Annotated in this window: 50 protein-coding genes (2 of these 50 only partly in view); 22 read left to right on the top strand and 28 right to left on the bottom strand. The window is 70.4% G+C overall.

Features of this window, described 5'->3' with window-relative positions; all coding sequences use genetic code 11:
- A protein-coding gene (locus ABTV10_RS07735; RefSeq protein WP_499033712.1) for a S1C family serine protease crosses the window boundary here: on the top strand, positions 1–142 show its 3' end. 1,367 nt of this gene lie to the left of the window's left edge; 142 of the gene's 1,509 nt are visible here — the last part of the coding sequence; the start codon falls outside the window, past its left edge; its stop codon occupies positions 140–142.
- A gap of 82 nt (positions 143–224) precedes the next feature.
- A complete protein-coding gene (gene tatB / locus ABTV10_RS07740) occupies positions 225–617 on the top strand; it encodes a Sec-independent protein translocase protein TatB (protein WP_433611322.1) in 393 nt (130 codons plus the stop codon).
- An 85-nt stretch (positions 618–702) separates the two neighbouring features.
- On the opposite strand, the gene ABTV10_RS07745 is transcribed toward tatB, so the two are convergent.
- The 4 genes from ABTV10_RS07745 to ABTV10_RS07760 form a co-directional block, all read right to left on the bottom strand.
- Positions 703–1,839: an Mrp/NBP35 family ATP-binding protein gene (locus ABTV10_RS07745; protein ID WP_433611324.1), complete on the bottom strand. Its 1,137-nt coding sequence runs from the start codon at positions 1,837–1,839 to the stop codon at positions 703–705.
- Positions 1,840–1,873: 34 nt separating this feature from the next.
- Positions 1,874–2,902, bottom strand: a complete 1,029-nt coding sequence (locus tag ABTV10_RS07750) for a lytic transglycosylase domain-containing protein (RefSeq protein WP_499033715.1) — start codon at positions 2,900–2,902, stop codon at positions 1,874–1,876.
- A gap of 240 nt (positions 2,903–3,142) precedes the next feature.
- Positions 3,143–3,676, bottom strand: coding sequence for a DUF1003 domain-containing protein (locus ABTV10_RS07755; RefSeq protein ID WP_499033716.1), 534 nt, complete (start codon positions 3,674–3,676; stop codon positions 3,143–3,145).
- Positions 3,669–4,940: a magnesium transporter MgtE N-terminal domain-containing protein gene (locus ABTV10_RS07760; RefSeq protein ID WP_499033717.1), complete on the bottom strand. Its 1,272-nt coding sequence runs from the start codon at positions 4,938–4,940 to the stop codon at positions 3,669–3,671. The genes ABTV10_RS07755 and ABTV10_RS07760 overlap by 8 nt, the downstream gene beginning before the upstream one ends.
- A gap of 57 nt (positions 4,941–4,997) precedes the next feature.
- Here ABTV10_RS07760 and ABTV10_RS07765 point away from each other — a divergent pair, with 57 nt between their 5' ends.
- Both ABTV10_RS07765 and ABTV10_RS07770 read left to right on the top strand, forming a co-directional pair.
- Entirely contained in the window at positions 4,998–5,960 is a 963-nt protein-coding gene (locus ABTV10_RS07765; protein WP_499033719.1) for an HpcH/HpaI aldolase/citrate lyase family protein, read from the top strand.
- 96 nt (positions 5,961–6,056) lie between these two features.
- Complete coding sequence (locus tag ABTV10_RS07770; RefSeq protein WP_433611334.1) at positions 6,057–6,545, top strand: YflT domain-containing protein; 489 nt, start codon at positions 6,057–6,059, stop codon at positions 6,543–6,545.
- Here ABTV10_RS07770 and ABTV10_RS07775 read toward each other — a convergent pair.
- Complete coding sequence (locus ABTV10_RS07775) at positions 6,476–7,960, bottom strand: MFS transporter (protein WP_499033722.1); 1,485 nt, start codon at positions 7,958–7,960, stop codon at positions 6,476–6,478. The genes ABTV10_RS07770 and ABTV10_RS07775 overlap by 70 nt on opposite strands.
- A 258-nt stretch (positions 7,961–8,218) precedes the next feature.
- Between ABTV10_RS07775 and ABTV10_RS07780 the strand changes: the two genes are divergently transcribed.
- The 5 genes from ABTV10_RS07780 to ABTV10_RS07800 all read left to right on the top strand — a co-directional run bounded on the left by ABTV10_RS07780 (position 8,219) and on the right by ABTV10_RS07800 (position 12,627).
- Complete coding sequence (locus ABTV10_RS07780; protein WP_499033723.1) at positions 8,219–8,818, top strand: suppressor of fused domain protein; 600 nt, start codon at positions 8,219–8,221, stop codon at positions 8,816–8,818.
- A gap of 35 nt (positions 8,819–8,853) precedes the next feature.
- Positions 8,854–9,747 carry a PHP domain-containing protein gene (locus ABTV10_RS07785; RefSeq protein WP_499033724.1) on the top strand — a complete coding sequence of 298 codons (894 nt, stop codon included), beginning with the start codon at positions 8,854–8,856 and terminating at the stop codon, positions 9,745–9,747.
- Positions 9,744–10,064: a hypothetical protein gene (locus ABTV10_RS07790; RefSeq protein ID WP_499033725.1), complete on the top strand. Its 321-nt coding sequence runs from the start codon at positions 9,744–9,746 to the stop codon at positions 10,062–10,064. Before ABTV10_RS07785 ends, ABTV10_RS07790 begins: the two co-directional genes overlap by 4 nt.
- A 393-nt stretch (positions 10,065–10,457) precedes the next feature.
- Positions 10,458–11,639 carry an NAD(P)-dependent malic enzyme gene (locus ABTV10_RS07795; protein WP_499033727.1) on the top strand — a complete coding sequence of 394 codons (1,182 nt, stop codon included), beginning with the start codon at positions 10,458–10,460 and terminating at the stop codon, positions 11,637–11,639.
- A gap of 112 nt (positions 11,640–11,751) precedes the next feature.
- Positions 11,752–12,627: an alpha/beta fold hydrolase gene (locus ABTV10_RS07800; protein WP_499033729.1), complete on the top strand. Its 876-nt coding sequence runs from the start codon at positions 11,752–11,754 to the stop codon at positions 12,625–12,627.
- Here the strand turns inward: ABTV10_RS07800 and ABTV10_RS07805 are convergent.
- From ABTV10_RS07805 to ABTV10_RS07820, 4 genes are read right to left on the bottom strand one after another with little or no spacing between them, the layout of a single operon-like run.
- Positions 12,590–13,297: an ABC transporter permease gene (locus tag ABTV10_RS07805; protein WP_499033730.1), complete on the bottom strand. Its 708-nt coding sequence runs from the start codon at positions 13,295–13,297 to the stop codon at positions 12,590–12,592. The two genes, ABTV10_RS07800 and ABTV10_RS07805, sit on opposite strands and share 38 nt — an antisense overlap.
- Position 13,298: 1 nt before the next feature.
- Positions 13,299–13,979 (bottom strand): ABC transporter permease, encoded by a 681-nt coding sequence (locus tag ABTV10_RS07810; RefSeq protein WP_499033732.1) that lies wholly within the window; start codon positions 13,977–13,979, stop codon positions 13,299–13,301.
- 4 nt (positions 13,980–13,983) lie between these two features.
- Entirely contained in the window at positions 13,984–15,105 is a 1,122-nt protein-coding gene (locus ABTV10_RS07815) for an ABC transporter ATP-binding protein (RefSeq protein ID WP_499033735.1), read from the bottom strand.
- The gene (locus ABTV10_RS07820) at positions 15,102–16,064 is read right to left on the bottom strand and encodes an ABC transporter substrate-binding protein (protein ID WP_499033737.1); all 963 of its coding nucleotides are present in this window, start codon (positions 16,062–16,064) and stop codon (positions 15,102–15,104) included. The genes ABTV10_RS07815 and ABTV10_RS07820 overlap by 4 nt, the downstream gene beginning before the upstream one ends.
- 212 nt (positions 16,065–16,276) lie before the next feature.
- Between ABTV10_RS07820 and ABTV10_RS07825 the strand changes: the two genes are divergently transcribed.
- Positions 16,277–17,131 carry an ABC transporter substrate-binding protein gene (locus tag ABTV10_RS07825; RefSeq protein WP_499033738.1) on the top strand — a complete coding sequence of 285 codons (855 nt, stop codon included), beginning with the start codon at positions 16,277–16,279 and terminating at the stop codon, positions 17,129–17,131.
- A gap of 28 nt (positions 17,132–17,159) precedes the next feature.
- Here the strand turns inward: ABTV10_RS07825 and ABTV10_RS07830 are convergent, their stop codons facing one another.
- From ABTV10_RS07830 to ABTV10_RS07845, 4 genes are all read right to left on the bottom strand, one after another.
- A complete protein-coding gene (locus ABTV10_RS07830) occupies positions 17,160–19,508 on the bottom strand; it encodes an ATP-binding protein (RefSeq protein WP_499033739.1) in 2,349 nt (782 codons plus the stop codon).
- Entirely contained in the window at positions 19,498–21,354 is a 1,857-nt protein-coding gene (locus ABTV10_RS07835) for an HSP90 family protein (protein ID WP_499033741.1), read from the bottom strand. The genes ABTV10_RS07830 and ABTV10_RS07835 overlap by 11 nt, the downstream gene beginning before the upstream one ends.
- Positions 21,355–21,443: 89 nt before the next feature.
- Positions 21,444–22,274, bottom strand: coding sequence for an SDR family NAD(P)-dependent oxidoreductase (locus ABTV10_RS07840; protein ID WP_499033742.1), 831 nt, complete (start codon positions 22,272–22,274; stop codon positions 21,444–21,446).
- A complete protein-coding gene (locus ABTV10_RS07845; protein WP_499033744.1) occupies positions 22,271–23,854 on the bottom strand; it encodes a flavin-containing monooxygenase in 1,584 nt (527 codons plus the stop codon). Before ABTV10_RS07845 ends, ABTV10_RS07840 begins: the two co-directional genes overlap by 4 nt.
- 72 nt (positions 23,855–23,926) lie before the next feature.
- On the opposite strand from ABTV10_RS07845, the gene ABTV10_RS07850 reads away from it, so the two are divergent.
- Complete coding sequence (locus ABTV10_RS07850; protein ID WP_499033745.1) at positions 23,927–24,535, top strand: TetR/AcrR family transcriptional regulator; 609 nt, start codon at positions 23,927–23,929, stop codon at positions 24,533–24,535.
- 21 nt (positions 24,536–24,556) lie between these two features.
- On the opposite strand, the gene ABTV10_RS07855 is transcribed toward ABTV10_RS07850, so the two are convergent.
- From ABTV10_RS07855 to ABTV10_RS07865, 3 genes are all read right to left on the bottom strand, one after another.
- On the bottom strand, positions 24,557–25,963 hold the full coding sequence (locus ABTV10_RS07855) for a selenium-binding protein SBP56-related protein (RefSeq protein WP_499033747.1): 1,407 nt from the start codon (positions 25,961–25,963) through the stop codon (positions 24,557–24,559).
- 153 nt (positions 25,964–26,116) lie between these two features.
- Complete coding sequence (locus ABTV10_RS07860) at positions 26,117–29,911, bottom strand: multifunctional oxoglutarate decarboxylase/oxoglutarate dehydrogenase thiamine pyrophosphate-binding subunit/dihydrolipoyllysine-residue succinyltransferase subunit (RefSeq protein ID WP_499033750.1); 3,795 nt, start codon at positions 29,909–29,911, stop codon at positions 26,117–26,119.
- 58 nt (positions 29,912–29,969) lie between these two features.
- A complete protein-coding gene (locus ABTV10_RS07865) occupies positions 29,970–33,827 on the bottom strand; it encodes an ABC transporter ATP-binding protein (protein ID WP_499033752.1) in 3,858 nt (1,285 codons plus the stop codon).
- 83 nt (positions 33,828–33,910) lie between these two features.
- Here ABTV10_RS07865 and ABTV10_RS07870 point away from each other — a divergent pair, with 83 nt between their 5' ends.
- Positions 33,911–34,765 (top strand): DUF1707 SHOCT-like domain-containing protein, encoded by an 855-nt coding sequence (locus ABTV10_RS07870; protein WP_499033753.1) that lies wholly within the window; start codon positions 33,911–33,913, stop codon positions 34,763–34,765.
- A gap of 2 nt (positions 34,766–34,767) precedes the next feature.
- Positions 34,768–35,640 carry a DUF1707 SHOCT-like domain-containing protein gene (locus ABTV10_RS07875; RefSeq protein ID WP_499033755.1) on the top strand — a complete coding sequence of 291 codons (873 nt, stop codon included), beginning with the start codon at positions 34,768–34,770 and terminating at the stop codon, positions 35,638–35,640.
- 12 nt (positions 35,641–35,652) lie between these two features.
- Here ABTV10_RS07875 and ABTV10_RS07880 read toward each other — a convergent pair whose 3' ends face one another.
- The 6 genes from ABTV10_RS07880 to ABTV10_RS07905 form a co-directional block, all read right to left on the bottom strand.
- Positions 35,653–36,429 carry an ABC transporter permease gene (locus ABTV10_RS07880; RefSeq protein WP_433611378.1) on the bottom strand — a complete coding sequence of 259 codons (777 nt, stop codon included), beginning with the start codon at positions 36,427–36,429 and terminating at the stop codon, positions 35,653–35,655.
- Complete coding sequence (locus ABTV10_RS07885) at positions 36,426–37,397, bottom strand: ABC transporter ATP-binding protein (RefSeq protein WP_499033757.1); 972 nt, start codon at positions 37,395–37,397, stop codon at positions 36,426–36,428. Before ABTV10_RS07885 ends, ABTV10_RS07880 begins: the two co-directional genes overlap by 4 nt.
- 216 nt (positions 37,398–37,613) lie before the next feature.
- Positions 37,614–38,339: a DUF305 domain-containing protein gene (locus tag ABTV10_RS07890; RefSeq protein ID WP_499033759.1), complete on the bottom strand. Its 726-nt coding sequence runs from the start codon at positions 38,337–38,339 to the stop codon at positions 37,614–37,616.
- Positions 38,340–38,420: 81 nt separating this feature from the next.
- A complete protein-coding gene (locus tag ABTV10_RS07895; RefSeq protein WP_499033761.1) occupies positions 38,421–38,819 on the bottom strand; it encodes a DUF6153 family protein in 399 nt (132 codons plus the stop codon).
- Positions 38,820–38,849: 30 nt separating this feature from the next.
- A complete protein-coding gene (locus ABTV10_RS07900) occupies positions 38,850–39,668 on the bottom strand; it encodes an alpha/beta fold hydrolase (protein WP_499033763.1) in 819 nt (272 codons plus the stop codon).
- A 28-nt stretch (positions 39,669–39,696) separates the two neighbouring features.
- Positions 39,697–40,449, bottom strand: coding sequence for a hypothetical protein (locus ABTV10_RS07905; protein ID WP_499033765.1), 753 nt, complete (start codon positions 40,447–40,449; stop codon positions 39,697–39,699).
- A gap of 91 nt (positions 40,450–40,540) precedes the next feature.
- Between ABTV10_RS07905 and ABTV10_RS07910 the strand changes: the two genes are divergently transcribed.
- The gene (locus tag ABTV10_RS07910) at positions 40,541–41,086 is read left to right on the top strand and encodes a glutathione S-transferase C-terminal domain-containing protein (RefSeq protein WP_499033766.1); all 546 of its coding nucleotides are present in this window, start codon (positions 40,541–40,543) and stop codon (positions 41,084–41,086) included.
- Positions 41,087–41,724: 638 nt separating this feature from the next.
- Here ABTV10_RS07910 and ABTV10_RS07915 read toward each other — a convergent pair.
- Positions 41,725–42,552 (bottom strand): GNAT family N-acetyltransferase, encoded by an 828-nt coding sequence (locus ABTV10_RS07915; protein ID WP_499033767.1) that lies wholly within the window; start codon positions 42,550–42,552, stop codon positions 41,725–41,727.
- On the opposite strand from ABTV10_RS07915, the gene ABTV10_RS07920 reads away from it, so the two are divergent.
- From ABTV10_RS07920 to ABTV10_RS07955, 8 genes are all read left to right on the top strand, one after another.
- Positions 42,551–44,920: an ATP-binding protein gene (locus tag ABTV10_RS07920; protein WP_499033769.1), complete on the top strand. Its 2,370-nt coding sequence runs from the start codon at positions 42,551–42,553 to the stop codon at positions 44,918–44,920. The two genes, ABTV10_RS07915 and ABTV10_RS07920, sit on opposite strands and share 2 nt — an antisense overlap.
- Positions 44,921–45,060: 140 nt before the next feature.
- Positions 45,061–45,930 (top strand): alpha/beta fold hydrolase, encoded by an 870-nt coding sequence (locus ABTV10_RS07925; RefSeq protein ID WP_499033771.1) that lies wholly within the window; start codon positions 45,061–45,063, stop codon positions 45,928–45,930.
- Between the two features lie 105 nt (positions 45,931–46,035).
- On the top strand, positions 46,036–47,550 hold the full coding sequence (locus ABTV10_RS07930; RefSeq protein ID WP_499033772.1) for a class I adenylate-forming enzyme family protein: 1,515 nt from the start codon (positions 46,036–46,038) through the stop codon (positions 47,548–47,550).
- Entirely contained in the window at positions 47,540–48,301 is a 762-nt protein-coding gene (locus tag ABTV10_RS07935) for a crotonase/enoyl-CoA hydratase family protein (protein ID WP_499033776.1), read from the top strand. Before ABTV10_RS07930 ends, ABTV10_RS07935 begins: the two co-directional genes overlap by 11 nt.
- A 4-nt stretch (positions 48,302–48,305) precedes the next feature.
- Entirely contained in the window at positions 48,306–49,274 is a 969-nt protein-coding gene (locus ABTV10_RS07940) for an adenosine deaminase (protein WP_499033777.1), read from the top strand.
- Positions 49,275–49,317: 43 nt separating this feature from the next.
- Positions 49,318–50,187: a hypothetical protein gene (locus ABTV10_RS07945; RefSeq protein ID WP_499033778.1), complete on the top strand. Its 870-nt coding sequence runs from the start codon at positions 49,318–49,320 to the stop codon at positions 50,185–50,187.
- A 76-nt stretch (positions 50,188–50,263) separates the two neighbouring features.
- A complete protein-coding gene (locus ABTV10_RS07950; RefSeq protein ID WP_499033780.1) occupies positions 50,264–50,656 on the top strand; it encodes an ArsR/SmtB family transcription factor in 393 nt (130 codons plus the stop codon).
- A complete protein-coding gene (locus ABTV10_RS07955) occupies positions 50,649–52,607 on the top strand; it encodes a heavy metal translocating P-type ATPase (RefSeq protein WP_499033783.1) in 1,959 nt (652 codons plus the stop codon). The genes ABTV10_RS07950 and ABTV10_RS07955 overlap by 8 nt, the downstream gene beginning before the upstream one ends.
- Before the next feature lie 34 nt (positions 52,608–52,641).
- On the opposite strand, the gene ABTV10_RS07960 is transcribed toward ABTV10_RS07955, so the two are convergent.
- From ABTV10_RS07960 to ABTV10_RS07980, 5 genes are all read right to left on the bottom strand, one after another.
- A complete protein-coding gene (locus tag ABTV10_RS07960; protein ID WP_499033786.1) occupies positions 52,642–53,925 on the bottom strand; it encodes an MFS transporter in 1,284 nt (427 codons plus the stop codon).
- Positions 53,912–54,586 carry an ArsR/SmtB family transcription factor gene (locus tag ABTV10_RS07965; protein ID WP_499033788.1) on the bottom strand — a complete coding sequence of 225 codons (675 nt, stop codon included), beginning with the start codon at positions 54,584–54,586 and terminating at the stop codon, positions 53,912–53,914. Before ABTV10_RS07965 ends, ABTV10_RS07960 begins: the two co-directional genes overlap by 14 nt.
- A gap of 96 nt (positions 54,587–54,682) precedes the next feature.
- Positions 54,683–55,855 carry a thiolase family protein gene (locus tag ABTV10_RS07970; RefSeq protein ID WP_433611406.1) on the bottom strand — a complete coding sequence of 391 codons (1,173 nt, stop codon included), beginning with the start codon at positions 55,853–55,855 and terminating at the stop codon, positions 54,683–54,685.
- Positions 55,856–55,938: 83 nt separating this feature from the next.
- Positions 55,939–57,285, bottom strand: coding sequence for an amidase family protein (locus ABTV10_RS07975; RefSeq protein WP_499033790.1), 1,347 nt, complete (start codon positions 57,283–57,285; stop codon positions 55,939–55,941).
- A gap of 51 nt (positions 57,286–57,336) precedes the next feature.
- Positions 57,337–57,671, bottom strand: the final stretch of a protein-coding gene (locus tag ABTV10_RS07980) for a D-arabinono-1,4-lactone oxidase (RefSeq protein WP_499033793.1). It continues 976 nt past the right edge of the window; 335 of the gene's 1,311 nt are visible here — the last part of the coding sequence; the start codon falls outside the window, past its right edge; the stop codon is at positions 57,337–57,339.

Consider the following 57,671-nt stretch of genomic DNA (forward strand, 5'->3'; position numbering starts at 1 on the left):
GAAGATCGGTGATAGGACCGTGGCCAGCGCCGACGAGCTCGTCGTGGCCGTTCACGACCAGGCGGTCGGCCAGTCGGTACCCGTCCAGCTGATCCGTTCCGGGCGGACCGTCGACCTGCAGGTCACGCCGACGTCGGACTGACCGGGCGCACCGCCAGCCAGAATTCATGTGATATTTCCAGATCGTGCGAGCGGTTCCGGCCGCGACCACGTACCCTGAAGCGGTGTTTGGCAACATCGGCTGGGGCGAGTTCATGGTGCTCCTCGTGGCAGCGCTCGTGATCCTCGGACCCGAGCGGCTCCCGGGGGCCGTCAGCTGGGTGACCAAGACCATGCGACAGGTCCGTGACTACGCGAGTGGTGCCAGCCAGCAGCTCAAGGACGAGCTGGGGCCGGAATTCGACGACCTGCGCAAGCCGCTGGCCGACCTCAACGAGCTGCGCGGGATGTCGCCGCGCGCGGTCATCACCAAGCACCTGCTCGACGGCGACGACTCGATCCTGACCGGCAACTTCGACAGCAAACCGGGCACCAACGGATCGCCGTCGGCCGCCGAGCCCGCATCCAAGCCCCTCGCGGCGGGAGAGCGACCCCCGGTCGACCCCGACGCCACCTGAGTCGCCGCCCGCCAGGGCGGCGCCACCGTCCGCGCGACGAAGGGCCGGATCCGCTCAGCGGATCCGGCCCTTGTCGTCTGTGCGGTCAGAGGTGCCGAACGGTGTCGATACCGAGCGACATGCCGGCCAGTCCGCGAGCCTTGACCGACAGCTTGTCCGCGATCTCGCGCAGCGCGGTGCCGGCAGGCGAATCGGGCGCCCCCAGCACGATCGGTAGGCCGGCGTCGCCGCCCTCCCGGACGGCCTGCTCGAGCGGAATCTGTCCGAGCAGAGGAACGTCGGCGCCCACGGCGCGGGTCAGACGGTCCGCGACGGCCTGGCCGCCACCCGAACCGAAGACCTCCATGCGGGTGCCGTCGGGAAGCTCCATCCACGACATGTTCTCGACCACACCGGCGATGCGCTGACGGGTCTGCAGCGCGATCGCGCCGGCCCGTTCGGCGACCTCGGCCGCGGCCTGCTGCGGGGTGGTCACGACGAGGATCTCGGCGCCCGGGATGAGCTGGGCGACCGAGATCGCGACGTCACCCGTGCCGGGCGGCAGGTCCAGCAGCAGCACGTCCAGATCGCCCCAGAAGACGTCGGCGAGGAACTGCTGCAGCGCGCGGTGCAGCATCGGCCCGCGCCACACGACCGGCGTGTTGCCCTGCGTGAACTGGGCGATGGAGATCAGCTTCACGTCGTGCGACTGCGGCGGCATGATCATCCGCTCGACCTGCGTCGGCTTGGCGTCGGTGCCGAGCATGCGGGGCACCGAATGGCCGTAGATGTCGGCGTCGAGCACGCCCACCGACAGTCCCTTCGCGGCCATGGCGGCCGCGAGGTTGACTGTGACACTGGACTTCCCCACGCCGCCCTTACCGGACGCCACCGCGTACACGCGGGTGAGCGATCCGGGCTGGGCGAACGGGATCACCGGCTCGGTGGAGTCGCCGCGGAGCGAGCGGCGCAGCTCGGTGCGCTGCTCGTCGCTCATCACGTCGAGCTCGACGCGGACGGTGCCGGCGCCTTCGACGTCGGCGACGGCCTTGGTCACCCGTTGGGTGATCTCGGTGCGCAGCGGACAGCCCGCCGTGGTCAGGTAGATGCCGATGTCGACACTGCCGTCGTCACCGATCACGATGCTCTTGACCATGCCCAGTTCCGTGATGGGCTTACGGATCTCGGGGTCCTGCACCTTGGATAGTGCGGTGCGGACGGCGGTCTCTGTCAGGGCTGCCATGCCCCCATGGTATGCGGCGCGGTGTGGACACCGATCAGGGCGTCGGGGCTGCGACCGGCGCGGGGGCGGGCGGAGGGCAGAAGACGAGGCACGGCAGCGGCGGCAGCTCCGGCAGGCCCGGCAGCAGGGGCGCCGGTGCCGGTGCCGGAGCCGGTGCGGCGGGAGGCGCCGTCGGCGTAGGGGTGGCGGGTGCGGTGGCCGACGGCCCGGGCGCGGCGACGTCCACCGCCGCCGACTCCGAGTCGGCGGAACGCTGCGGCGGCGTCGGGGCGACGGGGACCGCGGGTGCGGCGGTTCCGCCGGTGCGGTACGCGGTGGACCAGGCGAGCACGTTCGCCATGTACGACGTCGAGTTGTTGTAGCGGAGCACGGCGCGCGACTCCTGCGCGGGATCGCGCAGGTCGAGGCCGCCCGCGCACAGGTAGCGTGCGGCCGCGAGGGACGCGTCGAACACGTTGTTCGGGTCGGCGACGCCGTCGCCGTTGCCGTCCGACGCGTACCGCGCCCACGTGCTGGGGATGAACTGCATCGGCCCGACGGCACGGTCGTGGGTCGCGTCGCCGTCGAGCAGGCCGCGATCGGTGTCGGTGATGATCTCGTTGCCCGCCAAGTGGCCGTTGAGCGTCGGGCCGAGGATCGGCGTCACGGTGGTGCCCGCCGCGTCGGTCTGTCCGCCGCCGGCGTGGCCCGACTCGATCTTCCCGATACCCGCGAGCAGGTTCCACGGGAGTCCGCAGCCGGGCTGGGCGCCGGCCATCGCGAGTTCGGCGGACCGGTAGGCGTTGAGCACGATCTCGGGGATCCCGAGCGGTCCGACGACGACGGGCACCGGCACCGAGCGCGGGGCGGCACCGGGCAGCAACCCGGCCGGATCGGGCAGCGTCGGGGCGGGCGCGGGCTTGGCCGTGCGGAGCTGGCGTTCGGGTCGCGGCGCCGCCGGCACCAGCCCGACCGTCGGGATGACGGCCGCCTGTGCCTCCGGTGCGGTGGTGGGCTGGGTTCCCGGGTCCAGCACGTGCGCCGCGGCGGTCGAAGCGGACTCCGGGAGCGGAGTCTCGAACACACCACCTATGGATGACGCTGCTGTCACGAAACCGGCAAGGACGAGGGCGGACACACCGACGGTTCCACGGACACGCACTCTTCAATCCCCTCCTTGCAGGAAACCTGCATCCGCGATCACGGATCTCGTTCCGAGCGTTCCGGTGGATACATCTCGATCGATGTGACACACGTTACATATCGGTGACCGATCGTGGGCGCGGAACAGCGGCAGGCGAGGGGAAGATCCGAAGCGTCCGGGTCACTTGCGTCCGCCGCGCGCCCGGGGTGCGGGTCCGGGCTCGCCGTCCTCGTCGCCGCGGGCGTCCCGCTCGACGAGCATCTGCCGGAGGTCGTCGAGCTCGCGGCGCAGGTAGTCGCGGGTCGCGACCTCGCCGACCGCCAGTCGCAGAGCCGCCAGCTCGCGCGCCAGGAACTCGGTGTCGGCCTTGGTCTGCGCGGCGCGGGCCCGGTCCTCCTCGAGAGAGACGCGGTCACGGTTCTCCTGCCGGTTCTGCGCCAGCAGGATCAGCGGCGCCGCGTACGCCGCCTGCGTCGAGAAGGCGAGATTGAGCAGGATGAACGGATACGGATCCCATTGCAGCCGCACCGCGAAGACGTTGAGGATGATCCACACGATCACGATCACGGTCTGGATCAGCAGGTACCGGCCGGTGCCGAGGAAGCGGGCAATGCTCTCGCTCACCCGGCCGACGGCCTCGACGTCGATGTGTAGCCGCAGCCCGCGCGTGCCGCGCGGGGTCTCCAGACGCTGACGCCCGCTGAGTTCACTCATCGCCGTCCTCCTCGCGCCAGTCTGTGGGCAGGAGGTGGTCGAGGACGTCGTCGACGGTCACGGCGCCGAGCAGGTGGTGCTCGTCGTCGACGACGGGCGCGCACACCAGGTTGTAGGTGGCGAAGTATCGGGTGACGCTCGTGAGGGAGTCCTCGGGATCGAGCCGGGGCAGGTCGTCGTCGAGGACGCCGCCGACGAGACTCGCGGGTGGTTCCCGCAGCAACCGTTGCAGGTGCACGCAGCCGAGATATCGCCCGGTCGGGGTGGCGGTGGGCGGCCGGACCACGAACACCATGCTCGCGAGGGCCGGGGTCAGGTCGGCGTTGCGGGCGCGGGCCAGGGCCTCGGCCACCGTCGTCGACGGCGTCAGCACCACCGGCTCGGGCGTCATCAGGCCGCCCGCGGTGTCGGGGGAGTGTTCGAGCAGGCGCCGGACCGGCTCGGAGTCCTCCGGGTCCATCAGCTGCAGCAGCGACTCGGCGTCCGTCTCGGGGAGCTCACCGAGCAGGTCGGCGGCGTCGTCGGGGTCCATCGCCTCGAGGACGTCCGCCGCGCGTTCGACCTCGAGGTGCAGCAGCAGGTCGGTCTGGTCGTCGGCGGGTAGCTCCTGCACCACGTCGGCGAGCCGCTCGTCGTCGAGGGCGAGCGCCACCTCGTGCCGGCGCTTCTCGGGCAGCTCGCGCATCGCGTGCGCGACGTCGGCGGCCCGCATGCCCTCGAACTGCATCAGCAGCTGGGAGACGCCCTGGCCGGGCATCGCGAGGGCGGTGGGGGTGAGACCGTGCACGTGCTGCCAGTCGACGACGTGGATGGCGGAACGCCGGCCCAGCCGCCCACGGTGGGCCCGTACCGCGACACGGGAGACCACCCAGTCGCGGGTGCGGGTCAGTTCGATGCCGAGGTCGACGACCACGACGTCCGTGCCGATCGTGTCGGCGACCTCCGGGTCGTCGATGCGGACGTGGGAGTCGAGAACCTGTGCCAGCGCGAGAACCTCGGTGGGGCGCTGGTCGAACCGGCGCAGACTGACGTTGCCGGTCTTGAGCGTGACCGAGCCCGGCTGGATCGCGGTGACGCGCAGCATCGGCACGAAAATTCGTTTGCGCGTGAACATCTCGATGACCAGGCCGAGGACCCGCGGTGGTTGGCGGCCCACGCGGATCGTGAGCACCACGTCCCGCACACGCCCGATCGATTCGCCGTCCGGTCCGAGGACCACCAGGCCGGCGAGCCTGGCTGCGAATACCTTGTTCACGGCTGCCATGATGAAAAGGCTAATTCCTTGCATCCTGATCCACTGAATTCGGAGGGCCTGTCGGTCATGACTTCCCGCTTCCGGCCACGTCGTTCGGTTCTGGCCGTCCCCGGTTCGAGCCGCAAGATGATCGACAAGGCGAAGGGTCTTCCCGCCGACGAGATCTTCCTCGACCTCGAGGATGCGGTGGCGCCGATCGCGAAGGCCGAGGCGCGGGGACGGATCGTCGACGCCCTGAACGAGGACGGCTGGGGCGACCAGATCAAGGTCGTGCGGGTCAACGACTGGACCACCGAATGGACGCACGCCGACATCGCGACGGTGGTCGGCGGCGCCGGTGCGAACCTCGACGCGATCCTGCTGCCGAAGGTCCCGGACGCCAGCCACGTTCAGGCCCTCGATCTGCTGCTGACGCAGATCGAGAAGGCCAACGGCCTCGAGGTGGGGCGGATCGGCATCGAGCCGCAGATCGAGAACGCGATCGGTCTGACGAACATCGATGCCATCGCGACGGCGAGCCCGCGCGTGGAGACGCTGGTGTTCGGTCCGGCGGACTTCATGGCCAGCATCAACATGCGCACGCTGGTCGTCGGCGAGCAGCCCGAGGGCTACGACCGGGGCGACGCCTACCACCACATCCTCATGACGATCCTGATGGCCGCGCGGGCCCACGACCTGCAGGCCATCGACGGTCCCTACCTGCAGATCCGTGACGTCGAGGCGTTCCGCCGCTCGGCGCAGCGCACCGCGGCGCTGGGGTTCGACGGCAAGTGGGTGCTGCATCCCACCCAGATCGACGCTGCCAACGAGGTGTTCAGCCCCCGCCAGGAGGACTTCGACCAGGCCGAGATGATCCTCGACGCCTACGAGTTCCACACGTCCGCGGCGGGCGGTGCCCGCGGTGCGGTGATGCTCGGTGACGAGATGATCGACGAGGCGAGCCGCAAGATGGCGCTGGTGATCTCCGCGAAGGGGCGGGCGGCCGGGATGGCCCGTACGACGTCGTTCACTCCGCCTGCGAACCGATAGGCGAGCGCGGCTCGGGGCGGGCACAATTGGATATGAGGCCCGGAGACCGGTAGAACCGGACATATCGCACGCCCCGAGCAAAGAGAGACGAAGCCGATGACGAATCCACTCTCACAGCCGAACCGCGCCGGGCGGGGGCTGCCGACGCCGCCCACGGGCTGGCCGATCGGTTCGTACCCGACCTACGCCGAGGCCCAGCGCGCCGTGGACTACCTGTCCGACCAGGATTTCTCGGTCGAGGATGTGACGATCGTCGGCGTCGACCTCATGCAGGTGGAGCGTGTCCTGGGCCGCCTGACGTGGGCCAAAGTCATTGGCGGCGGCATCGTTTCGGGTGCCTGGCTCGGCGTGTTCTTCGGTCTGCTGCTCGGCATCTTCACGGGCGGGTTCCTAGGCCCGCTGCTCGTGGGCATCGTCGGTGGCATCATCTTCGGCCTGATCTCCACGACGATCCCGTACGCGGCCGCCCGTGGCACACGTGACTTCTCGTCCACCATGCAGTTGGTGGCCGGCCGCTACGACGTGCTCTGCGATCCCAAGACGGCCGAGGCCGCGCGGGACATGCTGGCCAAGCTCGCGCTCTGACCCGACTCGTCCGGCACGGCGGTGCGGCGTCGTCCTGCCGTGCCGACGAACACCAGTAGCGTCGACCCGACCGCGCACACCACGCCGAACCCGAACGCGACGAGGTAGGCGTCGACCCGGGAGTTCGTGGTGTCGCCGATCGTGAGGGCCGCCAGTAGCGTCGCCAGCAACGCGCTGGCGACGGAACTGCCGGCGGTCCGGGCGATCGAGTTCACGCTGTTCGCGACACCGGTCTGGTCCGGGCCCACCTCGGCGACCAGGAGCGCCGGCATCGCGGCGTAACCGAGGCTGGTGAACGCCGACGCCACCATGGATCCGCCGACCACCTGCCACGTGGTGTCGTGGGCGACGATGAGCGAACAGAACCCGAGCACGCCCAGCACACCGGCCGCCGTCATGACTGCCCGGGCCCCGAAACGGTTGATGAGGACACCGCTGCAGATCGATACGACGACGCCGATCGTGGCGCCCGGCAGGATGTAGACCAGACCGGCCTGCATCGGACTGGCGTCGAAGCCGTATCCGGTCGCGGCTCGGGTGGTCTGCACGAAGTAGGTGAGGGCGGTGATGTTGACGAACATTCCGGCACCGACGAGCAGGCCGGCGAGGTGCGTGCAGACGACGGGACGGCGGGTGAGCATCTCGGTCGGCACCAGCGGATGGTCGATGCGGCGTTCGAACGCGAACCAGCCCCCGAGCACGACGATCCCGGCGACCGCGCATCCGATCGTCCGGGGCGATGCCCACCCCCAACTCCCGCCCTCGGCCAGCGGCAGCAGGGCCAGCACCAGCCCGGCGCCCAGCAGCACGGCACCGGTCCAGTCGACCCGGCCCGGCGTGGGATTGGCTCGGGACGGCACGACCGCGACAACGCTCACGATCGCGACGACGGTGAGCGCGGTCGCGAGCCAGAACGCTCGCCGATAGTCGGCGCCGGCGGGCACCACCAACCCGGTCAGGACCATGCCGACGCCGCCGCCGAAACCCAGCGTGCCGGACAGCAATCCCATCGCCGACGCCAGCCGCCGCGACGGCAATTCGTCCCGCAGAATCGCCAGGCCGACAGGGAACGCGGCGAACGAGACCCCCTGCAGTACCCGCGCGAGGATCAGCAGCGGCAACGATTCGGTGACAGCCGCGAGGACCGACCCCGCGAGCATGATCGTCAACACGCCCAGCAGAACGGTGCGCTTGCGCCGCAGGTCGGCCATACGCCCCGCGACCGGGGTCATGACGGCGGCGGCGAGGAATCCGGAGGTGATGGTCCATCCGATCGCGGTGGTGCCGACGTCGAGTTGGTTGCCGATGACCGAGGACAGCGGCAACACGACGGTCTGCTGGGTCGATACGACGAGGATGACAAAGCACAGCGTGGCGGTCAGCAGCGATGCCGAGGCCTGTGCGGGACGGAACAAGTGGGCTCCCGGGAACTCTGGTCAGAAGTCGAGCAAAGATGAGGCAAGGGGTGACGCAAGAAATCAGTCAATCGGTTAGCTCATTAGCTAGTGCGTCCGAGTCGGGATGTCCAATCGCTCTCCCTGTGGGCGGGAAGATCCGCCGAATCGGCTCGCGCCCAGGGGCGTTCGACGCAGCCGTCCGGTCCGCGGGGTGCGCACGGCAGCCCGTCGGACAGCCATGAACGCGCCCACCCGGCGCGGGTGTTAGATGAACGTGTGACTGACAGCGTTGTCTCGGCCGTCCGCGCCCATCTCGACCGGTACATCGGCGGATCGGAGTCGGCCCAGCCGTCCGTGGCGTCGGTGACGTTTCTCGGCGTCGAACCCGTCGACGTCCTGCGGTACCCGGGGGACGGCGACGACACTCCGGTCCGATACGCGACCCTGGGGTGCTCGCGGCACCCGATGGGTGATCCCAGCGAGATGATCGCCGATCCCACGCGTGGGCCGCGCGCCGAGTTGGTGCTGAGCCTCGTGGGCGGCGCCGGGGTGGCGTCGGGAGTGCACAAGACCCTCGCGGTCCTGGCGGCCGCGCCCTCGGTCGAGGGCGTGGTGCTGCGGCCAGACGGATTGATCGACCTGGGCGAGCCGCTGTGGAAGGGCGTGCCGTTCACCGCGGTGCTGCTCGGTCCGAGCGAGATCCCCGACCTCGTCCTGCCCGAGCCGCTCGATCCCGTGCAGTTTCTCGAGGTGGCGCCGCTGACCGGCACCGAGGCGGCGTGGGTGCGCCTGCGCGGCGCCACTGCACTCCGTGAGGCCTGGGCCGAAGCGGGCATCGACGTCCGCGACCCGAACCGCGGCGCCGCGGCGCTCTGACCGGACATCGCTGCCGGACCTGACACACTGGACCGGTGCGTATCGATCTCCACACCCACTCGACCGCGTCCGACGGCACGGACACGCCCGCCGAACTGGTGCGAGCGGCGGCCGACGCGGGGGTCGACGTGCTCGCGATCACCGACCACGACACCACCGCCGGGTGGGGCGAGGCCGCCGCGGCACTGCCCGCGGGACTGCAGTTGGTGCGGGGCATGGAGATGTCGTGCGAGGGGCGCGGCGAGGACGGGCGCCCGGTGGCCGTCCACCTGCTGGCCTATCTGTTCGACCCGACCTCACGCGAGTTCGCTGCCGAGCGTGAACGATTGCGCGGCGAACGGGTCGCGCGGTTACGTGCGATGGCGACGCTGATGGCCGAAGACGGGCTGCCGATCGACCCCGACGCGGTCATGGCCGAGGCCGGCCCGGCGGTGGGACGCCCGCATCTCGCGCGGGCCCTCGTCCGCGCCGGCGTGGTGGACAGTGTGGGCGAGGCGTTCACCGACCTCCTGTCCACCCGCAGCCCCTACTACGTCGAGAAGGCGGACACCCCGCTCGAACGGGCGGTCGACATGGTGACCGCCGCGGGCGGGGTCAGCGTCGTCGCGCACGCCCGGGCCCGCACGCGCGGACGGCTGTTGTCGCTCGACCACGTCCGCGAACTCGCCGACCGCGGCCTCGGCGGTCTCGAGGTCGATCATCCCGACCACAACGCGCACGATGTCGCGGTCCTGCGGTCGCTCGCCGCCGAACTGGACCTGATCACGACCGGGTCGTCGGACTACCACGGCTCGAACAAGACGATCGAACTCGGCCGGCACACCACCGACCCCGCGGCGTTCGAGGCGCTCGTGGCGCGCGCGTCCGGCGTGCCGGTGCTGTCGGGGCAGCCGAGCGGCGATGTCGTGTCCCGTGGAGTCGGTCGGTGAGCGTCGACGACTTCGGTTACGAGAGGCGTCGGCGGTCGGACCTGTGGGCGGTCCGGGTGCTGCGAGGGCTCTCCGGTGTCGTCGCCGGCGGGGTCGTGGTGCTCACCCTCGTCGTCGTGGGTGTCGCGTACCTCGCGTCGGATCGGGACTTCCCGGGGCCGGGCCGCGAATCGATCGCCGCGCACGCGGTGGCGAGCGTGGTCGTCGTGGCGGCGCAGCTGCTGGCCGACCGCCGCCGCGGGGCCGTGGCCGCGCTCGCGTCGACCGCGGTTCTGGCGGTTACCGGGCTGTTGCTGTGGACGCAGTGGTGGATGTGACCTCCCGCTGACCGGAACACCGCTGCGGTTCGGGTCACATCTCGACCGTCACGCGCATCCTCACAGGTAGATGCCGGTTTCGGTGAGGCTTCGGTCCCTGTGGGGGATTTGATTCCTGCCCGTCGATGGTGCAAAATTACGGCACTCTCGCGTGGGTGCTACCGCCCTTCGCAGGAGGTTTGGAATGGTGGCAGAACTTGTGCCAGGGCCCACCCCGCCCGGCGCCATCACGCTCCGGCAGTAGTGCAGCCGATCGCGCGCCCCGGTAGTTGCAACTGATCAATCCTGTGTTCCGAAGTGCCGTGTCGTATTTCATCCGTGCCGACCCGGTTACTTCTCAGTAACCAGGACCCGAGTGAGTCTGGCCTCAAGAGGAGTGTCATCGTGTCCCCTGTGTCTGAAGCTTCCGTAACGCCAAAGGTCGAAATTACCGACGAGGAGATTTTCGCGGGCCACGTCGGTGGCAAGCTCTCGGTGGAGACCACCGCGCCCCTCGATTCCCAGCGTGCGCTCTCGATCGCGTACACGCCCGGCGTCGCGCAGGTCAGCCGCGCGATCCACGCCGACGAGACGCTGGCCGATCGCTACACGTGGACCAACCGGCTGGTGGTCGTGGTGAGCGACGGCTCGGCCGTGCTCGGTCTCGGCGACATCGGCCCGCGCGCGTCGCTGCCGGTCATGGAGGGCAAGTCGGCGCTGTTCAAGAACTTCGCGGGTCTGAACTCGATCCCGCTGGTGCTCGACACCAAGGACCCCGACGAGATCGTCGAGACGCTGGTCCGGCTGCGCCCGAGTTTCGGCGCAGTGAACCTCGAGGACATCTCGGCGCCGCGCTGCTTCGAGATCGAGCGCCGTGTCATCGAGGCGCTGGACTGCCCTGTCATGCACGACGACCAGCACGGCACCGCGATCGTTGCGCTCGCCGCGCTGCGCGGTGCCGCCAAGGTCCAGAACCGGGACATCGAGGGCCTGCGTGTGGTGATCTCCGGTGCCGGCGCGGCCGGTGTCGCGTGCGCCAACATCCTGCTGGCCGCGGGCATCGCCGACGTGACCGTGCTGGACTCGAAGGGCATCGTGTCCACCGATCGGGCTGATCTCAACGAGATCAAGGCGGATCTCGCGTCCCGGACCAACCCGGCCGGCCGCAGCGGCGGGCTCGTCGAGGCGCTCGCCGGCGCGGATGTGTTCCTGGGTGTCTCGGCGGGCACGGTGCCCGAGGAGATCATCGCGACGATGGCGGCCGATTCGATCATCTTCGCGATGTCGAACCCGGATCCGGAGATCCATCCCGACATCGCCGGCAAGTACGCGGCGATCGTGGCGACCGGTCGCAGCGACTTCCCGAACCAGATCAACAACGTGCTCGCGTTCCCGGGTGTCTTCAAGGGCGCCCTGGACGCCGGTGCCCGCCGGATCACCGAGGGCATGAAGCTGGCTGCCGCCGACGCGATCCTGTCGGTGCTCGGTGACGAGCTCGCGGTCGACAAGATCGTGCCGAGCCCGCTGGACCCGCGGGTCGCCCCGGCCGTGGCCGCGGCCGTCGCGCAGGCCGCCAAGGACGAGGGCGTCGCCTGACGGCGTGAGCACACTCAGCAGCGGGGCCCGGTCGCATCGGCGGCGGGGCCCCGCTGCGTGATATCGGCCGATCTGCCGTGCGGGCCTGTCGCTCTCCGACAGGATGGTCCGCATGCGTGAAATCAGCCTCGGCCTCGAAGCGGTCCGACTGCGGGCGCTGGCCTGGGGGCCGGAGAGCGGTCGCCTGGCGGTGCTGCTGCACGGCTTCCCCGACACCGCGCACACCTGGCGGCATCTGGGGCCCGCGCTGGCGGACGAGGGATGGCGGGTGGTCGCCCCGTTCACGCGCGGCTACGGGCCCTCCGCAGTGCCGGCCGACGGCAGCCTGCATGTCGCCGCGCTGATGGACGACGCCGCCACGATCCACACATTCCTGGGCGGCGGATCCGACGCCGTGCTGATCGGACACGACTGGGGCGCGATCACCGCGAACGCGCTGGCCGCGCACACCGAGAACCCGTTCGCCGCCATGGTCTCGCTGTCGGTGCCGCCGTTCGCGTCCTTGCGGACGCCGGCCGTGCTGCGGGTGCTGCCGCGCCAGCTGCGCAACAGCTGGTACATCCTGTTCAACCAGGTGCCGGCCCTGCCCGAGCGCTACGCGGAACAGGTGGTGCGTCGACTGTGGGCGGACTGGTCACCCGGGTACGACGCGGCCGAGGACCTGCCGGCCGTGATGGAGTCGATCGCCGATCCGGCGCACCGGCGCGCGGTGCTCGACTACTACCGCAGCATCGCCCGGCCCCTCCCGCGTCCCCCGGCGCGGTACCGGCGCTGGGTCGGGGCGCAGATGCGGCGCCCGGTCACCCCGACGCTCCACCTGCACGGGGATCGCGACGGCTGTCTCGATCCCCGACTGGCCGCCGTGGCGGCGTCCGGGTTGTCGCAGGGGAGCGCCTTCCACGAGATCGCGGATGCGGGTCACTTCCTGCACCTGGAGCGGCCTCAGGAGGTCAACGATCGGATCCTGACGTTCCTCGCAGCGCAGTGACGTCGACCGGGCGGCGAAGCCGTCCGGTGCCGGGGACCGACGCCCACACGGCTGCCGCGAGGATCGCGTCGACGATCAGGGCGAGGACGGCGACCAGGATCGCGCCCACCAGGACGCGGTCGTAGCTGCGCAGCGCCAGGCCGTCGAAGATGTAGCGGCCGAGCCCGCCGAGGTTGACGTAGGCCGCCACCGTCGCGGTCGCGATCACCTGCAGTGCGGCGCTACGCACCCCGCCGAGGATCAGCGGCAGCGCGTTGGGGATCTCGACCCGGCACAGCACCTGCAGCGGTGTCATGCCCATCGCCTCCGCGGCGTCCACCACCGACCGGTCGACGTTCGCGACGCCCGCGTACGTGCCGGCCAGCAGCGGCGGGATCGCGAGCAGGACCAGTGCGAGGATGGGCGGCACCAGGCCCAGGCCGAGCAGCAGCACCAGCAGTGTGAGCACCCCGAGGGTCGGCAGCGACCGCAGGGCGTTGACGACGCCCACGACCACGATCTCGCCGCGTCGGAAATGTCCGATCGCGAGCCCGGCGGGCACCGCGACGACGGCCGCGCCGGCGACGGCCAGCAGGCTGTACCAGAGGTGTTGCAGGATCCGGGTGCCGATGCCGGTCGGGCCCGACCAGTTCGCCGGCTCGGTGATGTAGTCCCATGCGCTCGTGAACATGTCAGGCCGGCCCCTCCGACATGTCGACCGTGGCGCGGCGCGTCCGGGCGCCGGGCCGCTCCCACGGCGTGAGCAGCCGGCCCGCCACGTACAGCCCGGCGTCGAATGCGAGCGCCAGCGCGACGATCGCGATGATGCCCGCGACGATCTGGTCCGGGTAGTCGCGCTGGTAGCCCTCGGTGAACAACTCGCCCAGCCCGCCGACGCCGATGAGCGCGCCGACCGACACGAGCGAGATGTTGGTGACCGCGACGACGCGGACGTTCGCGACGAGCACCGGCAACGCGAGCGGCAGTTCGACGGTGAGCGCGCGCCGCACCGGGGTGAATCCCATTGCGGTCGAGGCGTCGACGACGTCGTCCGGTACCGCGTCGAGGGCCTCCGGGACGGCGCGCACCAGCAGGGCGGTCGAGTAGACGGTCAACGCGATCACGACGTTGGCGGGATCGAGAACACTCAGCCCGAACAGGCTGGGCACGGTGACGAACAGCGCCAGTGACGGAATCGTGAACGCGATGCTCGCCGCCACGACGGTGATCCGGCGCAGCCAGCCCATCCGGCGCACCGCGGTGCCCAGGGGCACCGCGATCACCAGGCCCAGCAGCAGCGGCAGCAACGCCAACTGCAGGTGCTCGCGCGTCAGGTCGAGCACGCGCGGGAAGTTGTCGATCAGCCAGCGCACGGGCTCACCGTCCGTTCCGGACGCGGTCCTCCGCGCGCCGCTGCGCGTCGAGTGCCGCCACCACCTCGCCGGCGTCGATGCCGCCCACCACGACGCCGTCGGCGTCGACCGCGACCCCGATGCCCGACGGCGACGAGATGGCCGCGTCGAGGGCCTGCCGCAGATCCGTGCCGAGGGTGAACAGCGAACCACCGGCGGCGGAGGCGTCCGCGAGCGCGCGGCCGGCACGGGCGGCGTCGATGCCGGCCGCGTCGATCCACCCTCGGGGACGACCGTCGTCGGCGACGATCAGCGCCCACACACCGGACTCGAGAATCGTTGTGGTGACGGCCGATTCGCGGATGCGGCGGATCTCGTGCAGCGGCACGCCGTCCGCGCTGCGGAACGACAGCCCCCGGTAGCCGCGGTCGCGGCCCACGAAATCGGCGACGAAATCGGTTGCGGGGGAGGTGAGCACGGTCTGCGGGGTGTCGTACTGCTGGAACCGGCCGTGCGGTCCGAAGACCGCGAGCCGGTCGCCCAGCCGCACCGCCTCGTCGATGTCGTGGGTGACGAACACGATCGTCTTGCGCAGCTCGGACTGCAGGCGTCGCATCTCGGCCTGCAGATCGGCCCGGACGACCGGGTCGACCGCGCTGAACGGCTCGTCCATCAACAGGATCGGCGGGTCGGCGGCCAGCGCCCGGGCCACGCCCACCCGCTGCTGCTGACCGCCCGACAGCTGCGCCGGGTAGCGGCCCGCCAGTGCCGGATCGAGCCCCACCCGTTCGAGCACCTCGAGTGCGCGCCGCCGCGCCGCCCGCCGCGACTCACCGCGCAGGACCGGTACGGTCGCGACGTTGTCGACCACCGTGCGGTGCGGCAGCAGCCCCGCGCTCTGGATGACGTACCCGATGCCGCGCCGCAGTTCGACGGCGTCCACGGTGGCCACGTCCCGGCCGTCCACGCCGACCGTGCCCGCGGTGGGCGCCACCATACGGTTGATCATTCGCATCGACGTCGTCTTCCCGCAGCCGGACGGTCCGACGAACACCGTGAACGAGCCCGCCTCGACCTTCAGATCCAGGCCGTCGACGGCGACCGTGCCGTCCGGAAAGCGTTTGGTGACACCCGAGAACGTGATCACGAGATCGGGGCGTCCAGTCCCTGCCGCGCCACCCACTGCTGCGCCGCCGCCTGCGGCTCGGTCTTGCTGTCGCCCGACACGGCGTCGTTGAGGGCCACCAGTTCCGCCGTGGTCAGCTTGGCGGAGATCGCATCCAGGACACGTGTCAACTGCTCGGTCTTCGCGTTCGCCCGCAGCAGCGGCACCACGTTCTGGGCGGGGAAGTTGTTCGCCGGATCGGCCAGCACCACCAGATCGTTCGCCTCGATCGCGGGCGAGGTCGTGAAGATGTTCGCGGCGGTCACCTGGCCCGACGTCAGCGCCTTCACCGTGGCCGGGCCACCGCCGTCACCGATCGGCACGAAGTTGGCGGCGCTGATGTCGAGACCGTAGTTCTCCCGCAGCCCGGGCAGCCCGACGGGCCGTTCCTGGAACTCGGCCGGCGCCGCGAACTTCACCTCCGCGGAGTGCGGCGCCAGGTCCGCGATGGACGTCAGATTCCACTTCTCGGCGGTCTCGCGGGTCACGACGACCGCGTCCTTGTCCTCGGCGGGTGCCGGGGTCGTCGTCGTGAGATCGGGCGCGAGTGCGGCCGGGAGGGCGGCGTCGATGTCGGCGGAGCTGGTCGCCGTCGACGACGGATCCAGGTACTGCAGCAGATTGCCGGTGTAGTCGGGGATCACCGTGAGCGAACCGTCGCGCAGCGCCGGGACGTACGCCTCGCGGGTCCCGATGTTCATCTTCGTGTCGACGTCGAAGCCGTTGGCCCGCAGCACCTCGGCGTAGATGTAGCCGATGGTCGTGGACTCCGGGAAGTTCGCCGAGCCCACCACGATCGTGTTCGCATCGACGCTGCCGCCACCGCCGCTGTCGAGCGGGTCGTTGCCCCCACACGCGGTGAGCATCGTCAGGGACACGGCAGTGATCGCCACAGCGCCCCGGAAGAAGCGGTGACGCAGGCGGATTCGGGAACCGTTCATGTCGTCCTTCCATCGGGTCCGGCGTAGCGGCCCACCCGACGCGGACAGCCGCCGCAGGGTGACAAGCCGGATCTCTCGACCGCTCGTGATGGTGCGCGCCGTCAGTGTAACGATAGGAGCGGCGAACGCACGGTCGACGAGCGGAGAGGGACACGGTGTCACCGAACAGGAATGGGCAGGCCGGCAGGCTCGCGGCGCTAACGATCGTTCCCGTGCTCGCGATCGTCGCCGCGTGCGGCGTCGACACGAGCAGCAGCGTCAGCGGCCCGGGAGCACCCGAACCGGTCGTCGTCGGTGCGTCGGACACGATCGAGAGCGAACTCGTCGCGCGGCTCTACGCCGGCGCGCTCGAGGCGGGCGGGCGCCGCGCCGAACTGGTGCTGGGGCTGGGTGACCGCGCCGACCGGATCGCCGCCCTCGACGCGAACCGGGTGGCGCTGGTGCCGGACTACACCGGGCGGCTGCTGCACTGGTTCGACCCGGACGCCGACGTCACCGACGCCGAGGACGTGTTCGAGGCGCTCAACAAGTCGCTGCCGGAGGGCCTTACGGTGTCCGACTACGCTCCCGCGGACGACCGGTCGGCACTCGTGCTGTCCGCGCCGCAGGCCGATCGCCTCGGCGGACACTCGATCGACGACATCGCCCCCGGGTGCGCGGGCCTGACGTTGTACGCGTCCGACGCGTTCCGTGAGGACCCGCGCGCACTGGAGCACCTCCAGTCGGCGTACGGGTGCACGTTCGGGTCCGTGGTGCCGGTGGGCGGCGCCACCGACGTGGCCCGCGAACTGGGCGTCGGCGCGTCGCCGATCGGCGGCGCCACCGCCGCGTCGCCCGACATCGCGCAGGACGAACTGGTGGTGCTGGCCGACGACGAGGAGGCGTTCACCGCGCAGAACGTGGTGCCGCTGCAGCGCAGCGGTGTGCTGCGCGCCGACGACGTCAAGGGACTGAGCGTCGTCCTGCAGCTCACCACCGCGGATCTGACGGACATGGTGGTCCGGATCCGCGGTGGCGAGATCACGTCGGCCGACGCCGCCGCCGACTGGCTCGCCGACCACCTCTGACGGCCCGCGTCGGTCGACGACGGCTCCCTCAGCCGTCGACCCGTGCCCGCGCTGCCGCGGCGGCGTCGTGTCGGCCCAGGGCCTCGAGGGCGTCGCCCTCCATCAGCGCGACCCGGACCGCGAGGCGCGGCGCCTCGGTCACCCGCGGGGCGGCGTCGGCGAGCACGGCCAGAGCTTCCTCATGGCGCTCGGCTGTCAGCAACGCCTGCGCGACGACGATGAGGGCGCTGCCGGAACCGACGACGTCCTCGGCCGCGGCGTACGCGTCGGACGCGGCGAGCCCCGTCCGCACCGCCTCGTCGAACCGGCCCAGCTGGGACAGCGCCCGCGCCGTCGAGTCCTCGATGTCCGCGCGGGTCCACGGGTCGGCGTGTTCGGCCGCCGCCCGCAGATCCTCGAGTCCGTCCTCGTCGCCGAACTGGCAGCGGGCGCGTCCGCGTGCGTGCAGAAGGTCGGCCAGTGCGTCGGGCTGATCGGTGAGCTGCCGGGCGTCCTCGACCGCGGCGTCGAGAACCTCCACGGCGTCCTCGTCGTCGAACTGCATCATCAGCAGCCCGAGTTCCTTGCCGATCCGCGCGGCCACCGCGAAATCCGAGCCTGCCTGGGCCAGCTCCTGGCCCTCGGCCCACGCCGCGACGGCAGCACCCGGCTCGCCCGCGTCGCGCCTCGCATAGCCGAGCCACAGCATGGTCAGAGCACGGGAGCCGGCCTCTGTGCCCTGGGCCTCCTCGGTCTCGGCGACCGTGGTGAGCTCGTCGACGGCCTCGTCCGGGTGCCCGGCCCGCACGAGCGTGACGCCGAGCCGGTAGCGGTGGCCGACGGACTCGGTGCCGGCCAGCTCGGCCTCCCGTGTCGCCAGCCGCAGGCGGCCGGCCGCGTCGTCCAGTCGGCCGAGGTCGTCGCAGATCTGGGCACTGAGGGCCGCGAGCGGGGCGGTCACGGACCGCGCCGCGTGGGTCACCGCCAGGTCGAGCGCGCCGTCGACGGCGGTCAATGCCTCCTCGAACTGCCCGCCGCCGGCCAGCAGCTGGGCCCGCATCCGCAAGAGCACCGCGCGGCGACCGGGCGCGACCTCGGCGGTCAGCTCGGACTCGATCCAGGCCAGCGCCGCGTCGCCGCCCTCGGAATCCAGGATGGTGTCGACCCGCTCCTCCGCAGGGCGCGAGCCGGCCACCTCGTCGACGAAGGCCGCGGCCGCGGCCGGGTCCACGGCAGCCGGTGGCGAGACGGACACGGTGTGCGCGGTACCGATCGGCAGGTCCCAGCGCTGTCCGGCGAGAGCCCGTGCGGCGGACAACTTTTCGCTACGGTACGCGGTGCCGTTGCGCTCGTCGAAGCGGGCCGCGAGATCCTCGGCGGCGCGCCAACATGCCTGCGCCAGTTCGTCGACCGTCCACGGGCCGTCGTGCGCACCCAGGAACTTGCGCAGGGGCGCGGCGTCGGCCCCGCGGACGTGCTCGTGGCCGAGCCCGACCGCACCGGCCGCCGTGCACGTCACCGCGAACGCGGTGAGCGCCTCGAGGTGCGCAATCGCGTTGAGGGTGTCGTGCGCCAGCCAGCCGATGTGCCGCTCGAGCATCTCGAGGGCGCGTTGTTCGTTGCCCGTGACGGACAGGAAGACCAGGTGCAGCCCGATCATGTCGAGTTCGGCGGCGTTCCCGCGAGCGAGCCGGTAACCCCGCACGTGCATCCGCTCGGCGTCCTCGAGACGACCGACCCGGAGCAGCGGTAGCAGCGTGTGGGCCATCGCCCGTTCCGGTTCCTCGGCGCACCCCAGACCCTGGTCCAGCATCTCCTGGACGAGGCCGAGCCCGGCCTCCAGGTCCCCTGTGGCAAACCGGAATCGGGCTTCCTCGGAACGCACGCACGCCTCGCAGTGGCTGTACGCGTCGCGCGGGGTCCGGCCCAGCTCCTCGAGGTGACGGGCGGCCTCCTCGTTCTGCCCCGCGTCGAATGCCTGCGAGAACCGGGTCTGCACCACGCCCGACAGGCCGACGCCGGCCTGCCGGTAGGCGGTCTCCATCCGGTCGATCGACTCGTCGATCGTCGAACGCGGGAACATCGGGTTCGACGCGAGCGCGTCGGCGATCCACTTGTGGAACCACAGCAGGTCGTGCTCGTCGACCTGGGTAGGGAACGTGGCCGGGTCGGCGGCGTTCCGCCCGACGCACCACGCGAACGCGGTGAGCAAGGTGTCCGTGTCGCCCGTCATGGAGGCGGACTGGACCAGTCGCATCCGCACCGCGTAGGCGGCAGCCTCGTTGCCGGTCTCCTCGGCGAGGGTGATCGCCCGTTCGATGAGCTCGCGTTCGGCCGGTCCGTACGGTGTCGCGTCGATCTCGCTGATCAACGCGTCGACGGTGGTGTCACTCGGCATGGTCGTCCTTATCGGTGGTGGAGGGACAGTGCGGTCCCGGATCGGTGGTGGTGACGGGTGCAGCCAGGCCGACGGACAGGTGGACGATGTCCGTCATGGCGTCGGTCAGGGCCGCGCGGTCGGCTGTCCGCAGCGGCCGGTGACCGGCGAGCAGTGCCTGGACGTAGAGGATCCGCACCGCCCGCGACAGCACGGCCTCGTCGTCGACAGTGGTCAGGGTGCGCACCAGCCGGTTCCGCCAGTTCAGGGCGAGTCGGCCGGCGGTGTCCACACTCTCGGCCTCCGCCTCGCTCACCCGACCGAGGACATCGGCCCAGAACCCGCCGCTCTCGCTCGCCTGCTCACGGCGCAGGCTGCGAAGTACCGCCTCGTCCGCGACGTACAGCGCGGGAACGTCGTCCGGCTCGAACGCCCGCACCGCCGTCGCGCAGTCGAGGTCGGCCAGGGCGGCGTCGGCGCGCTCCTGCAGCCGGCGCGAGGCGGCCCGGTCCGCCAGCGGCGGCACGTCCAGGTGGTCGATCTCGTCGGCAACGGTGACGATCTCGACCTCGGCGCCGGGCACGAACTCCGGCAGCCGGCCCGCGATCTCCGCGTCGTAGACGTACCCGCCGTTGACGATCGGGGCGCCGGGGCGGGCGATGCCGGCCAGCTGCCGGAACTCGTCGACCGTTCGGGTGTACCGAACGGTGCCGCGCCGGGCGGCCTCGCCGAAGGTCGTCGGCCCCTCGGTGGTCTCGATCGGCAGGTGGGGGACGATGAACCGGGCCAGCTCGTCGTCGTGGACGACGAGCGCCCGCAAGGCGAGGTGGTGCACGGCCAGGAACGCGGCCAACCGGTGCGGCGCCGTCGCGGCCAGCCCGATGACCCAGCGGCGCACCGCCGACCCCAGCTCGGCGCGTGTCGACTCGAGCGCCCCGTCCTCGATCAGGGCCTCCCGGGAGGCGGTCGGATGGAGCCCGGTGGTGTCCACGACCGCCCGCACGAAGAACGCCCAGTCCGGCAGGAGGTCGTCCATGCGCTCGGACAGGAGCATTCCGCCCAGATAGACCCGGCTCGACTGCCGCTGGCCGGGGGAGAGCTGGAACGGCAGTACGAAGGCCGTGCCCCGGGTGCCGGTCGACGGCACGTGCAGCGGAATGGTCGCGAACGGCTCGGCGCCGACGATTTCTCGGCCCAGCTCGCGCAACTCCGGCGACGGGACCGCGCTGTTCTCGAGGAACGGCGCCGGCCGGGTCACCGTCTCTCCGGCCACCGTCACCCGCACCGGCAGGTGCCGGCCGAACCGGTCGGCCAGCTCGCGCGCCCCGACGGGGGAGACGAGCCCGGTGGCGTCATGGCGGGGGAACAGCTCGACGCGGGTGCCGACCGGCAGCTCGTCGGCGAGCTCGGTGACCGTGAACGTGCCGTCGGTGCGACCGACCCACTCGACGGCGGGCGCGCCGGTGGCAGAGCGGGACCGGACCCGGATCTCGTCGCTCACCATGAAGCAGCTGAGCAGGCCGATCCCGAACTGGCCGAGGCGGTCGGTGCGGGGCAGATCGAGGATGTCCCGCTTGGAACTGCGGCCGACCGTCGCGAGCAGCTCGCCCACCTCGGCCGCGGTCAGCCCGACCCCGTCGTCCTCGACCGCGAACACGGACCCGGCTCCGTCGGCGGGCAGGACCCGGATGGTGCCGACGTGGCCGGGTTCACGCTCCCGACGGGCCGCGATCGCGTCGCATCCGTTCTGCAGGAGTTCCCGGAGGAAGACGTGCGGCCCGGTGTAGATGCTCGCGCTGAGCAGCTCGATGATCCCACCGAGGTGTACCTGGAATGGACGGCTGTTGCCGTCGGCTCTTGTTGTCATCGGGGGCAGAGCTTATCGACAGAGTCCGACATTTCGGCCACATCGAGTGCTCCGCGGGTCCGGGTGGCGGGACGGCTCGCCCGCACCCCTCAGCTCGACGTGGGCAGGACCCGGGACGTGACCGCCGCGACCACGCGCTGATAGGTCGGGCCGACGATGCGCACCCATGCGTCGAGGAACTTCGCGTCCGCGCCGATCAGCACGCGCGGCTTGCCCTTTCGCACGCCGTTCACGATCGTCTTCGCCGCGTCCTCGGGCGTCGTGCGCGCGAGGTGCTTGTCGAAGAACTGCGCGAACGTCGCCTGGTCGTCGCCGTCGGGCATCGTGGCGTTGCGTGCGATCGCGGTCTTGATGCCGCCCGGGTGCACACACGTGACCTTCACCGGGTGCTTCGCGATGAGCATCTCCTGGCGCAGCGACTCGGTGAACCCACGCACCGCGAACTTCGCGGCGTTGTAGGCGCTCTGACCCGGGATGGACAGCAGGCCGAACAGGCTCGAGACGTTCACGATGTGCCCGTCGCCGGACGCGATCACGTGCGGCAGGAACGCCTTGGTGCCGTTGACGACACCCCAGAAGTCGACGTCCATGATCCGCTCGATGTCCTTGAACTCGGAGCGCTCCACCTCGCCGTGGAAGGCGATGCCGGCGTTGTTGTAGACCTGGTGCACCGTGCCGAAGTGCGCGACCACCGCGTCGGCGTACGCGAGCACCGCCTCGCGTTGCGTGACGTCGAGGTGGTCGGACTTCACGTCGGCGCCCAGCGCCTCGACCTGGCGGACCGTCTCGGCCAGTCCGGTCGAATCCATATCGGAGAGTGCGAGTTTCGCACCCTGCCCTGCCAGGTTCAGGGCCAGTGCCCGGCCGATTCCGGAGCCTGCGCCGGTGATGACGCAGACCTTCCCCGCGAACTCGCTCACTGTGCCGCCACCTTGTCGTCGTCGAGATCGGTCAGTTCGGTGTCGATGGGGTCCGCAATCGTCGTGGTCGGCAGATCGTCGGTCGTCACGCTGCGGTAGGCCCCGAGGTCGAACTGCCTGGTCATGTTGCGGAACTCGAACGTGAAGCCGGGCCACAGCGTCGTGTTGTTGCCGTGCTTGTCGAGGTACCAACTGGCGCAACCGCCGTTGTTCCACACGCTCTTCGCCAGCTTGGCCTGCAGGTCGCGGTTGTAGGCGTCCTGGGCGTCCTGGCGAACTTCGATGGTGCCGATGTCGTAGCGCTCGATCACCTTGATCGCGTCGACGACGTAGTTGAGCTGCGACTCGATCATGAACACCATCGAGCTGTGGCCGAGGCCGGTGTTCGGACCCACCAGGAAGAACATGTTCGGGAAGTTCGCGATCGCGGACCCCTTGTAGCCCTGCTGGCCGCCGTCGTCGAAGGTCTGCGCGAGCGAGCGCCCGTCCTTGCCGAAGATGCCTGCGAACGTGGGGGAGTCGGTGACGTGGAAGCCGGTCGCGACGACGATCGCGTCGACCTCACGTTCGGTGCCGCTGCGGTCGACGATCGAGTGCTCGCGGACCTCCGCGATGCCGTCGGTGACGACGTCGACGTTGGGCCGTGCGAGTGCAGGGTAGTAGTTGTTGGAGATCAGCATGCGCTTGCAGCCGATCTGGAAGTTCGGGGTGACCTTGCGCCGCAGCTCCCGATCCTTGATCTGGCGGCGCAGGTGCCGCGAGGCGGTGAACTGCAACGGCTTCATGAAGATCGGGGCCTTTGCGAGACCGACCACCTGCGTCTCGCGCATCCAGTAGATGCCGGCGCGGCACAGCTTCTGGAAGCCGGGGATGTACTTGAACGCGAGATGCTCGGCCTTGGTGTACTCGCGGTCGGCGCGCGGCAGGATCCACGGCGCGGTGCGCTGGTACACGTCGAGCTGGGCGGCCTTCGTCGCGAGCTGCGGCACGATCTGGATGGCCGACGCGCCGGTGCCGATCACCGCGATCCGCTTGCCGTCCAGATCGGCGTCGTGGTTCCACTGCGCGGAGTGGAAGATCTCGCCCTCGAACCCCTCGATGCCGGCGATATCGGGCAGGGACGGCTCGCACAGCGCGCCCACGGCGGCCACGACGACCTTCGCGACGAACTCGCCCTTCGACGTCTGCACCTCCCAGCGTGCGGCGTCGCCGTTCCAGCGGGCCGACTCCACCTCGCAGCCGAAGACGTGCTTGTCGAGCACGTTGTACTTGCGCGCCACCGCCGAGATGTAGCTCTGGATCTCGGGCTGCGGCGAAAACGACCGCGTCCATTCGGGATTGAGCGCGAACGAGTACGAGTACAGGTGCGAGGGGACGTCGCATGCCGCGCCCGGGTACGTGTTGTCTCGCCAGGTGCCACCCACGTCGTTGCCGCGCTCGAGCACGACGAAGTTGTGCTTGCCCTCCTGAACCAGCTTGATAGCAGCGCCGAGGCCCGCGAAGCCGCTGCCGATGATCAGTGTGTCGACCTGGCGCGGGGTCGCGACCCGGGCGGAAGTATCTGTGACTGGAAGACTCATGTAAGGGAGCGTAGGACGTTGTTGATCGTCGGTCAATAGCTAATTGACTGCGATTCAGTAAGGTGGGTGCTCATGGATGTCGTCAAACGCACCAGGCTCAGTCCCGAGGAGAGGCGGGCGCAGCTGATCGAGTTGGGCGTGCGGATGCTCGCCGAACGGCCGCTGGAACAGATCTCGGTCGAGGACATCGCCGACGAGGCCGGCGTGTCCCGCGGGCTGCTGTTCCACTACTTCGCGTCCAAGCACGACTTTCACGTCGCGATCGTGCGCCACACGAGCGCCGACATGCTCGCCCGCACAGCGCCGAACCCGGATCTCGCACCGATCGAGATCCTGCGCGACGCAATGGCGTCGTACGTCGACTACGTCTCCGACAACCGCGACACCTACGTCTCGCTGCTGCGGGGGACCGCCAGCGGCGACCCCACCATGCGGCAGGTGTTCGAGGAGACCCGAACCGAGATGGCCCGGCGCGTGATCGACCAGCTCCCGAACCTGGGGATCGAACCCGACGCCCGAATGGGCCTGTCCGTGCGGGGCTGGATCGCATTCGTCGAGGAGGCCACCATCACGTGGCTGCGCAGCCCGGAGATCAGCCGGGACGAGCTGATCGACATGCTCGTCACCGCGCTGCCCGCAGTCGCACTGAGCGCGGAGGCGGCCGCCGCGCTGCTGCAGTAGCGCGGTGGTCGTCACCGACCGCTACCGGTAACAGTACGAATCGGACGAGGCATCGCCGCCCTGGAGGCGAACCTGGTGCGCCCGCAGGCCCCGGAAGTCGCCGTCGTGCGGGAAGAGGCGGTCGTCGATGGTCATCCCGCCGCGAGAATCGGTGTGCACCAATGCCATCCAGGCGCCGACCCCGTCCGGGTAGAACTGGTCGTCCCACGCGCCGTACAGGGAGTTGGTGACGTACACCCGCTTGCCGTCCCGGCTGATCTCGACCATCTGCGTGCCTCCGGACAGCGGCCGGCTCGGCTCCGCCGGATGCGCCACCCGGCCGACGATCCCCCCGAGCCGGACGGACCCGGTCTCCTTCGGATGGGCGGGGTTGCGCACATCGAATTGCTTGAGTTCGCCGGTGCCCCAACACGAGACGTAGAGGAACTCGTCGTCGACCGACAGGTCGATGTCGGTGACCAGCGGCGGCACCGCCCCGAACGGCTTCAGCGCGGGCGGCAGCAGGTCCGGGTCAGCGGGCTCGGCCGGGATGGTGATCACCTTGTCCACCGCCCACGTGCCGTCGTCGCGGTGCCAGCGCCACACCGAGGCCGACAGGTCCTCGGTCGAGATGACCACGCCGACGAACCCCCACGTGGCCTCCGGGTCGTGCGACGGGCGAAGTTCGAGCGGCATCTGGTACTGCGCGCCGAGGTCCACGCGCTGCCGGTGCTCGCCCGTGGCGAGGTTCCAGAAGTGGATCGCGTGGCCGTACTCGTTCGCCAGCAGCTTCTCGGGCACCAACCCGTCCTCGATCATCGACGGGGTGCCCCACTCGCTGCTGATCAGCGTGTTCTGGTTCAGATGCCACCAGGCGTCGTACGCGAAGTACTGCGGCCCCCGGTCGGTCTCCCACTGCCGGAGCACGTCGAACGTGTCGTGGTCGAGCAGGGCTATCCCACCCGGGCCCTCCGATCCATTCGCACCTCCGAGGCAGGTCATGAACACCCCGTCCGGCCCACAGTGCAGGGTATGCGGCCGGGAGTAGCCGGCCTTGGCGGCGAGATCGGCGGCGTCCACGACCCGGGTCACGGTGGGCTGACGCGGATCGGGCCCGGTGTCGAGCACGGACAGATTGGACGAGCGCAGGCCCGGCACGATCAGATACCGGCGGGCCAGACCCGCCATATCGTGGCCCTCGTGCTTCAACGCGCTGCTGCACGCGTTCCAGCCGAAATGGTGCAGCTCGTTGCCCCGCCCCGGGATCTCGGTCCAGCCCACCACCCGGCCGTAGGTGTCCGAGCCGGGATCCACGTCGATCACGCTCATCGCGTCGGGTTTGTCCGCGGCGCGATCGAACGCGGCCACGTAGGCCAGCCGTTCCGGTGGCGCGGCCGCCGCGTCCGCGGCCGTTCGATAGAAGGTCGGGTCCGTGGTTGGCTGACTCATCTTCAGCCCCCTTCGTCGAGACGGTGAGACCCTGTTCCCAGAATATTGGAACCCGGCGGCCCTGCGGAACCGTCTCGCCCCCGGAAACGGACCGGCCCGCCCACTCGTGGAGAGTGGGCGGGCCGGTCGTCGTGTCTCAGCCGATCAGGCGGATCACTTCGTGGGCGTGAACGCCGCGTCGATGATCTCCTGCTGCTCGACGGCGTGAACCTTGCTCGAGCCCGACGACGGCGCCGACATCGCGCGACGCGAGACGCGCTTGATGCCTGCGAGCTTCTCGGGCAGCAGCTCCGGCAGGGCCAGGCCGAGGAACGGCCACGCACCCTGGTTCGCCGGCTCCTCCTGCACCCAGAAGAACTCGCTGACGTTCGGGTAGCGGTCCAGCGTCTCGGCGATGCGGCGACGCGGGATCGGGTACAGCTGCTCGATTCGGACGATCGCGACGTCGTCGCGGTTCTCCTTCTGCTTCTTCGCCAGTAGCTCCCAGTAGAGCTTGCCGGACGTCAGCAGCACCCGCTTGACCTTGTCGCGGTCGCCGCCCTGCGTCTCGTACGACGGCTCCTCGAACACCGAGCGGAACTTGCCGGTGGTGAAGTCCTCGAGGTTGCTGACCGCGGCCTTGTTGCGCAGCATCGACTTCGGCGTGAACACCACGAGCGGGCGGCGGATGCCGTCCAGGTGGTGACGACGAAGCAGGTGGAAGTAGCTGGCCGGGGTCGACGGCATCGCGACCGTCATCGAGCCCTCGGCGCACAGCTGCAGGAACCGCTCGATGCGGCCCGACGTGTGGTCCGGGCCCTGGCCCTCGTGGCCGTGCGGCAGCAGCAGCACGACGTCGGACAGCTGGCCCCACTTGGCCTCACCGGAGCTGATGAACTCGTCGATGATGGTCTGGGCGCCGTTGACGAAGTCGCCGAACTGCGCCTCCCACAGCACCAGCGCGTCGGGGTTGCCGACCGAGTAGCCGTACTCGAAGCCCAGGCCCGCGAACTCGGTGAGCGCCGAGTCGTACACCATGAACTTGCCGCCGTTGTCCGCGTTCGCGGCGATCTGCGCGATCGGGTTGTACTCGTCGCCGTTCTTGCGGTCGATGAGCACCGAGTGCCGCTGCGTGAACGTGCCGCGCCGCGAGTCCTGACCGGCCAGGCGCACCAGGGCGCCCTGCTCGACCAGCGAACCGAACGCGAGCAGCTCGGCGAACGCCCAGTCGATCTTGCCCTCGCGGGACATCTCGTGACGCTTCTCGATGACCGGCTTGACGCGCGGGTGCACCGTGAAGCCCTCGGGGACGTTGACGAACGCGTCGCCGATGCGGGCGAGCGTGGCCGCGTCGACCGCCGTGGTGAGGCGGGCCGGCGGGGTCTGGTCCAGCTCGACCGACTCCGACGGTTCCGGCTTGAACTTCTCGAGCTCGCGGACCTCGTTGAACACCCGCTCCAGCTGGCCCTGGTAGTCACGCAGGGCGTCTTCGGCTTCCTTCATCGAGATGTCGCCGCGACCGATCAGGGCCTCGGTGTAGCTCTTGCGGACGCTGCGCTTGGTGTCGATCAGGTCGTACATCGCCGGCTGCGTCATCGACGGGTCGTCGCCCTCGTTGTGGCCGCGACGGCGGTAGCAGATCAGGTCGATCACGACGTCCTTGCCGAACTTCTCACGGAAGTCGACGGCCAGCTGCGCGACCCAGACACAGGCCTCGGGGTCGTCGCCGTTGACGTGGAAGATCGGGGCGCCGATCATCTTCGCGACGTCGGTGCAGTACTCGGACGAACGCGAGTGCTCCGGCGCGGTGGTGAAGCCGACCTGGTTGTTGACGACCACGTGCACGGTGCCGCCGGTGCGGTAGCCGCGCAGCAGTGCCAGGTTCAGGGTCTCGGCCACGACACCCTGGCCGGCGAACGCCGCGTCACCGTGCAGCATCAGCGGCATGACGGTGAAGCCGTCCTGGCCCTTGTCCAGCAGGTCCTGCTTCGCGCGGACCAGGCCCTCGAGGACCGGGTCGACCGCCTCGAGGTGCGACGGGTTCGCGGTCAGCGACACCTTGATGTCGTTCTCGCCGAACATCTGGATGTAGGTGCCCTCGGCGCCCAGGTGGTACTTCACGTCGCCGGAGCCGTGCGCGGCCGCCGGGTTCATGTTGCCCTCGAACTCGGTGAAGATCTTCGAGTACGGCTTGCCGACGATGTTCGCCAGCACGTTGAGGCGACCGCGGTGCGGCATACCGATGACGACCTCGTCGAGGCTGTGCTCGGCGGCCTGGTCGATGATCGCGTCCATCATCGGGATGACGGACTCGGCACCCTCGAGCGAGAAGCGCTTCTGCCCGACGTACTTGGTCTGCAGGAACGTCTCGAACGCCTCCGCGGCGTTGAGCTTGCTCAGAATGTACTTCTGCTGAGCGACGGTCGGCTTGACGTGCTTCGCCTCGACGCGCTCCTGCAGCCATGCCTGCTGCTCGGGCTCGAGGATGTGCGTGTACTCGACGCCGATGTGGCGGCAGTACGCGTCGCGCAGGATCGACAGGACGTCGCGCAGCTTCATCCGGGACTGGCCGTGGAAGCCGCCGACGTTGAATTCGCGGTCGAGGTCCCACAGCGTCAGGCCGTGGCTCGTGACGTCGAGGTCGGGGTGGCTGCGGAACTTGTCCTTGACGAACTGCAGCGGATCCGTGTCGGCCATCAGGTGGCCACGGTTGCGGTACGCCGCGATCATCTCGAGCACGCGGGTGCTCTTGTCGACGGCGCCCTCCGGCACGTCCTTGCGCCAGCGGACCGGCTCGTAAGGAATGTGCAGCGAATGGAAGATCTCGTCGTAGAACTCGTCGCTGATCAGCAGGTTGTGGATCGTGCGCAGGAAGTCGCCGGACTCGGCGCCCTGGATGATCCGGTGATCGTAGGTGGAGGTCAGGGTCATCAGCTTGCCGACGCCCATCTCCGCGATGCGCTCGTCGCTCGCGCCCTGGAACTCGGCCGGGTACTCCATCGCACCGGCGCCGATGATGGCGCCCTGGCCCTGCATCAGGCGCGGCACGGAGTGCACGGTGCCGATGCCGCCGGGGTTGGTCAGCGAGATCGTGACACCGGCGAAGTCCTCGGCGGTGAGCTTGCCGTCACGCGCACGACGGACGATGTCCTCGTAGGCGCCGTAGAACTGCACGAAGTTCATCGACTCCGTGCCCTTGATCGCGGCGACGACCAGCGAACGGCTGCCGTTCTTGCCCGGCAGGTCGATCGCCAGGCCGAGGTTGGTGTTCGCCGGGGTGACGACGTTCGGCTTGCCGTCGATCTCGGCGAAATGGCGGTTCATGTTCGGGAACGCCTTGACCGCCTGCACGATCGCGTAACCGAGGATGTGGGTGAACGAGACCTTGCCGCCACGGGTACGGGCGAGGTGGTTGTTGATGACGATGCGGTTGTCGAACATCAACTTCGCCGGAACGGCGCGAACGCTGGTGGCTGTCGGGATCGTGAGCGAGGCCGACATGTTGCGGGCCACCGTGGCAGCCGCGCCGCGCAGGACCTGGTTGGTGTCCTGGGTGGGGGCCTCGGCGGCTTCCGCCTTGGGAGCAGCAGCAGGCTTCGGGGCGGCAACCGGCTTGGGCACGGGCGGGGCGGCCGGAGCCGGCGGCGGGGTCGCCGCCTTGGGCGCCGGGGCGGGCGCGGACGCGGGCGCTGCGGCAGGCGCCGGAACCGCGGCACCGTTCGCGGCCTTCGTGGCGACATCACCGGCGCCGAGCGCCTCGCCGTTCCCGGTTGCGTTCGCCGCATCGGGCGAGTAATCCGTCAGAAACTCGTGCCAACTTGCGTCCACGGATGAGGGATCATCCTGGAAGCGTTGGTACATCTCGTCAACCAACCACTGGTTCTGTCCGAACTGGGAAGTAGAGCTGCTGCTCACGGCAGGTGTTCGCCTCGTTTCTTTCTTCGGTACCCGATCAGAGCGCCTATACACATGAGGCTAGCCTCCGCGCGTCGAGCTCGGGCATCCGGTCCGGCGCGTGTCGGCTGGCTCACATTGTTGCGATGGGGTCTCCATCGATGACGGTTCTCGCCGACGAATTATTCCCCTGTTCACTCTCCGCTGCATCACAGAGTCGCGCGTAATGTCCACCCGCGCGTCGAAGGGTGTCGTGAGCACCGGTTTCCACGATACGACCCCGATCCACGACCACGACGAGATCGGACCTCGCGGCGGTCGCGAGACGGTGCGCGACCACCACCGACGTGCGCTTTCGAGTGACCATTCGGTTCGATTCGAGGACCAGTCGCTCGGTCGCCGGATCGAGGGTCGCGGTCGCCTCGTCGAGCAACAGCAGATCCGGATCGACCATCTCGGCGCGGGCGAGCGCGATCAGCTGGCGCTGCCCCGCGGACAGCCCCTGCCCACGCTCTCCGATCGGCTGATTCATGCCCCCGGACAGTGCTGCGATTGTCGGGAGCGCGCCGACCGACCGCGCCGCGTCCTCGATCTGCTCGCGGGTCGCGTCCGGTCGCCCGTAGGCGATGTTGCTCGCGACGGTGCCGGTGAACAGGTGCGCCTCCTGCGGGACGACGCCGAGGCGTCCGCGGTAGGCGTGCAGCGGATAGCGCCGCAGATCCTCGTCGTCGACCCGGACCGCGCCGGACGTCGGGTCGTAGAAGCGGGCGAGGAGTTTGACGACCGTCGACTTGCCGGCACCGGTGCGGCCGACGAGTGCCACCGTCGTGCCGGCCGGGATGCGCAGGTCGATGTCGCTGAGGGCGTCGGATTCGGCGCCCTGGTAGCGGAAGCTGACATCCGAGAAGGCGACTTCGCCGCGCAGGTGACCCTCGATGGGGACCGTGTCGCCCGGGTCGGCGGTCTCGATCGAGCTCGGTGTCGCGAGCAGGTCCGCGATCCGGCGCAGGCCGACGTCGGCCTGCTGGTAGCCGTCGAACACCTGCGACAGCTGCTGGATCGGGCCGAACAGCAGACCCAGGTAGAGCACGAACGCGACCAGCGTGCCGGCGGTGGCCGAACCGTCCGCGACGCGCTGCGCGCCGACGAACACGACGGCCGCGAGCGCCAGGTCGGACAGCAGCGTGATGAACGGGAAGTACACCGAGATCGCGCGCTGCGACCGCATCCGGCTGCGGCGGTAGCTGTCGGCGCGGTCGGCGAACCGTCGCGCCGCGAACTCCTCGCGGCGGTACGCCTGGGCCGCCCGCAGGCCCGCGATGTTCTCCTGGAATTCGGCGTTGACCAGCGAGATCCGCTCGCGCGACACGCTGTAGGCGGCGCCGGACACGCGCCGGAACACCAGGGTCGCGACAGTCAGTGGGAGCAGCGCGGCGAGTGCGACCAGTGCCAGCGTCACGTCGGTCACGAGCAACGCCACGGCGATCCCCACGAGGGTGAGCAGCGCGACGACCGCCGTCGACAGTCCCGTCTGGATGAACGACGACAGCGCGTCGACGTCCGTGGTCATCCGCGTCATGATCCGGCCGGACAGCTCGCGCTCGTAGTAGTCCAGGCCGAGCCGCTGCAGGTGCGCGTAGCTGCGCACGCGCAGCCCGAACAGCACCCGCTCGCCGGCGCGCGCGGTGATCACCGTCAGGACTGCCACCACGAGCCAGCCGACGAGGGCCAGCGTGGTGCCGACCGCGGTGGCCGCCCACAGCGGGCCGTAGTCACCCGGGACCACACCGTGATCGATCGCGTACCGCACGATCGACGGGAACGTGATGCCGATCAGCGAGTCCAGGGCCAGACACACCACGACACCGGCGAGTAGCCAGCGCACCGGGTGCAGCAGCCGGCCGAGCCGGAACTCGGAGTCGTCGCGGCGCAACCGGGCGGTGTCGGTGCGCGGATCCTCGTCCGCCGGCGGCAGCGCATCGACCGCCCGCTTCAGTTCCGGGGTCGCGGCCACCCCGCCGAGGGCGCCCGCCATGTGCCCGCCGCCGCCATGGCCGCCCCCACCGTGCCCACTCGCGCCGGCGGGTCCTCCGGCCCGGCCGGCGGCGCCGGCGTCGGAGTCGACCTCCATCTCCGGCCACAGCTCTGCCTCGGTCGGCTCCGCGACCAGCGCCCCGGATCCGTCGGCCGCCTCGCCGTCGGGTCCGCTCTGCGCGGCATCCAGCGGATCCGGGGCCGACAACAGCGTCCGGAACAGCGGGCACCGCTCGTCGAGTTCGTCGGCGGTGCCGATGTCGACGATCCGGCCGCCGTCAAGGACCGCGACGCGGTCGGCGAGGGTGAGCGTGGAGCGGCGGTGGGCGAGGATCAGCGTCGTACGGTGGCGACCGTCTCCCAGCGCGTCGAAGATCGTGGCCTCGGTGCCCGCGTCCACCGCCGATGTCGCATCGTCGAGGATCAGCACCCGCGGATCGACCAGCAGCGCGCGGGCCAGCGCGACACGTTGACGCTGACCGCCCGACAGCGTGAGCCCCCGTTCGCCGACGACAGTGTCGTAGCCGTCGGACAGGGCGGAGATGAACTCGTCGGCCTGCGCGAGTTTCGCGGCGATCCGAATCTCCTCGGCGCTGGCGTCGGGGCGCCCGAGCGCGATGTTCGCGGCGATCGTGTCCGAGAACAGGAACGGCTCGTCGAAGACGAGGCCCACCGCCTCGCGCAGCTGCTCGGCGCGCAGCTCGGAGACGTCGAGGCTGCGTCCCTCGCTCGTGAGTGACACGGTCCCGGAGCCGGGCGTGTAGAAACGGGGCAGCAGCAGCGAGAGCGCGGTCTTGCCGGAGCCCGCCGGCCCCACCACCGCCACGGACTCGCCCGGCGCGATGGACAGGTCGAGCCCGGTGAGGACGTCACGGCCGTCCTCGAAGCCGAAGACGACGTCGCGCAGCTGCACACCGAGCGGGCCGTCGGGCAGATCGACCGGGTGCGGCGGATCGGAGACGTCGGGCTCGGTGTCGATCACCTCGTAGACGCGCTCGACGGCCGCGCGCGACAGCTGGGCCATGATCACGACCTGCGACAGCGTCCGGGTGGCCGCGGTCATCGTCGCGACGTAGGCGGCGAAGGCCAGGAAGGTGCCGACGGTGATCGACCCGTGCAGGGCGAGCCAGCCGCCGAGCGCGACGACGCCGACCAGGCCGAGCTGGGGGAGGGCCGCCATCGACGGTGCGAACCGGGCGTTGACCCGCGCCGCGCGCATCCGCTCCGCGTAGAGGGTGCGGCCGAGGCCTTCGAGCTGGTCGACCGCACGGGATTCCTGCCCGAACCCCTTGACCACGCGGACGCCGGTGACGGTCTCCTCGACGTGCTGGGCGAGGTCGGCGGCGCGCTGCTGCGCCGACCACGTGGCGGCGAACAGCGTCGGCCGCACCAGGTAGACGACGAGCGCGACGGCGGGCACCACGACGAGGGCCACCACCGTCAGGAGCGGCGACAGCCACGCCATGATCACCAGCGCGAGCGCGAACTGCAGCACCACGCCCGCCGACATCGGGACCATCGCGAGCAGGCCCTGCACCAGTTGCAGGTCGGTGATCGAGCGGGACACCACCTGGCCCGTCCGGATCTGGTCCTGGCCGCGGCCGTCGAGGCGTTGCAGCGCGCCGAGCAGCCCGAGCCGCAGGTCGTGCTGGACGTCCAGCGAGAGCCGACCGGCCAGCATGCGACGTCCGTACTGGCACGCGAAACGGACGCACGCGAGGACCGCGATGAGCGCCGCGATCATCGTGATGACACTCGTGGCGGTGGATTCGCCGGCTGACGCGGCATCCAGTGCGACCTTCGTCAGCAGCGGGAACACGATGTCGATAACCGCGGCGATCACCGTCACGGTGAGCGCGCCGACAGCCGTCCGGCGGTGGTTCCAGCACTCGGCGCCGAGTCGGCGTATCCAGCCCCGGTGACCGTCCGCCACCCCTGTCACGTCTTGTGTAGCCATCGCGATCAACGGTAGTCCGTGGTTCGGACACCCCTTCGGCCTCGATGCTGTCGGTGTCACAGGGCGTTTCCTAAGATCAGCGCGTGCCCGATCCAAGATCACCCAAGACCCGGGCGCGGGACATCGACCGCGCGCACGCCTGCAGCCTGCTCGACGCCGCGTACGGCGACGGTCAGCTCGGCGTCGACGATTACGAGGCGCGCACCGCGGCGGCGATGCGCGCGCAGACGCTCGGCGATCTGTGGGCGCTCACCGAGGATCTGCAGATCGCCGACCACCTCCGCGAGTCGCCGGAGCCGCCCGCCGACGAGACCGGACAGTGGCACCGCCGCGGCCTGGTCCTGGCCGCGGTGATCGCTGCGGCGGTGGTGTGCGGCATCGTCGGCTACCTGCTGTGGAGCAGTGCCGGTGGTGACCGGTCGACCGGCGCGTCGGGATCGACCGCTGCCCAGCCTGCGCCGGCCGGTGAGCCGGACCCGATCGCGGTCGAGTCGATCGACCTGCACACCGCCGACGGCATCCGCGAGTTCGTGCGATTGTTCGAGGTGCAGTTCCACGACACGATCGCCGACGACGTCGATCTGTACCGCGACGACGCCATCGTCGTACGGATGGTCCCCAACCAACCGCACCGCTACCTGCGGTGGCGGTTCAGCGGCGGGTTCGAGCAGTGGACCAACCTACCCAGTGTCCGGGATCGGGATCAGCAGACGGTCGACCTCACTCAGCTCGACGCCGACCGCATCGGCGCCGTCATCGCCAACGCGCGCGAGCTGGTGCAGCGGCCCAGCGGGAAGATCGATCTTGTCGCGATCCGCGCCTACGACGGCCAGCCGCGCGTCACCGTGTACGTCGTCGACAACGACGAGTCCAGGGGGAGCGTGACGGCGACATTCGGCGGCGAGATCGTCGAAGTCCAGACTGCAAAGCAGGGCTGATTGTGGCGACCAACCGCCGCCGCCGCGGCACGACCGTGCCGCTACGCGCGCGCGACATCGACCGGGGCGACGCCCGCGCCCTCCTCGACGCCGCCTACGGGACCGGGCAATTGAGCCCCGACGAACACCGTGCGCGCGTCGAATCCGCCACCACCGCGGCGACCCTCGACGAACTCGACCGGCTCGTCGGTGACCTGCAGCTCACCGACGAGGTGGTCGGGAGGACGCGGTTCACCCCATCCCCGGACCCACAGCCCGCACCGCCGGCGTCCACGGCTGCGACGTCGGCGAGGCTCACGCCACGACGCCGCGCCGTGGTCCTGGCCGGGGCGGCGCTCGTCGGCGGGCTGCTGTTGGTGACGCTCGTGGGCAAGGCCCCCGACTCGGGAACGACCTGGGCGTCGCCCGAGTCCTCGGACCGCAATGCGCTGTTCACGGTCGCGGGCTTCGGGCAGATGCTCGACGACATCCAGCGCGAGTTCGGCGACCTGGTCGTCGACCGCATCACCATCTATCCCGATCGCGCCGAGATCGAACGACCCATCCCCGGCAAGCCCGGTCAGGACCAGAGCTTCGGCTACCGACTCGTCTCCGGTGCCGGAGAACTCACCGAGCAGGGAACGTCGTCGCGCAGCAGTGACGCGATCCCCAACGATCTCGCTCCGCTTCGGCAGAACCTGCCGCGCGTGATCGGGCTGTTCTCCGGAGCGGACCAGACCCTCCGCGTCGAGAACCCGACCTCGGCGCACGTGATCGTCGGGGCGAGCGGGCCGATCGTCGAGATGAACCTGACGAACGACGAGCAGGGCACCAGGGGCTACCTCAGTGTCGGGTTCGACGGGGTGATCCGACGCATCCACCGATCGGACCAGTGAGCGCGGACCCGCTCAGGTGATGTCGCGGGTGCGGGTGGCCCACCATCCCAGGCCGCACGCGACCGCCGCCCACAGCGCCAGGCACAGCAGCGACACCGCCGTGTCGGGTTCGGACGTGAGCGCACTGTCGTCGACGATGCCGATGAACGCGCTCACGGTGACCGAACCGGGAAGCCACTGGCCGACGGCATCGAGGTCGAGGCCGGCCAGGACGGCCCGGACGATTCCCTCGCCCATCACGTACCAGACGACGATGGTGACGGTGCTCGCGATCGTCGAGGCGGTCAGCAGTGCCAGGCCGGCACCGATCAGTGCCCAGAGCATCGAGGCGATCAGTCCGACCGCGAGGACGGCCGTCATTGTCCCGTCGAATCGCACGTCGCCCGACCCGGCGAGGAACAGGACCGGGATGCTGACGAGTTCGATGGCGAGGCAGTACAGGATTCCGAAGAGGGCGCTGACCGCGAGCTTGGCGGCCACGACGCGGTCGCGGCCGCGCGTGGTGAGGAGTGTGGTCGTGATCGTGTTGTGCCGGAACTCGGTGCCGGCGTTGACGGCGCCGAACAGCGCCGAGAACACGAACACGAGCGCGAGCGCGACCAGGAGTCCGATGGCCCCGACGGCGGTCTTCACTCCGTCGTCGTCCACCTCGTCGGCGATCCCGGAGATGAGCGGCAGGGTGATCGCACCGGAGAACAGGCCGACCAGAAGCGGCGCGAGCCCGAGCGCCCACCAGAACTTCAAGGTGGTGACCTTGCGGAGCTCGGAGAGCAGCAGATTGGTCGTCACTGTCCAACTCCATTCGGTCCGGGGCCGTGGCCGGGCGGGGGCCCGTAGCCGGGGGGTGGGCCGTAGCCGGGCGGGGGCCCGTACCCCGGCGGCGGACCGTAGTTTCCGGGTGTGGCAGCAGTGGGCGCTGCGAACTGTCCCGACGTCATCGCCAGGAACACCTGCTCGAGGTCGACCGTCTCGGCGGTGGCACCGAAGACGGTGATGTCGGAGTCCGCGGCGATCCGGCCGACGGTGGCCGGATCGGATCCGGCGACGCCGATTCGGCCGTCCGGGAGGTGCTGGACGTCGGTGACGCCGGTGGAGGCGAGTGCGGTGGCCAGGCGGGCCGGGTCGGAGCAGGCCACGAGGAGCCGGGCACGCCGGCTCGCTCGGAGTTGCTCCATCGACCCCTGATGGACGAGGACGCCGCGGCTGACGACCACGAGATGATCGATCATCTGCTCCACTTCGCGGAGTATGTGGCTCGAGATCAACACGGTGCGACCCGATCTGGCGAAGCCGACGAGGAACTCGCGCAGCCACGCTATGCCCTCGGGATCGAGCCCGTTGGACGGCTCGTCGAGCACGAGGACCTGCGGATCCCCGAGCAGCGCCGTCGCGAGGATCAGGCGTTGCCGCATGCCGAGCGAGAACGCGCCGGCCTTGCGGTCCGCGACCTCGGACAGTCCCACGAGGTGCAGCACCTGGCGTGCCCGGTCGTCCGGCACGCCGATGGCCGACGCGTACACCCGGAGGTGGTCGAGCGCCGTCCGTTTCGGGTGAAGCCCACGGGAATCGAGCACCGCGCCGACCGCACGGGCCGGCTCGGTGATCGCGGCGAACGGAACCCCGAGCACCGTCGAACTGCCCGCGGTGGGCTGGACGAGACCGAGCAGCATCCGCAGTGTCGTCGTCTTCCCGGACCCGTTGGGGCCCAGGAACCCGGTGACCGAACCCTGCGGAACCGCGAAACTCAGATTCGACACGGCCTGAACCGATTTGAACTGTTTCGACAGCCCGTGCGCCTGGATGGCGGCGGGTGGTCCCGGCGGTGCGCCCACGAACGGTGCCGGTGGCATGCCTGAAGTCACTGATCCCCCTGGATTGTCAGTCGAGTGAGAGTACCTGGGGGACCGGTCGGTTCGGGCTGCGCACCCGGTGCGGCGCCACGGCGGCGTCGTCGGGTGCGCAACCCGTCCGGTCTACTTGTTCAGCAGGGTCTCCATCTGAGCGATCTCGGCCTGCTGGCTCGACACGATCTGCTGCGCCAACTGCCGCACCTGTTCGCTCTCACCGGTGTTCAGGATCTGCTCCGAACTGGCGACCGCGCCCCGGTGGTGTTCGATCATCATCTCGAGCCACATGCGATCGAACTCGGGTCCCTTCGCGCTCTCGAGGGCCTGCATCTGGTCGCCGGTCATCATGCCGTGGCCGCCGCCCTCCATCCCGGGCATCCCCGACATCCCGGGCATGCTGGTCATCGGCATGCTGGGCATGGCGCTGCCGTGGCCCATGCCGCCGTGATCCATGCCGCCCGCGGTGGTCTCACCGTTGCCCGGCATCGGGACGTTGCTCGGCGCCGGCTCTCCCCACGCCTTCAGCCACCCTTCCATCTGCTCGATCTCGGGTGCCTGGGCCTGTTCGATCTGCGCGGCGAGCGCAACGACGTCCGGGTTGCTGCTGCGGCTCGGAACGAGTTCGGCCATCTCGACCGCCTGCTCGTGGTGCGGGATCATCATCTGGACGTACGCCACGTCCGCCTCGTTGTGCGCGCCGCCCTGTTCAGCGGTGCCGGACGCGCTCGCCGACGTCGTGGCGGTGGTGCCGTTGGACGTGTTGTCGCCGGACTCGTTGTTCGAGCAGCCGACGACGAGGGTGACGGCCGCTGCGGCGGCGCCGATGCTGACGAGCATTCGCTTGCTGTTCATGACCTGTGCTTTCTTCTGGGTGATCGATCGAGGAACCGGACTGCGGCCGGAACGGCGGTGCGCCGCGCCGCAGTGGCCCTGTCACACCCGCAGGATGCACAGAGACGACAGGAAGGCAGAGGTCGTCGGGACGAAAGGGGGCGCGCGTCCGGCGCGCCGTGCGGGACCGGACGCGCGATGGATCCGCACGTGCCGAGCCCGGGCGGTCCGCAACAGCAGCCACACCGCGAGGGTGAGCGTCGCGGCCAGCAGCACGGCCAGGCACACGTGGAAGCCGAGGTGGTCGCTGGGGTGGTCGGGCGCCGGAGCCGGGTCCATCGGTGATTCCGAAGCGCCGGTCGCGTGTTCCGATCCGTGGTGGCCGACGGCGGCGCTCGGGGCGAGGGGTGCGGTGGTCACGTGGTGCATGGCCAGGACACCGAACGCGAGAGCGCACAGGGCCGCGACGCGGATGATCGACGCTCGAACCTGCCCGGCCATGGATCCGACTGTACCGACCGCGGGACGCCGTCAGCGGTGCAGGAACGGAAGTACCTCGGCGAGGAACTCGCTCGGACAGTCCAGCTGCGGGCAATGTCCGCAGCTGGGGATGATCGCGACGCGACGGTCCGCGGTGGTGGCGATCCGCCGGGCCGCCCGGGCGGGCGTGAGCAGGTCGTTCGCGCCCCACAGCAACAGCGTCGGCATCTCGAGGGAGTCGATCATCGCCGGGATCGGCAGCTCCGCGATCTCCCGGATGACGACGCGGCCGATGGCCAGCAGGTCGGCCACTTGTCGCTTGGTGGCGTAGTGCTCCGTGTAGTCGGCGCGCACACGCGCGTCCGCGCGACGGGGATGACGGAGCGCGGCGCCCGCGTACATGGCGCCGATCATCTGTTGGACGTACCGGTCGGGGACGGGGCCGGCGAGCACACGCGCGACCCGGTCCATCCGTACCTGCGTGCCGCGCGTCCACGACCGGGGGATCCGGGAGATGCCCGGCATGTCGGACAGGACGACGTTCGCGACGCGGTCCGGCCGGGCGGACGCCCACGCGAGGGCGGTCACCGCGCCGAGCGAATTGCCGATCACGCTGACCTGTCCGGAGACGTCGTCGGTGAGGGCGCTCAGCGTCTCGACGTACCCGTCGATGAGCGGTTCGCGCCAGGTGCCGGCACTGCGCCCGAATCCGGGCAGGTCCACCACCAGCACCCGGAAGTGCCGGGCGAGCGTCGGTGTCACCTTCTGCCAGGTGCCGCCGTGGTCCGAATAGCCGTGCAGGAGCACGACGGTGCGATCGCCGGACCCGGCGGACAAGACGTGGAGACCCTCGAAACCTTCGGTGCGCACGTCGACGTCCTCTCGTCGGGCGGACGGGTCAGGACCGGAGGCGCCGCGGCTCGTCTGGTGGCCGGACGACGTGCAACCGGGCCCGGCTGTCGGTGGTGGCGAGCCGATCGGGCCAGACCGCGGGGGCTGGGCCGAACGCCTCACGAGCATTGTCGACGACGCCGCGGCCGATCGCGCGGTTTCCGGCGCCGCCGATCACCGCACCGACCCCGGCCGGGAGCAGTTTGCCCAGGATAAGGGCGCTGCGCTTCGCGGCGTACTTCGTGACGAACTTGCGCACGAGGGAACTGTTCATCGCCCGCATGGTCCCGGGCGGGATCCGTCCGGTGACGAGCCGCGCCCAGTTGGTCGCGGTCAGGCCGGTGGCCCGCTCGACGATCTCCATGCCCGATTCGCCCAGCGCGACGGCCAGTACGAGCGCACGGCGCTGCTGATGGTCGTGCGGGGAGATGCCGTGGACGGAGGCGATCGCGAGCGTCAACAGCGCCGACGCCTCGAGGAAGAACGCGGTCTCGGCGCCGACCGCGGCGATCGATGCCGCTGTCCCGACCGCCGGCACCGCGGCGGCGGCACCGACCGCACTGCCGCTGCTCGTCACCGCGGTCAGGAACATCTTTTCCATCCGCTCGACGATCTGTGCGGGTGTGTCGTCGGGGTGGGCCCGTCGTACCCGCTCGACGTACTTGGCGACGGCCGGCGCCTGCAGCCGGCTCGCGTTGTCGAGTACCGAGACGATCGTCGATTCGATCCGTCCCTGCTTCTCGGCCATTCCAGTCCCCATCTCGGTATCCCGCTCCGGCACGCGGGCGGTCGCCCATGTCCGACTATATGGAAACCGGGCCTGCCGCCGCCGAATTCCCAGGCAGGGCGCGATGGACGCCGGCGCCGTGGTGGTCCAGGCGTGTACCGGAGCTTCGGGACGTGCACCGGCGACTGGGTGGTTCAGTCGCGTTGGGTGGTGGCCCAGTGTGACAGCGGCACAACCTCGTCCGGGCGCGGCGGGTGCGGGGGAGTGCCGTTGCCGAAGGGGTGGCCGCCGAGGACCTCCCGGTTGTGCGGCTCGAGCCAGTGCGTTCACCGAGGCCGACGTCCGCCTGTTCACGACGCTCGCCCGCTTCGACGCCGTCTACCACGGGCACTTCAAGTGCAACCGGAGCAAACTGTCGGAGATGCCGGTGTTGTGGAACTACGCGCGGGACCTGTTCCAGACGCCCGGTTTCGGAGACACGATCGACTTCACCCAAATCAAGCAGCACTACTACGTCGTCCACAAGGACGTCAATCCGACGCTGATCGTGCCCAAGGGGCCGGATCTGTCTGGTGTCGCCCACGAGGAACCGCTGGGTCGACAGTCGCTCGGTGAGCCAGTCGAGGCGCTCGAACAATCGGTCGTACGCGGCGTCGTACGCGTCCTGTGAACCCGCAAATCCGCACCGGTAGACCCCGTTGTTGACGTCGCGGAACACCAGGTCCGCGACCTTGTCGATCTCGTCGCGCAGGTCTTCGGGGTACAGGTCCGGCGCGCCGTCGCGGTGGAACTGCTTCCACTCGGTCGACAGGTCCAGCGTGATCTGCGCGAAGTCGTTGGTCACGACCTGACCGGTCGCGATCTCGACGATGGCGGGCACCGTGATCCCCCGCGGATAGCCGGGGAAGCGGGCGAAGTACGCATCCTGTAGTCGCGGGATCTTCAGCACCGGGTCGACGCCGCCGGGATCGAGGTCGAAGGTCCAACTGCGCTCGTCGTGGGTGGGACCGCAGATGCCCATGGACAGAACATCTTCCAACCCGAGGAGGCGCCGCACGATGATCGCGCGGTTGGCCCACGGGCAGGCGCGGGCGACGACCAGGCGGTACCGGCCCGGTTCGACGGGATAGCCGTCGCGCCCATCGGCAGTGATGCGCGTCGGGATGTAGTTCATGTCCCGGGTGAACTCCACCCCCGATTCGACGAAAGTGGCGCCGACATCGGCCGTGCGGGGACCGTCGTCGCTGTCGGTCGTACGTTCCGTGCCGTCGTCACTCATCGTGCATCAGCTCCGTGTGTCGTCCCCTCTCACACGGTACTGGGCGCCACCGCGATCGACACGTACGTTCCGAGTTCCTCGTACCCGAGGCCGGATGCCAGCCGGCGGGACGCGACGTTGTCCCGATGGGCGCGCCACTGCGGGATCAGTCCCGCGTCGAGGGCGTCGTTGGTGGCGAGTCGTGTTGCGGTGGCCCCGAACCCGCGTCGTCGGGCGGCCGGCGCGGTGAGCGCGCCCATGTCCGCGATGATCCCCTGCCACTCGGCGTACCCGGCGGACGCGAGTGGACGGTGGGCGTCGTCGACGACGGTGAACCAGTTCGCCTTGTCGCTCAGCCCGGCCTCGGCGACGTCGTCGGGCGGGCACGCGGTCTGGAGCGCGAGGACGTGCTCGAACTCGTGCGAGACCAGCGGTTCCTCGACGGCGATGCCCTTCCCGAAGTCGGCCGCCCAGGCCAGCTCGACGGGCCCGGAACTGCGGCCGGAGTGGTCCTTCGTGAGGGCGAGCAGGCCGCCGGGCCGGGCGAGTTCCTCGTCGGAGTGGGCCTGCGCGCGGTCCACCGCCCACGCGGGGCCGACCAGGGCGCCGGCGCCGGCGATGGTCACGAAGCGAATCCGGTCGTCCGAGTCGTCGATCCGGACGTGACGGACCCCGGAGTCGTCGAGGGCGCGGTCGGTGAGGCCGAGTTCGCGCGCCCACGCGAGCCGGATGATGTCGATCTGGTGGCCGTCCACGTCGTCAACGGTAGTGCCGCGCCCGGACGGCGTCGCCGACCGCATCCGTTCGTCCGGCATCGACCCGCCCCGCTCGGGGGTACCGTCGAAGCAGCAGGGGCTCGAGGGAGTGGGGCGGTTCATGTCACCCACCACACGGAGCAAGGTGGGAAATCTTCCCTCCGCGCTGACGACGTTCGTGGGACGTCGTCGCGAGGTGACGGCGGCCAAGCGATTGCTTTCCGGATCCCGGTTGGTGACGTTGACCGGCATCGGCGGAGTGGGCAAGACACGGCTCGCGCTGGAGGTCGCGAATGACCTGCGACGCGACTTCCCGGACGGGGTGTGGTTCGTCGAGTTGTCGGAGGTGCACGAGCCGGACCTGCTGCCGGACACGGTGGCCGCGGTGTTCGGGCTGCACGACATGGCGACCAGTTCGCCGATGGACCTGCTGGTCGAGCATCTGACCGGCCGCGATCTCCTGTTGGTGCTCGACAACTGCGAGCACCTGGTGGACGCGGCTGCGAAGCTCGTCGACGAGCTGCTGCGCGAATGCCCGGAACTGCGCGTCCTCGCGACGAGCCGCGAGGCGCTCGGTGTGGGTGGGGAGACACTGCTTCTGGTCCAGCCGCTCCCCGTGCCCGATCCGACGTCGCCGCCCACCCTCGAGGCGCTGCCGCGATACGAGTCGGTGACGCTGTTCGTCGAGCGCGCCCGCGCCGCGGTCCCGGATTTCGTTGTCACCGACGACAACCGGAAGGCGGTCGCCGGGATCTGTCACCGGCTCGACGGACTCCCGCTGCCGATCGAGCTGGCGGCGGCGCGTATGCGGGCGCTGTCGGCGGAGCAGATCCTGCAGCGGCTCGCCGACCGCTTCCGGCTGCTCACCGCGGGCAGCCGCGTGGCTCCGTCCCGTCAGCAGACGCTGCGCCTGAGTGTCGACTGGAGCTACGACCTGTGCAGCCCGGACGAGCGCCGGTTGTGGAGTCGGCTGTCGGTGTTCTCCGGCGGTTTCGAACTGGATGCCGTCGAAGGCACCTGCCCGCACGCGGTCGGTTCGGGTGCCGTGCTGGATCTGGTCGCCTCGCTGGTCGACAAGTCGATCCTGACGGTCGAGGAATCAGGTTCCGTGGTCCGCTACGGGATGCTCGAGACGATGCGCGACTACGGACTCGAGAAGCTCGACGAGGCGGGCGAGCGCACGGAGTGCCGACGTCGGCACCGGGACTGGTACCTCGGTCTGGCCGAGCGCGCCGACGCAGATTGGATCGGTCCCCACCAGGTCGAGTTGATCGCCAGACTCACCCGGGAGACGGCAAACCTGCGCGACGCGCTCGAGTTCTGTGTCAGCGAACCGGGCGAGGGTGCGCGCGGGGTTCGGCTGGCGAACGCGCTGTTTCCGTTCTGGTTCTGTCAGGGCATCTTCGGTGAGGCCCGCCGGTGGTTCGCCCAGGCGTTCGCGGCGTCGGACGAGCAACCGGTGTGGGTGCGCGTGCTGGCGATGTGCGTCGCCAGCCAACTCGCCGGCATGCAGGAGGACTTCGCGGCGGGCGGAGAACTGGTTGCGCAGGCGGACCGTCTCGCAGGAGCGATGGGGGATCCGCTGGCCCGGGCGATGGTCGCCCAGGCCGCGGGGCGGCAGGCGCTGTACCGCGGTGATCTGGGGCGGGCTCTCGCGTATCTGGACAGGTCGCTGACGCCGTTCCGGGAGGCCGGCGACGTACACCGACTGATCTGGGCGCTCCAGGCCGCCGGCCTGGTCTGCGGGATGACCGGCGACGCGGCGCGCGCGCAGGCGTGCCACGAGGAGGTCCTGGCCATTACCCGGGCACACGGCGAGCGGGAGTACCGGGCCCGGGCGATGTACCTGTTGTCCCTCACCTTGTGGAGGGTGGGTAATCGCGAGCGCGCCTCCGAACTGTTCACCGAGGCGTTGCTGCTGACCCGGTCGGTGGGCGACCAGTTCGCGGGAGCCGGATGTCTCGAGTCCCTGGCGTGGGGCGCGGCCGCCGCGCGGCACGGTGAGCGTGCTGCGATCCTGTCCGGCGCGGCGGAGGCCCTCCGCCAGGCCATGGGCCTGCCGCCGGTCCTGATCCCGACCATGCTGGCGTGGCACGAGGAGTGCCGCCGACTGTGCCGCCGGATCCTCGGCGACCGCGGTTTCGAGGCAGCGTTCGCGAAGGGCATGGAACTCGACTTCGTCGAGGCGGTCGACTTCGCGCTGGGCCGCGGGGACGGCGTCGGCCTCTCTCGGGTCGAGATGGAGGCCCCGACCGCACCGATGCGGATCGTGACGGTGCCCGCCGAGCCACCCGCCCTGACCCGTCGTGAACGGCAGGTCGCGGAGCTCGTCGCGGAAGGACTCACCAACCGGGAGATCGCCGAGTCCCTGGTGATCTCGCAGCGGACGGCGGAGGGGCACGTCGAGCGGGTGCTCGCCAAGCTCGGGTTCGGATCGCGCACCCAGATCGCCGCCTGGGTCGTGGCGCATCGCCGCGAGTCGACCTCCTGAACTGCGCAAACGTCCGCGCGAGCGCGGCGGTGTGGCGCGCAACACGTATGCAAAACGGGTAGTTCTACGGTCGCGGGGTCCAGGTGTGACCGGCGACGCTGTGAGCGGCCGTCCCCGACTGCACGAGACGAGGTACCCCGATGCGCCGAGAGCCGCAGTTCCACCCGACGATCGATCCCGACCCGCGGTCCACGGTCGGGCCGTCGTGGCGGGAACTCGACGTCGACGGACAGGCGGTTCCGTACGGGGTGGCCGGACGCGGACGACCGGTGGTGTTCCTGCACGGCTTCGGCCTCACCCACCGCACGTACGCGGGGGCGATCGGGCGGCTCGCCGCGACCGGTGTGCGCGTCTATGCGCCGGCGCTGCCGGGCTTCGGTGGCACCGACGCCCTGTCTGTGGGCAGCCACGGATTCGGTGGCTATGCCGCGTGGACGGGCCGGTTCCTCGACGCGGTCGGCATCGACGAACCCGTCACCGTCGTCGGTCATTCGTTCGGGGGTGGGGTGGCGCTCGCCTCGGCCCACGACCTCGGCGATCGGGTCTCGGACCTGGTGCTCGTCAACTCGGTCGGCGGCGGTGCCTGGGCCCCGGACGGCACCGTCCGCGAGATCCGGCACCGGCCGCTGTGGCGGTGGGGAGCGTCCGCGCTCGTCGACGCGGTCCTCACCGGCACCCCGCCGTCGGCGATCGCCTCCATCGCGGGGGACGGGCTGCGCAACGTGGTCCGGGATCCCGCCGCGCTGTGGCGGATCGGAGAGCTGGCCCGGTCGGCGGACCTGCGTGTCGAGGCCGCCCGGATCGCAGATCGGGGCGTACCGACCGCTCTGCTGTGGAGCCGCGGAGACTCGTTCATTCCGCGCGCCAGCTTCGAGTCGCTGCGCCGGGCGCTGCGCGATCCGCACGTACACCGGGTCGCTGGATGCCACGGGTGGCTGATCGGCAACCCGGACGCGTTCGGACGGGCGATCACCGAGGTTCTCGGCTCGGTGACCGCCCGCGCCGCCTGACCGCTGACTCGGCGTTCGTTCGGTCGGCGCCCACCGCGTGGTTCACCTGCATCGGTGTGACGGGGGTCATATAGTCGTGGCCAACCCGACTCGGTGGAGGTGGCTATGGCGTCGCTGCTCGAGTGTTCGATCGATCGATCGCGTGGCGACCGGATGGTGCGCTGCGCCGACGGTCTGCTGCACTTCTCCGGACTGACGTCGTGCCTCACCGAACTCCTCGACGTCGCGGCGCACCGCTATGCGGGGCGCGAGGCCGTCGTCGACGCCGGCGTCGGTGCGCGGCTGACATACGCGCAGCTGTGGACGTCGGCGTCCCGGGTCGCCGGAGGACTGCTCGACCGGGGCGTCGGGATCGGGGACCGCGTCGCGATCCGGCTGCCGAACGGGGTGCGGTGGGTGCAGGCGTTCCTCGGCGTGCTGCTTGCGGGCGGTGTGCCGGTGCCCGTCCATCCCGGGCACCCGGACGGGACGCTGCGACACATCCTGGCGGACAGCGGCAGCGACCCGGTGCTCGGAGAGGACCTGCCCACCGGGACGCCGTTCATCGACGACGGTGCGGCGCTGGGTGATTCGGCGCTTCTCTTCTACACCGGCGGCACCACGGGAATGCCCAAGGGCGTCGAACTCTGCCACGAGAACGTGCTCTCCACGATCGAGGCCGTGGTCCGGTCGTGGGGCGCCGATGCGGACGGTGTCCGGCACGCGATCGCGCTGCCGCTGAGTTCCGCGGCGGCGTGCGTGCTGCAGTTGCTGCCCACCCTGGTGTCTGGTGGCACCGTCGTGCTCGCGGCCGAGTGCGACGCCGAGGTCCTGCAACGCGCGATCGATGACGAAGGCGTCGAACGACTTTCGGCTCCCGGATGGTTGTGTCGCGACCTGGCGCGCGTGCCGGTCGCCGACTCCGGATCGTTGCGGTCCCTCACGCTCGACGACGAGCTGGTATCGGCGGCGACACTGGAGCGGCTGCGTCGACGGTTTCCGGCCGCCGAGATCGTCTCGGGCTGGGGGATGACCGAGACCGGAGGTGCCGGGATGACTCTCGGGACGGCTCCGGCGTCCGGTCGACTCGAACTGCCGCACGGTGGAATGGAGTTCGCGGTCTCGGGCCCGGAGGTGGACGCGGGTGTGGGAGAACTGTGGTGTCGTGGACCGAGTGTGATGCGCGGGTACTGGGGTGATCCCGAGGGCACGGCCCGCACCACCGCCGGCGGCTGGCTCCACACCGGCGACGTCGTCCGGATCGGCCCGACCGGCGACTTCCGTTTCGTCGGCCGCGCCGCTGACGCGGTGGAGATACCCCGCGGCGTCGTCTACAGCCGCGAGATCGAGGAGACGTTGCTCGACTGTCCCGGTGTGGACGAGGCGGTCGCGGTGGGGGTCATGACGCCACGCGGCCCCGACCTCGGCGTGGTCGTCGTGCCGGAACCCGGCACCGAACTGCGGCTCGACGCGGTCCGTGATTTCCTCGACGCACCGCTCGGGCACCGTCTGCCGCGCCGGCTGTGTGCCAGTGTGGCGGTGTTGCCGCGGGGTGCCACCGGACGAATCGACCGATGGTCGGTCCGTTCGTGGCTGGAGGATTCCTGTTCCACGACGAAGGGAAGTGCCGATGTCGGATGAAGTTCTGCTCGAACGGCGGGACCGCGTGCTGGTGATGACGATCAACCGCCCAGAGGCGCGCAACGCGATCAACGGTGCGGTGAGCCGGGGGCTCGCCGCGGCGGTCGACGAGCTGGACGACGATGCCGAGCTCGCGCTCGCAATCCTCACCGGCGCGGGCGGGAACTTCTGCGCGGGAATGGATCTCAAGGCGTTCGTAGCGGGGGAGAACGTCGTGGTGCCGGGTCGGGGGCTGGGCTTCACGGAGACGCCGCCGCGCAAACCGATCATTGCGGCGGTGGAGGGCTACGCACTCGCCGGGGGCACCGAACTCGTCCTCGCCACCGACCTGGTCGTGGCGTCGCGGAAGGCGAAGTTCGGGATCCCGGAGGTCAAACGCGGACTCGCGGCCGGGGCGGGGGGACTTCTGCGGCTGCCCCGTCGGATCCCCTACCAGAAGGCGATGGAGTACGCCCTGACCGGTGACTCGTTCACCGCGGAGGAGGCCGCGACGTACGGGTTCGTCAACGCCCTCACCGAGCCGGGTGGTGCGCTCGCCGGCGCGCTGGCCCTCGCCGAGCGCATCACGGCCAACGGGCCGCTCGCGGTCACCAAGACCAAGGAGGTGCTCGTCCGGTCGGGGGAATGGTCCGACGACGAGGCGTTCGCGCGTCAGTTCGAGATCATCGGCCCGGTGTTCGCGTCGGAGGACGCACGTGAGGGCGCGACCGCGTTCGCCGAGAAGCGCGCGCCGGTGTGGAAGGGACGCTGAGGACATGACTGCGACACCGTTCGCGGAACTGCACATGCACATCGAGGGCGCGCTCGGGCCGGAGCTGATCTTCGCGCTGGCCGAGCGCAACCGGATGCACCTTCCGTACAGCGGACTCGCCGACCTCGAATCCCGTTACGAGTTCACCGATCTGCAGTCGTTCCTGGACCTGTACTACGCGAACATGGCGGTGCTGCGGACGGCCGAGGACTTCGCCGATCTCACCCGCGACTACCTGCGGCGGGCCGCGGCCGCGGGGGTCCGGCACGCGGAGATCTTCTTCGATCCGCAGGCGCACGTCTCGCGGGGCGTGCCGTTGCAGGTGGTGCTGGACGGCATTCTCGACGCGCTCGCGGCGAGCGAACGCGAGTTCGACGTGAGCAGCGGACTGATCGCGTCGTTCCTGCGGGACGAGCCGGTACACGACGCCGAAGAGGTCCTCGCCGAGATCCTGCGGTTACAGGCGCCGATCATCGGCGTCGGGCTCGACTCGGCCGAGGTGGGATACCCGCCGACGCTGTTCGAGGACGTGTTCACGCGGGCCCGGGCGGAAGGGTTGCACGTCGTCGCGCATGCCGGCGAGGAGGGGCCGCCCGAGTACATCTGGCAGGCGCTCGATCTCCTCGGCGCCGAGCGGATCGACCACGGCGTCCGGTGCCTCGAGGACCCGGCCCTCGTGGACCGTCTGGTGGACGAGGAGATTCCGCTGACGGTGTGCCCGTTGTCGAACGTGCGCCTGCGCGTGGTGGATTCGATGGACCAGCACCCGCTGCGGGAGATGCTGAGAGCCGGGCTGCGGGTGACGATCAATTCCGACGATCCGGCGTACTTCGGCGGGGATCTCGGGGAGAACTTCGCGCAGCTGCGTGATCGGCTCGGTCTCACCGACAGCGAGGTCGATCTGCTCGCGCGCACTTCGATCGAGGCGTCGTTCGCGTCCCCGGCCCGCAAGGCGGAGTTGCTCCGGATGTAGGTAAGTTCGGTCGAATCCCGTCGACGGTGACAGGATTGTCGGTGTGGACGTGGACGCCGTCGCCGATGAGTTGTACCGGCTGGATCCGTCGGACTTCGTGGCCGCTCGCGCCGCGTTCGTGAAGCAGGCGCGCGCGGCAAAGGAGCGTGATATGGCCGCGGCGATCGCGGGTCTGAAGAAGCCGACCACCGTCGGCTGGCTGGTCAACCTCCTCGCGCAGCAATGTCCCGACGACGTGAACGCGGTGCTGAGCTTGGGGGACGCGCTGAACCGGGCGCAGCGCCGTCTCGACGCCGAGACGCTCCGCGAGCTCACCGAGCAACGGCAACGGCTGGTGCGTGCACTCGCGACGCGGGCGGGCGCGCTGGCCGCCGATCGGGGCCGAGCGGTGAACGAGACTGTGCTGCGGCAGGTTTCGCAGACGCTGCACGCGGCGATGGTGGATCCCGTCCTCGCCGGGGCCGTGCGTCAGGGTCGGGCGGTGGCGGCGGTGAGCTACAGCGGGTTCGGTCCGGCGGGTCTCGAGTCCGTCGATGCCGGTGCGGATGGCAGCGAAGCGGCGGCACGTGCCGCCGCCGCGCGGGCCAGGCCGGGGCGACGGGTCCGCGACCGCGAGAAGGTGCTCGAGCGGGCGCGAGCCGAACTGCGCTCCGCGCGTGAGGAAGCCCGGCAGACGCGCACCGCGCTGGATGAGGCCGAGACGGACCTGGCGGCGATTCGCTCCGCCGCGGCCGAGGCGGCCGATCGCCTCGGTGCCCTCCGGCGCGAACTCGGGCACCTGGAGGAGCGCGTCGAATTCCTGGCCCGGTCGGAGGCCAGTGCCGACCGGGCCGTCTCGGCCGCCCGTGACGACGTCGATCGAGCGGACAGGCGGGTCGCCGAGGCCGAGGACGCGGTCTCCGCCCTCGAGTGACCTGGTGACACCGTCGAGATCGCGAGGGGTACCGGCGTGGGCCTATTCCGATATCAATAGTCGTTAGTATGTTGATGTGACGGATCCCGCGGACACCTATGACCTGCTGTGCCTCGACCTGCCGCACGCGGAGGAGATCCGGGCCGGCCTGCCTCCGCTGCCGAGCGTCGAGTCCGCCGCCGGCGCCGCACGGGCACTGGCGGACCCCACCCGCCTGACCATTGCCGTGGCGCTGGCTGCGGGCGACGAACTGTGCGTGTGCGACGTGGGGTGGGTCGTGGGGCAGGCGCAGAACCTGGTCTCCCACCACCTGCGGCAACTGAAGTCCGCCCAGCTGGTGACCTCGCGACGGCAGGGGCGGTTGGTGATGTACTCGCTCACCGCGCGGGGGCGGGGGCTCGTGCAGGCGGTGTTGGGCGAGCCGCTTCCGCTCGAGGGCGATCCTTCCCGGGAGGCTGCGCGTGGCTGACGCGTGCTGTGCGGGGAACGTCGACGCGGCGGAAAGCGAGCCGACGCCGGATGTGCGACTGACGCAGGTGCGCGAGTTGCGGTACGCGGCGGTGGCCGCGGCGGTCCTGGGAATCGGATGGCTGATCGGACGATCGGGTACCGAACCGGCAGGGACGCTGCTCCAACTCGCCGCGGCGGTGGTGGCAGGACGGACGTTCGTGCCGGACGCCGTCCGGAACCTGCGTCACGGCCGGATCGGGGTCGGAACACTGATGACCGTCGCCGCCGTCGGGGCGATCGCGCTCGGCGAGATCCCCGAGGCGGCCATGCTCGGTGTTCTGTTTTCGATCGCCGAGGGGCTCGAGCACTACGCCGTCAACCGGACCCGGCGAGGACTGCGGGCACTGCTGTCCCTCGTCCCGAAGACGGTCACGGTGGTCCGCGAGGGCGCCGAGACCGTCGTTGCCCCCGACGATCTCGTCGTCGGGGACGTCCTGGTGCTGCGGCCGGGCGAGCGCGCCGCGACCGACGGGGTGATCCGCGCCGGCCGCACCACACTGGATCTGTCGGCGATCACCGGAGAGTCGGTTCCCGTCGAGGCGGGTCCCGGCGGCCCGGTACTGGCCGGCTCCGTCAACGGCGGCGGCGCCGTCGAGGTCACCGTCACGGCCGTCGTCTCGGACAGCTCGCTGGCCCGGATCGTGCACATCGTCGAGGAGGCCCAAGAACGGAAGGGGGCCGGTCAGCGCCTCGCCGACCGGGTCGCCCGCCCCCTGGTACCCGCGATCATGGTGCTCGCCGCCGCGGTGGCGGGCGTCGGCGCACTGCTCGGCGACCCCGCACTGTGGGTCGAGCGCGCGCTCGTCGTCCTGGTCGCGGCGTCCCCCTGCGCGCTGGCCATCGCGGTGCCGCTCACCGTCGTCGCGGCGGTGGGCGCCGCGAGTCGGCACGGTGCGCTGGTGAAGGGCGGCGCCGCCGTCGAGGAACTCGGCCGGATCCGGATGATCGCACTCGACAAGACCGGAACCCTGACACGCAACGCGCCGCAGGTGATCGCCGTCGTACCCCGCAACGGAGCCGACCCGGACGACGTGCTCGCGTCCGCGGCCGCGCTGGAGATCCGCAGCGAACACCCCCTGGCGCGGGCGATTCTCGACGCGGTCGGCGATGTCACCGCAGCCGACGACGTCGTGGCGATCCCTGGGCACGGGCTCACCGGCGCCCTCGACGGGCGTGCCTTCCGGCTCGGCAAACCCGGATGGATCGACGCCGGCGACCTCGGTGACGACGTCGACGGTCTCGAACGCGCGGGTGCCACTGTCGTGCTCCTCGAGTGCGAGGGCACCGTGCTCGGCGCGATCGCCGTACGCGACGAGCTGCGCCCGGAAGCCCCCGAGGCCGTCCGGTTGCTCCGTCGGCTCGGCATCGACGTGGCGATGCTCACCGGCGACAACCGGCGCACCGCAGAGGCACTCGCAGCCCAGGCCGGTATCTCGACGGTGCACGCCGGGCTCCTGCCGGAGGACAAGGCGCACCTGTTGCCCGCACTCGCGCGCGGCAGGCGCATTGCGATGGTCGGCGACGGAGTCAACGACGCCCCGGCGCTGGCGTCGGCCGACGTCGGGATCGCGATGGGAGCCGCCGGTACCGATGTCGCGATCGAGACCGCCGATGTCGCGCTGATGGGGGAGGACCTCCGCCACCTGCCGCAGGTCCTCGCGCACGCGCGGCGTGCCCGTCGAATCATGGTGCAGAACATCGGCTTCTCGCTCGCGATCATCGGCGTCCTCATACCGCTGGCGGCCACCGGGGTGCTGGGGCTCGCCACGGTGGTGTTCGTGCACGAGTTCGCCGAGGTCCTCGTCATCGGCAACGCCATCCGCGCGGCCCGCACCGGCGATCTCCCCACGCTGACCATCGTGCCTCCGCGCGAATCCCGCGAGACGGCGAGCCGATCGGTGGCACGCTGAGGAGCGGATCGACCGAACCGATCCGCGGACCGACTCATGGTGCGGTGGTCGAGACCGGTGCGTTCCGATCGCCTCGTGCCCAGAACAGGACCGGGATGAGGAGCAGTGCCAGCGCGCCGCCGCCGAGGGCCAGCGTGGCGTAGTCGGTCGCGGACATCACGACCCCGGAGACCGCACCGCCGCCGGCGCCCGCGAGGGCGATCAGGACGTCGATCGTGCCCTGCGTGCGCGGACGGTTCTCGGGCACGGTGGCGTCGACGACCAGGGCGGTCCCGGAGATCAGCCCGAAGTTCCAGCCGATTCCCAGCAGGGCCAGGGCCACGATGAGCAGCGCGAGCGAATCACCAGGCGCGAGGGCCGCCGTGACACCGGCCAGCAGCAGCGTGACGCCCGCAGCCGCGGCCATCGGCAGCCGTCCGACCCGGTCGACCAGGGCGCCGGTGACCAGGGACGGGAGATACATTGCGCCGACATGGATTCCGATCACCAGCCCCACCTCGCCGAGTCCGTGATGGTGGGCGCGCATGTGCACCGGGGTCATCGTCATGATCGCAACCATCGCGATCTGCGTCAGCACCATCACCGCGGCGCCCACGTACGCCCCCGGCGCCGGCCGGGGCGCGGCACCGGTGGGGGAATCGGTGACCGGCTCACCCGGGTCGATCCGGCGCGCCAGGAGGAACGGATCCGGGCGCAACAGCACGAACAGGGCGGTGCCGGCCGCGAGGTACGCGACGGCGGCGAGCAGGAAGGGCCCGGACAGCGCGGGCAGGCCGAGTCCGGTGGCCAGCTCGCCGAGCGGTTCGACCAGGTTCGGGCCCGCGACCGCGCCGAGCGTCGTGGAGACCATCGCAATGCTGATCGCGGTGCCGCGCTGGGCGGCCGGAGCGAGATCCGTTCCCGCGTAACGGGCCTGCAGGTTGGTGGCCGTGCCCGCGCCGTACACGAACAGTGACACGAACAGCAGCGGCACGCTGTCGATCATCGCGGCGGCAACCACGCCGATGGCGCCGACGCCACCGGCGCCGAACCCGAGACCGAGTCCGACGCGTCGACCGCGTGATTGCGTGATCCGGCCGACCAGGAAGGCCGCCAGCGCCGAGCCCAGCGTGAACAGTGCGGTCGGGGCCCCGGCCAGGCTGTCCGAACCAAGCATCTGCTGGGCCAGCAGCGCGCCCACGGTGATACCGGCGGCGAGGCCGGCGCCGCCGAGGATCTGACTGACGACGACAACGGTCAGGGTGCGCTTCTGGACCCGTCGGCGCTCCGCGTCGTCGAGGGTGGTCACCTCCGCGACCGGGGCATCACTGCGCGACATCGAGATCGACCTCCTTGCTCACGCGCCACTCGACGACGCCCTCGGCGATCGCCTTCGCATCGACGCCGTGATCGCTCAACCACCGGACCGCCTCGCGCGCCAAGCTGCAGATCTCGCCGCGGCAGTACACGACGACCTCCGCGCCGTAGGGGAGCTCCCGATACCGATCCGGGAGTTCGGCCAGCGGGATCGACACCGCGCCGGGGAAGTGGCCGGCGTCGAACTCCTCCCGCGGACGGACGTCGACGACGGTCATCGCGGACGTGACCGCCGACGGATCGATCGACGGGATGGTCCGCCCGCCGTCCGCCTGCTCCATGTACTCGACCAGCGTCTGCCGCAGCTCGGGGTAGCGCCGCAACCCCACGCGCTTGGCCGCGAGGAAGAGTTCGGCGACGTCGTCACCTGCGAGACGGTAGAAGATGGTGGTGCGTTCCCGCCTGGTGACGACCAGTCCCGCCTGCTTCAGCGTCTGCAGGTGACCCGACACGGTCGTCACACCCATCCCGGACATCCGGGCGAGGGCCTCGACCGAGTGTTCGCCCTGGGCGAGCAACTCGACCAACTCCAGTCGGCGGCCGTTCGCCAGGGCCTTCACGACGGTCGCCAGTGATTCGAAGACGGACGCCTTGTCAGCTGATCCGATATTCCCGGGATCCATGGAATAGGAGTCTAACGGTCGTTCTGCGTCCGGACAGCGAAGGCGGCCGGCCCCGGGAGGGGGCCGGCCGCCTTCGTCACTGCGCGGGTGTCGAGATCAGATGCGCTCGTAGATGGTGGCGTTCGCGGTGCCGCCGCCCTCGCACATGGTCTGGAGGCCGTAGCGGCCACCCGTGCGGCGCAGGTGGTTGATCAGCGTCGCGGCCAGGCGCGCTCCGGAGCCGCCGAGCGGGTGACCGAGCGCGATCGCACCGCCGAGCGGGTTGAGCTTGTCCGACGATGCGCCGGTTTCGAGCTGCCACGCCAGCGGCACCGAGCCGAACGCCTCGTTGACCTCGAACGCGTCGATGTCGTCGATCGACAGGCCGGACTTCTTCAGGGCCAACGCGGTCGCCGGGATCGGGCCGGTGAGCATCTTGACCGGGTCGTCGCCGGCGACGACGGCGGTGTGGATGCGCGCGAGCGGCGTCAGGCCCAGCGCCTTCGCCTTCTCGGACGTCATGACCAGCACGGCCGCGGCACCGTCGGAGATCTGCGACGCGCTGCCCGCGGTGATGACGCCGCCCTCGAGGAACGGGGACTTCAGCTGGCTCAGCTTCTCGGTGGTGGAGCCGCGGCGGATGCCCTCGTCGGCGGAGAAGACCGTGCCGTCGGCGAGCGTGACGGGAGCGATCTCGGCGTCGAACGCGCCGGCATCCTGCGCGGCGGCGGCGCGCTCGTGGGAGGCGACCGAGTACTCGTCGAGCTGCGCGCGGGAGATGTTCCACTGCTGCGCGATCAGCTCGGCGCCGACACCCTGATTGAAGCGGCCGTTGAAGCCGGGGGCGTCGAGCTGGGCGGCGTAGCGGTCGCGCGCGGGGCCCGCGGAATCGCCGGTGCCCGGAACGTTCGAGGAGCCCAGCGGCACTGCGGTCATCATCTCGACGCCACCGGCGACGATGACGTCGGCCTGGCCGGAGATGACCGACGCGGCGGCCATCGAGATCGTCTGCTGCGACGATCCGCACTGGCGGTCGACGGTCAGGCCGGGCACCGATTCGGGCCAGCCGGCGCCGAGGACGGCCATGCGTCCGATGTTGCCGGTCTGCATGCCGACGCTGTTGACATTGCCCCAGTAGACGTCGTCGACGACGGCCGGATCGATGCCGGTGCGCTGGGCGATGGAGCGGAGCACGTGGGCGGACAGCTCCACGGCGTGGACGTCGGCGAGCGAGCCCTTCCGCTTGCCGATGGGGGTACGGACGGCCTCGACGATTACTGCGTCGCGCATGGCGCCTCACTCTCTCCTCAGGGAAATGGATTGAGTGTAATCAGTTAACTGAATTGTGTGCACCTCGGTGTGGTTCACCTCACTCAGCGGTGTGCTCCGATGCCGGTCGCCGCCACCTGTCCGGCGAGGGCGAGCACGGCCCGGTCCCGACCGGCCGGCCCGACGATGGACAGTCCCACCGGGACACCGTCGGCGGTCTTCACCGGCACAGTCGCCGTGGGAAGCCCCGCCACGGTCGCCACCGACGTCAGCAACCCGGTGGTACGCAGCACCGCCGCGACGTGGACGCTGCCCGGATCGTCGGTCGTGGAGGGGGCCTGCGATCCCGCCGTCGGCAGCAGCAGAACCCGGGACCCGAGGAAGTCGCGCACGATCTGCCCCGCCGCGCGCACCTCCTCCAGGCACCGCTCGTACGTCGCCACCGACACCGTCGACCCAGCCAGGAAGTTCGCCCGGGCCTCGTCGCCGATCGTGCCGGTCGCCGTCGACACCCAACCGCCGTACTGCTGCCACGCCTCGTATCCCTGCACCGCGACGACCGCGTCGTACCAGTCGGGGAGCGCGCCGACATCGAGGTCCTCCTCGCTCAGTGTCGGCAGGCCGGACCGTTTCCACTTGGCCAGCGCGTCGCGAATCGCCGCCTGGACCTTGTCGTCCGCGACGGCCAGCAACCCCGGGGACACCACTGCCGCACCGAAGTCGGCGTCCGCCGCCGACGGCAGCAGGACGTCTCCGACAGCGGCCAGGCTCGCGGCGTCGGCGCACACCCACCCGACGTTGTCGAGCGTGCGAGAGAGCGGCATCAGGCCCTCGGTCGAGACCGCCCCGTGGGTGGGACCGAAGCCGTACAGCCCCTGGTACGACGCGGGGATCCGTGCCGAACCCGTCGTGTCGGGCCCCAGACCGACCGACACGGTGCCCCGCGCCACCGCGGTCGCCGCTCCCGACGTCGCCCCGCCGGGAATCCGTCCCGCCACCGCCGCATTGGGCGGGGTCCCGTACGCGGCGTTGACGCCGGAGTGGCCGAAGCCGAAGTCGACGGTCTGCGCGATGCCGAGCACCGAGGCGCCGCGGGCGAGGAGCCGGGCGACGCTGTCCGCGGTCGTCGTCTCGATCGGGGCCTGACCCAGCCACACGGGATTTCCGGCGCCGACGGCCTGCCCCTGCACCGCGAACAGATCGGTGACCGCGACGGTCAGCCCGTCGACGCCACCGGAACCGCGCGCGGACAGCAGGGGAGCGCCCTGGACGCGCCAGGTCGCCTTGTCGTCGACGGGGACGGTCCCGCCGGGCAGCGGGGGAACGCCGGGATCGCGCAGGTCGTCGCCGCACCCGGAGATCAGTGCGGCACCGCCGAGCACGGTGCCGAGGGCACCGATCCGCAGGAATGAACGGCGGTCGAGGCGTGGGAGATTCGGTCCGGTCGGCACGCGCTCACAGTAGCCACGTGCCCACCGGACGCAACGTGTTCTGCTCCCGTGTCAGCCGAGAACCTGTCGGAGATAGTCGTTGTCGAACGTCCGCGCCGGGTCGAACTTGTCGCGGACGGTGCAGAAGTCGTCGAACCGCGCGTAGGTGGGGCGCAGGTCAGCGGCGGTGCGGCCGTGCATCTTGCCCCAGTGCGGGCGACCGTCCACCGAGCGCGCGATCGCCTCGACCGCGTCGAAGTAGTCCCGGTGATCGCGGCGGTGGTACTGGTGCACGGCGATGTACGCGCTGTCCCGGCCGTTCGCGGTCGACAACCAGACGTCGTCGGCGGGCGCGAAGCGCACCTCGACCGGGAACGCGATCCGGCAGTCGGAACGGTCGAGCCAGC

It is taken from the genome of Paraburkholderia sp. RHO2 (assembly GCF_050955445.1).
Taxonomy (GTDB): Bacteria; Actinomycetota; Actinomycetes; order Mycobacteriales; family Mycobacteriaceae; genus Prescottella; species Prescottella agglutinans_A.

Coding starts and splice junctions, on each gene's coding strand:
- ABTV10_RS07910 (WP_499033766.1), top strand. CDS start 40,541: ATGGACGCCGGCGCCGTGGTGGTCCAGGCGTGTACCGGAGCTTCGGGA.
- ABTV10_RS07890 (WP_499033759.1), bottom strand. CDS start 38,339: ATGAACAGCAAGCGAATGCTCGTCAGCATCGGCGCCGCCGCAGCGGCC.
- ABTV10_RS07895 (WP_499033761.1), bottom strand. CDS start 38,819: ATGGCCGGGCAGGTTCGAGCGTCGATCATCCGCGTCGCGGCCCTGTGC.
- ABTV10_RS07855 (WP_499033747.1), bottom strand. CDS start 25,963: ATGAGTCAGCCAACCACGGACCCGACCTTCTATCGAACGGCCGCGGAC.
- ABTV10_RS07905 (WP_499033765.1), bottom strand. CDS start 40,449: ATGGGGACTGGAATGGCCGAGAAGCAGGGACGGATCGAATCGACGATC.
- ABTV10_RS07800 (WP_499033729.1), top strand. CDS start 11,752: ATGCGTGAAATCAGCCTCGGCCTCGAAGCGGTCCGACTGCGGGCGCTG.
- ABTV10_RS07920 (WP_499033769.1), top strand. CDS start 42,551: ATGTCACCCACCACACGGAGCAAGGTGGGAAATCTTCCCTCCGCGCTG.
- ABTV10_RS07960 (WP_499033786.1), bottom strand. CDS start 53,925: ATGTCGCGCAGTGATGCCCCGGTCGCGGAGGTGACCACCCTCGACGAC.
- ABTV10_RS07850 (WP_499033745.1), top strand. CDS start 23,927: ATGGATGTCGTCAAACGCACCAGGCTCAGTCCCGAGGAGAGGCGGGCG.
- ABTV10_RS07835 (WP_499033741.1), bottom strand. CDS start 21,354: ATGACAACAAGAGCCGACGGCAACAGCCGTCCATTCCAGGTACACCTC.
- ABTV10_RS07970 (WP_433611406.1), bottom strand. CDS start 55,855: ATGCGCGACGCAGTAATCGTCGAGGCCGTCCGTACCCCCATCGGCAAG.
- ABTV10_RS07745 (WP_433611324.1), bottom strand. CDS start 1,839: ATGGCAGCCCTGACAGAGACCGCCGTCCGCACCGCACTATCCAAGGTG.
- ABTV10_RS07965 (WP_499033788.1), bottom strand. CDS start 54,586: ATGGATCCCGGGAATATCGGATCAGCTGACAAGGCGTCCGTCTTCGAA.
- ABTV10_RS07805 (WP_499033730.1), bottom strand. CDS start 13,297: ATGTTCACGAGCGCATGGGACTACATCACCGAGCCGGCGAACTGGTCG.
- ABTV10_RS07940 (WP_499033777.1), top strand. CDS start 48,306: ATGACTGCGACACCGTTCGCGGAACTGCACATGCACATCGAGGGCGCG.
- ABTV10_RS07760 (WP_499033717.1), bottom strand. CDS start 4,940: ATGGCAGCCGTGAACAAGGTATTCGCAGCCAGGCTCGCCGGCCTGGTG.
- ABTV10_RS07865 (WP_499033752.1), bottom strand. CDS start 33,827: ATGGCTACACAAGACGTGACAGGGGTGGCGGACGGTCACCGGGGCTGG.
- ABTV10_RS07765 (WP_499033719.1), top strand. CDS start 4,998: ATGACTTCCCGCTTCCGGCCACGTCGTTCGGTTCTGGCCGTCCCCGGT.
- ABTV10_RS07845 (WP_499033744.1), bottom strand. CDS start 23,854: ATGAGTCTTCCAGTCACAGATACTTCCGCCCGGGTCGCGACCCCGCGC.
- ABTV10_RS07930 (WP_499033772.1), top strand. CDS start 46,036: ATGGCGTCGCTGCTCGAGTGTTCGATCGATCGATCGCGTGGCGACCGG.
- ABTV10_RS07770 (WP_433611334.1), top strand. CDS start 6,057: ATGACGAATCCACTCTCACAGCCGAACCGCGCCGGGCGGGGGCTGCCG.
- ABTV10_RS07925 (WP_499033771.1), top strand. CDS start 45,061: ATGCGCCGAGAGCCGCAGTTCCACCCGACGATCGATCCCGACCCGCGG.
- ABTV10_RS07820 (WP_499033737.1), bottom strand. CDS start 16,064: ATGAACGGTTCCCGAATCCGCCTGCGTCACCGCTTCTTCCGGGGCGCT.
- ABTV10_RS07915 (WP_499033767.1), bottom strand. CDS start 42,552: ATGAACCGCCCCACTCCCTCGAGCCCCTGCTGCTTCGACGGTACCCCC.
- ABTV10_RS07830 (WP_499033739.1), bottom strand. CDS start 19,508: ATGCCGAGTGACACCACCGTCGACGCGTTGATCAGCGAGATCGACGCG.
- ABTV10_RS07755 (WP_499033716.1), bottom strand. CDS start 3,676: ATGAGTGAACTCAGCGGGCGTCAGCGTCTGGAGACCCCGCGCGGCACG.
- ABTV10_RS07935 (WP_499033776.1), top strand. CDS start 47,540: ATGTCGGATGAAGTTCTGCTCGAACGGCGGGACCGCGTGCTGGTGATG.